The organism is Kitasatospora sp. NPDC058243 (genome assembly GCF_042882025.1).
Lineage (GTDB): Bacteria > Actinomycetota > Actinomycetes > Streptomycetales > Streptomycetaceae > Kitasatospora.
Window position 1 is genome coordinate 1 of sequence record NZ_JBHVWW010000036.1, and the last position, 56851, is coordinate 56851.

At 74.1% G+C, this 56851-nt stretch carries 49 protein-coding genes (1 of these 49 cut by a window edge); 28 read left to right on the top strand and 21 right to left on the bottom strand.

Annotated elements, in window-relative coordinates; all coding sequences use genetic code 11:
* Nucleotides 1-203 precede the first annotated feature (203 nt).
* From ACFVX9_RS22965 to ACFVX9_RS22980, 4 genes are all read left to right on the top strand, one after another.
* The gene (locus tag ACFVX9_RS22965; RefSeq protein WP_380379261.1) at nucleotides 204-914 is read left to right on the top strand and encodes an urease subunit gamma; all 711 of its coding nucleotides are present in this window, start codon (nucleotides 204-206) and stop codon (nucleotides 912-914) included.
* A complete protein-coding gene (locus ACFVX9_RS22970; protein WP_387983207.1) occupies nucleotides 911-2626 on the top strand; it encodes an urease subunit alpha in 1716 nt (571 codons plus the stop codon). The genes ACFVX9_RS22965 and ACFVX9_RS22970 overlap by 4 nt, the downstream gene beginning before the upstream one ends.
* Nucleotides 2627-2685: 59 nt before the next feature.
* Nucleotides 2686-3732: an agmatine/peptidylarginine deiminase gene (locus ACFVX9_RS22975; RefSeq protein WP_387983208.1), complete on the top strand. Its 1047-nt coding sequence runs from the start codon at nucleotides 2686-2688 to the stop codon at nucleotides 3730-3732.
* A 124-nt stretch (nucleotides 3733-3856) separates the two neighbouring features.
* Nucleotides 3857-4456: a TetR/AcrR family transcriptional regulator gene (locus ACFVX9_RS22980; RefSeq protein WP_387983210.1), complete on the top strand. Its 600-nt coding sequence runs from the start codon at nucleotides 3857-3859 to the stop codon at nucleotides 4454-4456.
* A gap of 32 nt (nucleotides 4457-4488) precedes the next feature.
* On the opposite strand, the gene ACFVX9_RS22985 is transcribed toward ACFVX9_RS22980, so the two are convergent.
* Nucleotides 4489-5136 (bottom strand): response regulator transcription factor, encoded by a 648-nt coding sequence (locus ACFVX9_RS22985; protein WP_063347082.1) that lies wholly within the window; start codon nucleotides 5134-5136, stop codon nucleotides 4489-4491.
* On the bottom strand, nucleotides 5121-6401 hold the full coding sequence (locus ACFVX9_RS22990; RefSeq protein ID WP_387983211.1) for a sensor histidine kinase: 1281 nt from the start codon (nucleotides 6399-6401) through the stop codon (nucleotides 5121-5123). The genes ACFVX9_RS22985 and ACFVX9_RS22990 overlap by 16 nt, the downstream gene beginning before the upstream one ends.
* 146 nt (nucleotides 6402-6547) lie before the next feature.
* On the opposite strand from ACFVX9_RS22990, the gene ACFVX9_RS22995 reads away from it, so the two are divergent.
* Entirely contained in the window at nucleotides 6548-7063 is a 516-nt protein-coding gene (locus ACFVX9_RS22995) for a hypothetical protein (RefSeq protein WP_387983212.1), read from the top strand.
* A 73-nt stretch (nucleotides 7064-7136) separates the two neighbouring features.
* On the opposite strand, the gene ACFVX9_RS23000 is transcribed toward ACFVX9_RS22995, so the two are convergent.
* Nucleotides 7137-8672 carry a hypothetical protein gene (locus tag ACFVX9_RS23000; protein ID WP_387983214.1) on the bottom strand — a complete coding sequence of 512 codons (1536 nt, stop codon included), beginning with the start codon at nucleotides 8670-8672 and terminating at the stop codon, nucleotides 7137-7139.
* A 342-nt stretch (nucleotides 8673-9014) separates the two neighbouring features.
* Here ACFVX9_RS23000 and ACFVX9_RS23005 point away from each other — a divergent pair, with 342 nt between their 5' ends.
* The 4 genes from ACFVX9_RS23005 to pth all read left to right on the top strand — a co-directional run bounded on the left by ACFVX9_RS23005 (nucleotide 9015) and on the right by pth (nucleotide 11716).
* Nucleotides 9015-9524: a hypothetical protein gene (locus ACFVX9_RS23005; RefSeq protein WP_380372408.1), complete on the top strand. Its 510-nt coding sequence runs from the start codon at nucleotides 9015-9017 to the stop codon at nucleotides 9522-9524.
* 103 nt (nucleotides 9525-9627) lie between these two features.
* A complete protein-coding gene (locus ACFVX9_RS23010) occupies nucleotides 9628-10293 on the top strand; it encodes a DUF3105 domain-containing protein (RefSeq protein ID WP_063347086.1) in 666 nt (221 codons plus the stop codon).
* A complete protein-coding gene (locus ACFVX9_RS23015) occupies nucleotides 10290-11018 on the top strand; it encodes a DUF305 domain-containing protein (RefSeq protein WP_380372410.1) in 729 nt (242 codons plus the stop codon). The genes ACFVX9_RS23010 and ACFVX9_RS23015 overlap by 4 nt, the downstream gene beginning before the upstream one ends.
* A gap of 110 nt (nucleotides 11019-11128) precedes the next feature.
* Nucleotides 11129-11716 carry an aminoacyl-tRNA hydrolase gene (pth, locus tag ACFVX9_RS23020; RefSeq protein WP_380346131.1) on the top strand — a complete coding sequence of 196 codons (588 nt, stop codon included), beginning with the start codon at nucleotides 11129-11131 and terminating at the stop codon, nucleotides 11714-11716.
* Nucleotides 11717-11763: 47 nt separating this feature from the next.
* Here pth and ACFVX9_RS23025 read toward each other — a convergent pair whose 3' ends face one another.
* Complete coding sequence (locus tag ACFVX9_RS23025) at nucleotides 11764-13299, bottom strand: MFS transporter (RefSeq protein ID WP_387983216.1); 1536 nt, start codon at nucleotides 13297-13299, stop codon at nucleotides 11764-11766.
* Between the two features lie 191 nt (nucleotides 13300-13490).
* On the opposite strand from ACFVX9_RS23025, the gene ACFVX9_RS23030 reads away from it, so the two are divergent.
* Both ACFVX9_RS23030 and ACFVX9_RS23035 read left to right on the top strand, forming a co-directional pair.
* Complete coding sequence (locus ACFVX9_RS23030; RefSeq protein WP_063347089.1) at nucleotides 13491-13997, top strand: MarR family transcriptional regulator; 507 nt, start codon at nucleotides 13491-13493, stop codon at nucleotides 13995-13997.
* A gap of 118 nt (nucleotides 13998-14115) precedes the next feature.
* Nucleotides 14116-14634, top strand: a complete 519-nt coding sequence (locus tag ACFVX9_RS23035; RefSeq protein ID WP_387983219.1) for a GNAT family N-acetyltransferase — start codon at nucleotides 14116-14118, stop codon at nucleotides 14632-14634.
* Nucleotides 14635-14660: 26 nt separating this feature from the next.
* On the opposite strand, the gene ACFVX9_RS23040 is transcribed toward ACFVX9_RS23035, so the two are convergent.
* The 4 genes from ACFVX9_RS23040 to ACFVX9_RS23055 form a co-directional block, all read right to left on the bottom strand.
* Nucleotides 14661-15170 carry a methylated-DNA--[protein]-cysteine S-methyltransferase gene (locus tag ACFVX9_RS23040; protein ID WP_363368700.1) on the bottom strand — a complete coding sequence of 170 codons (510 nt, stop codon included), beginning with the start codon at nucleotides 15168-15170 and terminating at the stop codon, nucleotides 14661-14663.
* Nucleotides 15167-16684: a DNA-3-methyladenine glycosylase 2 family protein gene (locus ACFVX9_RS23045; protein ID WP_380372420.1), complete on the bottom strand. Its 1518-nt coding sequence runs from the start codon at nucleotides 16682-16684 to the stop codon at nucleotides 15167-15169. The genes ACFVX9_RS23040 and ACFVX9_RS23045 overlap by 4 nt, the downstream gene beginning before the upstream one ends.
* A gap of 582 nt (nucleotides 16685-17266) precedes the next feature.
* A complete protein-coding gene (gene rsgA / locus ACFVX9_RS23050; protein ID WP_380372422.1) occupies nucleotides 17267-18412 on the bottom strand; it encodes a ribosome small subunit-dependent GTPase A in 1146 nt (381 codons plus the stop codon).
* Between the two features lie 323 nt (nucleotides 18413-18735).
* Complete coding sequence (locus tag ACFVX9_RS23055; RefSeq protein WP_380372425.1) at nucleotides 18736-19731, bottom strand: cytochrome c oxidase assembly protein; 996 nt, start codon at nucleotides 19729-19731, stop codon at nucleotides 18736-18738.
* Between the two features lie 302 nt (nucleotides 19732-20033).
* Here ACFVX9_RS23055 and ACFVX9_RS23060 point away from each other — a divergent pair, with 302 nt between their 5' ends.
* On the top strand, nucleotides 20034-21695 hold the full coding sequence (locus tag ACFVX9_RS23060; protein WP_387983222.1) for an FtsW/RodA/SpoVE family cell cycle protein: 1662 nt from the start codon (nucleotides 20034-20036) through the stop codon (nucleotides 21693-21695).
* Nucleotides 21696-21891: 196 nt separating this feature from the next.
* Here ACFVX9_RS23060 and ACFVX9_RS23065 read toward each other — a convergent pair whose 3' ends face one another.
* Nucleotides 21892-23184, bottom strand: a complete 1293-nt coding sequence (locus ACFVX9_RS23065; protein WP_079135509.1) for a YihY/virulence factor BrkB family protein — start codon at nucleotides 23182-23184, stop codon at nucleotides 21892-21894.
* Nucleotides 23185-23362: 178 nt separating this feature from the next.
* Here ACFVX9_RS23065 and ACFVX9_RS23070 point away from each other — a divergent pair, with 178 nt between their 5' ends.
* The 11 genes from ACFVX9_RS23070 to ACFVX9_RS23120 all read left to right on the top strand — a co-directional run bounded on the left by ACFVX9_RS23070 (nucleotide 23363) and on the right by ACFVX9_RS23120 (nucleotide 33231).
* Complete coding sequence (locus tag ACFVX9_RS23070; protein WP_347878562.1) at nucleotides 23363-23446, top strand: putative leader peptide; 84 nt, start codon at nucleotides 23363-23365, stop codon at nucleotides 23444-23446.
* 199 nt (nucleotides 23447-23645) lie between these two features.
* Complete coding sequence (locus tag ACFVX9_RS23075) at nucleotides 23646-25370, top strand: nitrite/sulfite reductase (RefSeq protein ID WP_387983224.1); 1725 nt, start codon at nucleotides 23646-23648, stop codon at nucleotides 25368-25370.
* Nucleotides 25367-25636, top strand: a complete 270-nt coding sequence (locus tag ACFVX9_RS23080; RefSeq protein ID WP_387983273.1) for a hypothetical protein — start codon at nucleotides 25367-25369, stop codon at nucleotides 25634-25636. The genes ACFVX9_RS23075 and ACFVX9_RS23080 overlap by 4 nt, the downstream gene beginning before the upstream one ends.
* Nucleotides 25637-25682: 46 nt before the next feature.
* On the top strand, nucleotides 25683-26318 hold the full coding sequence (locus tag ACFVX9_RS23085; RefSeq protein WP_380480594.1) for a phosphoadenylyl-sulfate reductase: 636 nt from the start codon (nucleotides 25683-25685) through the stop codon (nucleotides 26316-26318).
* A gap of 34 nt (nucleotides 26319-26352) precedes the next feature.
* Nucleotides 26353-26949 carry an adenylyl-sulfate kinase gene (gene cysC / locus ACFVX9_RS23090; protein WP_279634886.1) on the top strand — a complete coding sequence of 199 codons (597 nt, stop codon included), beginning with the start codon at nucleotides 26353-26355 and terminating at the stop codon, nucleotides 26947-26949.
* The gene (cysD, locus tag ACFVX9_RS23095; protein ID WP_380563224.1) at nucleotides 26946-27887 is read left to right on the top strand and encodes a sulfate adenylyltransferase subunit CysD; all 942 of its coding nucleotides are present in this window, start codon (nucleotides 26946-26948) and stop codon (nucleotides 27885-27887) included. Before cysC ends, cysD begins: the two co-directional genes overlap by 4 nt.
* A gap of 2 nt (nucleotides 27888-27889) precedes the next feature.
* Complete coding sequence (locus ACFVX9_RS23100) at nucleotides 27890-29224, top strand: sulfate adenylyltransferase subunit 1 (RefSeq protein WP_380372440.1); 1335 nt, start codon at nucleotides 27890-27892, stop codon at nucleotides 29222-29224.
* Between the two features lie 195 nt (nucleotides 29225-29419).
* The gene (locus tag ACFVX9_RS23105) at nucleotides 29420-30607 is read left to right on the top strand and encodes an aliphatic sulfonate ABC transporter substrate-binding protein (protein ID WP_063351024.1); all 1188 of its coding nucleotides are present in this window, start codon (nucleotides 29420-29422) and stop codon (nucleotides 30605-30607) included.
* A 173-nt stretch (nucleotides 30608-30780) separates the two neighbouring features.
* Nucleotides 30781-31584: an ABC transporter ATP-binding protein gene (locus ACFVX9_RS23110; protein ID WP_063347100.1), complete on the top strand. Its 804-nt coding sequence runs from the start codon at nucleotides 30781-30783 to the stop codon at nucleotides 31582-31584.
* On the top strand, nucleotides 31571-32491 hold the full coding sequence (locus ACFVX9_RS23115) for an ABC transporter permease (protein WP_387983227.1): 921 nt from the start codon (nucleotides 31571-31573) through the stop codon (nucleotides 32489-32491). The genes ACFVX9_RS23110 and ACFVX9_RS23115 overlap by 14 nt, the downstream gene beginning before the upstream one ends.
* An 11-nt stretch (nucleotides 32492-32502) precedes the next feature.
* Nucleotides 32503-33231 (top strand): sirohydrochlorin chelatase, encoded by a 729-nt coding sequence (locus ACFVX9_RS23120; protein WP_387983229.1) that lies wholly within the window; start codon nucleotides 32503-32505, stop codon nucleotides 33229-33231.
* Nucleotides 33232-33244: 13 nt separating this feature from the next.
* Here ACFVX9_RS23120 and ACFVX9_RS23125 read toward each other — a convergent pair whose 3' ends face one another.
* The 5 genes from ACFVX9_RS23125 to ACFVX9_RS23145 all read right to left on the bottom strand — a co-directional run bounded on the left by ACFVX9_RS23125 (nucleotide 33245) and on the right by ACFVX9_RS23145 (nucleotide 38728).
* Entirely contained in the window at nucleotides 33245-33655 is a 411-nt protein-coding gene (locus tag ACFVX9_RS23125) for a PIN domain-containing protein (RefSeq protein WP_387983231.1), read from the bottom strand.
* Complete coding sequence (locus tag ACFVX9_RS23130; protein ID WP_371516508.1) at nucleotides 33652-33873, bottom strand: type II toxin-antitoxin system VapB family antitoxin; 222 nt, start codon at nucleotides 33871-33873, stop codon at nucleotides 33652-33654. The genes ACFVX9_RS23125 and ACFVX9_RS23130 overlap by 4 nt, the downstream gene beginning before the upstream one ends.
* Nucleotides 33874-34048: 175 nt before the next feature.
* A complete protein-coding gene (locus ACFVX9_RS23135) occupies nucleotides 34049-35815 on the bottom strand; it encodes a DEAD/DEAH box helicase (protein ID WP_380480558.1) in 1767 nt (588 codons plus the stop codon).
* A gap of 157 nt (nucleotides 35816-35972) precedes the next feature.
* On the bottom strand, nucleotides 35973-36176 hold the full coding sequence (locus ACFVX9_RS23140) for a cold-shock protein (protein WP_063347104.1): 204 nt from the start codon (nucleotides 36174-36176) through the stop codon (nucleotides 35973-35975).
* A 323-nt stretch (nucleotides 36177-36499) separates the two neighbouring features.
* Nucleotides 36500-38728, bottom strand: a complete 2229-nt coding sequence (locus ACFVX9_RS23145; protein ID WP_387983234.1) for an MMPL family transporter — start codon at nucleotides 38726-38728, stop codon at nucleotides 36500-36502.
* A gap of 403 nt (nucleotides 38729-39131) precedes the next feature.
* On the opposite strand from ACFVX9_RS23145, the gene ACFVX9_RS23150 reads away from it, so the two are divergent.
* Both ACFVX9_RS23150 and ACFVX9_RS23155 read left to right on the top strand, forming a co-directional pair.
* A complete protein-coding gene (locus ACFVX9_RS23150) occupies nucleotides 39132-40025 on the top strand; it encodes a phosphotransferase enzyme family protein (protein WP_387983235.1) in 894 nt (297 codons plus the stop codon).
* Nucleotides 40026-40309: 284 nt separating this feature from the next.
* Nucleotides 40310-41326, top strand: a complete 1017-nt coding sequence (locus ACFVX9_RS23155; protein ID WP_387983236.1) for a polysaccharide deacetylase family protein — start codon at nucleotides 40310-40312, stop codon at nucleotides 41324-41326.
* A gap of 27 nt (nucleotides 41327-41353) precedes the next feature.
* Here ACFVX9_RS23155 and ACFVX9_RS23160 read toward each other — a convergent pair whose 3' ends face one another.
* From ACFVX9_RS23160 to ACFVX9_RS23190, 7 genes are all read right to left on the bottom strand, one after another.
* Nucleotides 41354-42055: an exonuclease domain-containing protein gene (locus ACFVX9_RS23160; protein ID WP_063347107.1), complete on the bottom strand. Its 702-nt coding sequence runs from the start codon at nucleotides 42053-42055 to the stop codon at nucleotides 41354-41356.
* 191 nt (nucleotides 42056-42246) lie between these two features.
* Nucleotides 42247-43500, bottom strand: a complete 1254-nt coding sequence (efeB, locus tag ACFVX9_RS23165; protein ID WP_380480564.1) for an iron uptake transporter deferrochelatase/peroxidase subunit — start codon at nucleotides 43498-43500, stop codon at nucleotides 42247-42249.
* Between the two features lie 188 nt (nucleotides 43501-43688).
* On the bottom strand, nucleotides 43689-45632 hold the full coding sequence (locus ACFVX9_RS23170; protein WP_387983239.1) for an FtsX-like permease family protein: 1944 nt from the start codon (nucleotides 45630-45632) through the stop codon (nucleotides 43689-43691).
* A 73-nt stretch (nucleotides 45633-45705) separates the two neighbouring features.
* Nucleotides 45706-46446, bottom strand: coding sequence for an ABC transporter ATP-binding protein (locus ACFVX9_RS23175; RefSeq protein WP_371516515.1), 741 nt, complete (start codon nucleotides 46444-46446; stop codon nucleotides 45706-45708).
* 91 nt (nucleotides 46447-46537) lie between these two features.
* The gene (locus ACFVX9_RS23180) at nucleotides 46538-46993 is read right to left on the bottom strand and encodes a GNAT family N-acetyltransferase (protein WP_063347110.1); all 456 of its coding nucleotides are present in this window, start codon (nucleotides 46991-46993) and stop codon (nucleotides 46538-46540) included.
* A 169-nt stretch (nucleotides 46994-47162) separates the two neighbouring features.
* Nucleotides 47163-48722: a carboxylesterase/lipase family protein gene (locus ACFVX9_RS23185; protein ID WP_387983241.1), complete on the bottom strand. Its 1560-nt coding sequence runs from the start codon at nucleotides 48720-48722 to the stop codon at nucleotides 47163-47165.
* Between the two features lie 334 nt (nucleotides 48723-49056).
* Nucleotides 49057-50331, bottom strand: coding sequence for an SAV2148 family HEPN domain-containing protein (locus tag ACFVX9_RS23190; protein WP_063347111.1), 1275 nt, complete (start codon nucleotides 50329-50331; stop codon nucleotides 49057-49059).
* A 445-nt stretch (nucleotides 50332-50776) separates the two neighbouring features.
* On the opposite strand from ACFVX9_RS23190, the gene glgX reads away from it, so the two are divergent.
* The 3 genes from glgX to treZ all read left to right on the top strand — a co-directional run.
* On the top strand, nucleotides 50777-52999 hold the full coding sequence (gene glgX / locus ACFVX9_RS23195; RefSeq protein ID WP_387983243.1) for a glycogen debranching protein GlgX: 2223 nt from the start codon (nucleotides 50777-50779) through the stop codon (nucleotides 52997-52999).
* A 70-nt stretch (nucleotides 53000-53069) separates the two neighbouring features.
* Nucleotides 53070-55595, top strand: a complete 2526-nt coding sequence (gene treY / locus ACFVX9_RS23200; RefSeq protein ID WP_387983244.1) for a malto-oligosyltrehalose synthase — start codon at nucleotides 53070-53072, stop codon at nucleotides 55593-55595.
* An 8-nt stretch (nucleotides 55596-55603) separates the two neighbouring features.
* Nucleotides 55604-56851, top strand: the 5' portion of a protein-coding gene (gene treZ, locus ACFVX9_RS23205; protein ID WP_387983270.1) for a malto-oligosyltrehalose trehalohydrolase. Its footprint extends 510 nt past the window's final position; 1248 of the gene's 1758 nt are visible here — the first part of the coding sequence; the start codon lies at nucleotides 55604-55606; its stop codon lies off the right edge, out of view.

Consider the following 56851-nt stretch of genomic DNA (forward strand, 5'->3'; position numbering starts at 1 on the left):
GGCCTTCCCCGCGGGCCTTCCCCGCGGGGCTTCCCCGTGGGCCTTCACCCCCGCCGCGGGCCCGGCGAGCCGAACCCCTGCGGACCGGCAACGCTGGACACGGCGGCCCGGTCCGGGTTCAATGGCCCGAGATGTTTGAACGACGTTCTAACATCGCCCCCGAAAGCCGACCCCCCTCCCCCGGCGACCGCGAGCGAGGAACCGTGCGACTGACCCCCACCGAGCGGGACCGGCTGCTGATCTTCACAGCAGCCGAACTGGCCCGCGCCCGCCGCGCCCGGGGCGTACGCCTCAACATCCCCGAAGCCACCGCCCTGATCGCGGACACCGTCTGCGAGGCCGCCCGCGACGGCCGGCGCCTGGCCGAGGCCATCGAGGCCGGCCGCAGCGTGCTCACCGCCGACGACGTGCTGCCCGGCGTACCGGACGTCGTCACCGTCATCCAGGTCGAGGCCGTCTTCGACGACGGCACCCGCCTGGCCGTCGTCAACGACCCGTTCCGGGGCGCCGGCTCGCTCGGCGACGAAGCCCCCGGCGGCGCACTGATCGGCGACGGCGCCGGCTACGACCCGGTCGAGGAGACGGTGCTGCTGCCCGTCCACAACACCTCCCAGGTGCCGATCTCGGTCACCTCGCACTTCCACTTCTTCGAGGCCAACCCGCGCCTCGCCTTCGACCGCGCCGCCGCCTACGGCACCCACCTGGCCGTCCCGGCCGGCTCCTCGGTGCGCTTCGACCCGGGCGCCACCGTCGAGGTCGGCCTGGTGCCGATCGGCGGCCAGCGCGTCGCGATCGGCTTCGCCGGCCTGGTCGACGGCCCGCTGGACGCGCCCGGCGCGAAGGAGGCCGCCCTGGCCAAGGCCCGCGCGACCGGCTACCTGACCACCTTCGACGACACGGAGGTGCCGTCATGACGTCCATCACCCCCCACGACTACATCTCGGTGCACGGCCCCCGGGCCGGCGACCGGATCCGGCTCGGCGACTCCGGCCTGATCGTCCGCGTCGAGTCCGACTCGCAGGCCCCCGGCGAGGAGTTCCTCGCCGGCTTCGGCAAGACCGCCCGCGACGGACTGCACCTCAAGGCCGCCGCCGTCCGCGACACCTGCGACGTGGTGATCAGCAACGTCCTGGTGATCGACGCCATCCAGGGCATCCGCAAGACCTCGATCGGCCTGATCGACGGCCGGATCGCCTCGATCGGCCGCGCCGGCAACCCCGACACCCTCGACGGCGTGGACGTCGTCGTCGGCACCGGCACCACCATCGTCTCCGGCGAGGGCATGATCGCCACCGCCGGCTCCATCGACACCCACGTCCACCTGCTCTCGCCGCGGATCATGGAGGCCTCGCTGGCCTCCGGCGTCACCACGATCATCGGCCAGGAGTTCGGCCCGGTCTGGGGCGTCGGCGTCAACTCCCCCTGGGCGCTGCGCCACGCCTTCAACGCCTTCGACGCCTGGCCCGTCAACATCGGCTTCCTGGGGCGCGGTTCGTCCTCCGACGCGGCCCCGCTCGTCGAGGCCCTGGCCGAGGGCGGCGCCTCCGGCTTCAAGGTCCACGAGGACATGGGCGCCCACACCCGCGCCCTGGACACCGCGCTGCGCGTCGCCGAGGAGTACGACGTCCAGGTCGCCCTGCACACCGACGGCCTGAACGAGTGCCTGTCGGTGGAGGACACCCTGAAGGTGCTGGAGGGGCGGACGATCCACGCCTTCCACATCGAGGGCTGCGGCGGCGGACACGTCCCCAACGTGCTGAAGATGGCGGGCGTGCCCAACGTCATCGGCTCCTCCACCAACCCCACCCTGCCGTTCGGCCGCGACGCGCTCGGCGAGCACTTCGGCATGATCGTCTCCGCCCACGACCTCAAGACCGACCTGCCCGGCGACGCCGCCATGGCCCGCGACCGCATCCGCGCCGGCACCATGGGCGCCGAGGACGTCCTGCACGACCTCGGTGTCATCGGCATCACCTCCTCCGACGCCCAGGGCATGGGCCGCGCCGGCGAGACCGTCCGCCGCACCTTCGCCATGGCCGGCAAGATGAAGGCCGAACTCGGCCCCCTCGACGGTGGCTACGGCACCACCGAGGGCGGCGACGACAACGAGCGCGTCCTGCGCTACATCGCCAAGCTCACCATCAACCCCGCCATCGCCCACGGCCTCTCCCACGAGGTCGGCTCCATCGAGGTCGGCAAACTCGCCGACATCGTGCTGTGGCGCCCCGACCACTTCGGCGCCAAGCCGCAGCTGGTCCTGAAGGCCGGCTTCCCCGCCTACGGCGTGGTCGGCGACCCCAACGCCTCCACCGACACCTGCGAACCCCTCGTCCTCGGGCCGCAGTTCGGCGCCCACGGCGCCACCGCCGCCGACATCTCGGTCGCCTTCGTCGCCCAGGCCGCCGCCGACGGCGCCTACCTCGACCGCCCCGCCGACGGCCTGCCCACCCGCCGCCGCCGCGTCGGCGTCCGCAACACCCGCGGCATCGGCCCCCGCGACATGGTCCGCAACGCCCGGGTCGGCCGCGTCGACGTCACCCAGACCGGCCTGGTCTCGCTGGACGGCGAACCGCTGCGCTCCGAACCCGCTGACAGCGTCTCGCTCAGCCGCCTCTACTTCCTCTGACACCTCCGCCGACGCTTCCGTCGACACCTCCGCCGAACGCCTCCCCCTAGGACTCCCGGATGACCACCCCCACGCCCGCCTCCCTCGGCTACCGGATGCCCGCCGAGTGGCACCCGCACGACCGCACCTGGATGGCCTTCCCCACCGCCAACCCCACCTTCGACACCCCCGAGAACCTGCACGCGGGCCGCGAGGCCTGGGCCGCCGTCGCCAACACCATCGTCCGGTACGAGCCGGTCGCCCTGGTCGTCAACACCGGCGAGACCGCGGACGCCCGCCGGTACGTCTCCGAGCAGGTCGAGATCGTCGAGCGCCCGCTCGACGACGCCTGGATGCGCGACATCGGCCCGTCCTTCCTGATCGACGGCAAGGGCTCGCTGGCCGCCGCCGACTGGATCTTCAACGGCTGGGGCGCCCAGTCCTGGGCCCGCTGGGACGACGACCAGCACATCGCCGAGCACATCAGCGAACTGACGGGAGTCCAGCGCTTCGCCTCCCGGCTGATCAACGAGGGCGGCGGCATCCACGTCGACGGCGAGGGCACCGTCCTGGTCACCGAGACCGTCCAGCTCGGCGAGGGCCGCAACGCGGACTGGACCAAGGAGGAGGTCGAGGCCGAGCTGCACGCCTTCCTCGGCACCACCAAGGCGATCTGGCTGCCGCGCGGACTCACCCGCGACTACGACGAGTTCGGCACCCGCGGGCACATCGACATCGTCGCCTCCTTCGTGCGCCCCGGCGTCGTCGTCGCCCACGTCCAGCCGGACCCCGCCCACCCGGACCACGCCGTCTGCCAGGAGCTCGTCGCCATCCTGCGCGCCGCCACCGACGCCCGGGGCCGGGCGCTGGAGGTCATCGAACTGGCCGCCCCCACCGTCCTGCTGGACGAGGACGGCGAACCGGTCGACTACTCCTACATCAACCACTACGTGGCCAACGGCGCCGTGATCCTGTGCGCCTTCGACGACCCGCGCGACCAGGAGGCCGCCGCCGTCCTCGGCCGCGCCTACCCGGGCCGCACCGTCGAGCTCGTCGACGCCCGCGAGATCTTCGCCAACGGCGGCGGCATCCACTGCATCACCCAGCAGCAGCCGAAGTCCGCCTGATCCCAGGCCACTTGGGGCACCTGGACCACCTTGGACACCAGGGCCACCCGGCTGCCGGGGCGGGGGCACCTCCCCCGCCCCGGCAGCCTTCCGACCTCCGCACCACCGAGGGAGCGCACCGCACATGGCCGACCCCCGCCCGCGCCGACCGGCGCGCCCCCGCGAGGAGGTCTTCGCCACCGCCCGGGCCGCGATCGCCGAACACGGGCTCGCCAAACTCACCATGGCCGGGCTCGGCAAACAGCTCCAGATGAGCGCCGGACACCTGCTCTACTACTTCGGCAGCAAGGACCAGCTGCTGCTGGAAACCCTCCGCTGGAGCGAGGACCAGCTCGGCGCCCGGCGCCGTGACGCCCTCGCCGACCGCTCGCGCGACCCCTGGCAGCGGCTCGACGCCTACCTGCGCCTCTACCTGCCCGACGGGGCGGGCGATCCGCGCTGGATCCTGTGGGTCGAGGTGTGGGGGCGCTCCCCCGCCAGCGCCGAGATCCGCCAGGGGCAGCAGGAGATCGAGGCGCCCTGGCAGGCCGACCTGGTCGCCCTCATCGAGGAGGGCACCGCCACCGGCCACTTCACCCCCGGGCCCGCCGCCGACCGGGCCACCCAGATCCGCGCCCTCCTCGACGGCCTGGCCGTCCCCATCGCCATCGGCCTCCCCGCCGCCCACCGCCCCGCCGCCCTCACCCAGGCCACCGCCGTCACCACGATCCTCCTGCGCACCTGACCCCCCGAGGGCTGCGGCGGGGTGGACAGGCCCTACGACTTGTTCAGGTACGTGAGGACGGCGCGGACGCGGCGGTTGGTGTCGTCGTCGTCGGTGATGCCGAGCTTGCCGAACATCGCGGTGGTGTACTTGCCGATGGCGCTCTCGCTCAGGAAGAGCCGACGGCCGATGGCCTGGTTGGAGAGCCCCTCGGCCATCAGCCCCAGCACGGCGTACTCGCGTTCGGTGAGCCGTTCGAGCCCCCGGTTCGGTGGCGTGTTGGACAGCAGTCTCGCGATGACGGCCGGGTCCATGGCCGTCCCTCCGTCCGCGACGCGCTCCAGGGCACCGATGAACTGGTCGGCGTCGAACACGCTCTCCTTGAGGAGGTAGCCGACGCCGCCGGAGCCGTCCGCCAGGAGCTCCCGGGCGTACAGCTGCTCGACGTGCTGGGAGAGGATGAGGACCGGCAGCCCGGGCATCTCGCCGCGGGCGGCGAGGGCCGCCCGCAGCCCCTCGTCCGACTGGGTCGGCGGCATGCGGACGTCGATGACGGACACGTCCGGGCGCCACCTGCGCAACGCGTCGAGCGTCTCGGGCCCGGTGGCGGCCGTGGCCACCACCTGGTGCCCGCAGGCCTCGATCAGGCGGACCATCCCGTCGCGCAGGAGGTAGAGGTCTTCGGCTACAACGATTCGCATGGCACCGTCATCCTGACACGGGTCGGACCGCCCGACGGACTGGTGACCTCCAGGGTGCCGTCGAAGGCCGCGAGCCGGCGGCGCAGGCCCGCCAGCCCGCCGCCGGCCCGGACGTCGGCCCCGCCCCGGCCGTCGTCCTCGACCTCGGCGACCACCGCGGCGGCGACACCGGTGCCGTCCCGCGTGAGGGAGATCCGCACCCCGGACGCCCCGGCGTGCCGGACGGCGTTGGTCAGCAGCTCGGCGACGCCGAAGTAGACGGCGGACTCGATCGGCGGGTCCAGGCGCAACGGGGCGCCGGCGCTGACGGCCACCTCCAGCGGGACGTCCAGGGCGAGCGCGCGGACGGCGTCGACGAGCCCCCGCTCGCTCAGCACCGGCGGGCTGATCCCCCGGATCAGGTCGCGGAGTTCGGCCAGCGAGGCGGCGGCACCGGCCTGCGCGTCCCGCATCAACGCCCTGGCCTGGTCGGGGTCACGCTCCATCAGCTTCCCGGCGGTCGCCAGGGAGAGCCCGAGCGCCACCAGGCGGGCCTGCGCCCCGTCGTGCAGATCCCGTTCGATCCGGCGGATCTCGGCGGCCTGCGCGACCGTCACGTCCGCGCGCTGGGCCTTCAGTTCCTCGACCCGCTCCGCCAACGCCATCGTCGGCGACGGGCGCAGGAAGCGGACCGCCACCGGCACGACGGGCCGCCAGGCGTACGGGGCGGAGGCCACGGCCACGACCGCGCCGAGCGCCCCGGCCAGGCCCGCGGCGGATTCCGGCCCGCCGAACCCGAGGACCGCGCAGGCCGCCACGACCACCCCGGCCGGCGGGAGGCACGCGAGCAGACCGGCGGTGAACGGCGCGATCCCCGCGAACCGCAGGTCGCGCCAGTTCGCCGGGTCCCGCCAGCGGACCCGCCAGCGCTGGTCCATCAGCGCGTCCCGGCGGGTGCGCTCGTAGGAGAAGCCGTTCCACCAGAACCCGGTGGACATCCGCGTCACCGGCCCGGCCTGCCGGTATCCGGCGGGGATCACCGTGGCGGTCCACCGCGCGACGAGGAAGCGGACGATCCGGCAGACGGGGCGGGGCAGGGCGAGCGTGCCCACGCCCACCAGCACGAACGGCGCCGTCCACGACCACGGGTTGCCCGCCCCCCACCAGACCCCCAGCGCCACCGCCGCGGCCCACACGGCCGGCAGCAGCAGGCAGACGGCCGCCACGACGCACGCCCGCACGAACCCCACCCCGGCGCGCGCCACCCACGAACCCAGCCGTCCCACGTCTCTCCCCTTCCGTACGGTGCTCCCACTGTGCACCGCGCCGAGCCCGCCACCGCCCCGATCGGCCGGGGAGTGGGGCTGGCCCCACCCACGTGTGGGCCCAGACCGATACCGCCCCGGCCGGGCGGTTCATAGCGTCGGTGGACATGGACACCAACACGCACCGCACGGACACGCACCACACGGACACGCACCGCACGAACGCCCACCGCACGGACACGCCCGGCAGCGACATGCCCGGCACGCCCGAGGCGGCGCTGCTCCACGACCCCCGTACCCGACGGGCCTTCGGCACGGTGACGGCCTGCGTCAAGGTCTACGGCGCGCTCGGCGCCGTCGCGTTCCTGGCGGTCGTCGCGGTGGCGGGCAGCGGCCACCCGGTGAACACGTTCATGTGGGTCCGGGCGGTGCTGCTGCCGGTGGTCGCCGTACTGCTCCACCGGCTGGCGGTCGCCGCCTCCCGAGGGTCCCGCCGGGCCTTCGAACGACTGGGCGCCCTCACCGTCACCATGCCGATCGCCATCATCGGCGTCGACCTGATCCCGGGCGTCTGCCCGCCCTGGTACGCCGCCGTGCAGGTCGTCTGCATGCTGCCCGTCCTCCGGGCCGCGGTCACCGTCCGCGGCTCCGCGCTGCGCGCCGCCTTTCCCAAGGCACGCTGACCGGGCGTCGGGCGCCTGGTGCGCGGTCGACGTCCGGTCGGCGTTCGGTCGTCAGTCGGTCGTCAGTCGGTCGTCAGTCGGTCCAGACGGCGGCCGCCGTACGGTCGTCGGCGTAGCCCTTGGCGCGGACCTGGACCTGGCGGAGGAAGTCGACGGTGCCGGGCGGATGCGGGTGGGCCCAGTGGGTGGACAGGAAGTGGGCGACGGCCGGCTCGTCGGCGATCGGGCGGGCCAGACCGGGGGTGCAGAGCAGCAGCACGTCGCCCGGGGTGGCGGGGACCAGCCGGAAGCGGAACGGCCTCGGCTCCTCCGGCGGCTGCCGGCCGTCCGGGTGGTGCAGCAGGCGGGCCGCGTAGGCGTCGATCCAGTGGCCGGAGCGCAGCAGGTAGAGCCCGCCCGGGCCGACCCCGAAGGCCGCCCGGTGGCCGGCCGCCGGGTCGAGCGACAACAGCAGGCAGTGCAGCGAGGCCGGGGACGGCGTGCCGTCCTCCTCGTTTCCGGGCGCGAGCGCGCGCAGCGGGGCGACGGCGCCGGTGGCGAGCCGCTGGAGGCCGTAGCGCAGCCGGTCCCGGGCGCCGTCGCGCAGGTCTGCGGCCAGGCCCTCGCGACTGCGGCCGACCGCGGCGGCCAGATGGCGGCAGGCCTCACGGGTGCTGGTGGCGACGGCCTCCGGGGGAAGCGCCTCGTCCGCGGCGGTGCCGGTCCGGTCGATGCCGGCGAGCACGGCGAGCAGCAGCCCGTCCGGGCCGTCCCCGAACCTGGTGACCAGCAGCGCGTCGCGCCGCGACTCGCCCCGGAAGCGGGCGGAGTCGCCGCGGACGGAGACGGCGCGCAGGACGGACGACCCGTACTGGGCGCCCTCCAGGACGGTGTCCGGCACCAGCGCCCCGAGGACACCCGGATCCGCCTCCGGGACGGCGGTCGGCTCCGGCCCGTAGGTCGGCGGGCGCTCGCCGATGTGCGGCACGGTGGGGGCGCCGTCGGCGAGCGGCGAGCGGACGGCCGGGCGCGGGTCGGGGACGGTGGCGGTGGCGGTGGCGGTGGCGAGGGTGTCGGGTTCCTCGGTGGCCTCGGCTTCGGGCTCGGGCTCGGGCTCGGGCTCGGCTTCGGGCTCGGGTTCCTCGGCGGCGGCCTCGGGTTCGGGTTGCGGCTCGGGTTGCGGCTCGGGCTCGGGGGTGGGCTTGTCCAGGGAGACCGGTGTGGGGGCGGTGTCGGCTTCGGTTTCCTGGGCGTCAGGGGCGAACACCCGCTCCTCGTCCGTCCGCTGGGGTCCGATGACGCCGATCGCGGTGTCGAACCAGTCGTCGATGCTGTCCCGTTCCAGCACCTCGTCCGCTACCGGCACCGCCGCCGCCGACTCCGACTCCGGCTCCGACTCCAGAACCGGCTCCGCGTCCAGAACGGGCTCCGCGTCCAGGACGGGCTCCGGTTCGGCCGTGCGCTGCTGGCCGATGAGGCCGACCGCCGTATCGAACCAGTCGTCGACGCTGCCGTCGCCGGGGTCCGCGTGCGGGGTGTCGGGGAGGGTGCCCGCCGGGCCGTCGTAGACCGTTTCCCACCAACCGTCGTCCGGCCGGTGCGGCTGTGCGGGGGCACCCTGCTTGCTCATCTGGCGGCTCCTGGTCGGTCCGTGGTCGCGCCGCCCCCGGCGGGGCCGGACTCGACGTCATTGTCTCCAAGTGCAACGACGCTGTCCGGGTTTCGGCGACAACCGGTCAGCGCCGGGCCGTTCCCGGCCACCGCGTCGACCTCGGGTTTCACCGGGGAGTCCGGCGCCGCGTCCGCCCCTGCGTACACCCCCGGGTTCACCTCTGCGTTCGGTCCCGTTCCGTCCGTGCTTGCCGGATGTGCCCGGAGCAGGGCGTTTCCGGGGTGTTCGGGTCCGGGAGCGGCCGAAAATGGGGGTGGAGGAGGGGCATCGCTTCACTCGTTCGGCTGATTAAATGTGCGCATGACCGCGTCGGCCCCCAGCTCACCTCGACCGGGGAGGGCCGCTCCGGCGGGCCGCCCGGTGGGTGTGCTGTGGGTTCTGCTGCTGGTCGCGCTGCTCACGACGCTGCCGTGCGCCGGTCAGTCGAAGGCGGTCGGCGCGCACGCCGCTCCGATGCCGACCACCGTCACCGCCGCCGTCACCGTCACCGCCGTCACGGCGGTCTCCAGTCACGCCCCGCACGCCGGCCCCGCCGCCAAGGCCTCCGACCAGCGCCAGCGCGCCGGCGAGCAGCGGCACTGGACGTGGTGCACCGCCGACGGCGGGCAGCCCCGCCGTGACAACGGCTGCTCCAGCCACCCGTACTGCGCGCAGGACGCCCAGCTGCCGAACCCGCCGCCGCATCCGCAGCCGGCCGCGTCACCGCTCGCGCCGGCAGCCGAGGCGCTGCCCAGAGTGGTGCCCGCCGGGCTGCTGGACGGTCCGCATCCGGCGCCCGATCTGCACGAGCTGCAAGTACACCGGTCCTGAGCGGAACCCACCGCCCGGCATCCGCCGGCGGATCCGCCCCTCCCCTTCTTTCAGCTGACCGCCGCGCCACCAGCAGTGCGCGGCGGGGACAAGGACAACCACCATGGGTTCCGCCTCGAAGCAGTCCGGCAAGCAGTCCGGCAAGCCCGGCCCGACCGACCGCCGCGCCCGGATAGCCGAGCTGCGCGCCGGCGAGCAGCGCCGCGACCGCCGCAACAAGGTCATCGCCTCGGTCGCGGCCGGTGTGCTGGTGATCGGCGCGATCGCCACCGGCACCTGGATCGTCATGGACGCCAACCAGAGCAAGAAGAAGGAGCAGGCCGCCGCCAACGCGGACATCCCGGGCGTGCAGACCTTCGGCGAGCTGAGCCGCACCCACGTCAAGGACAAGGTCAGCTACCCGATGACCCCGCCGGTCGGCGGCGACCACAACGCGATCTGGCTGGACTGCATGGGCCACGTCTACGACCAGCCGGTCGAGAACGAGCGCGCCGTCCACTCGCTGGAGCACGGCGCGGTCTGGGTGACGTACAACGGCAAGGCGACGCCGGACGACATCAAGACCCTGTCCGACAAGGTCAAGACCACCCCGTACTCGCTGATGAGCCCGTACCCGGACGAGAAGGGCGCCATCACCCTGAACGCCTGGAGCACCCAGCTGATCGTGGACAGCGCGAGCGACCCCCGGGTGAACCAGTTCTTCACCAAGTACGTCCAGGGCAAGCAGACCCAGGAGCCGGGCGCCTCCTGCACCATGGGGCAGATGTGACCGCCGACGCGGCGCTGCCCGAGGACGGCTCCGAGCACGCCGCCGAGGAGTTCGCGGACGAGGCCGGGGCGCCGCGCCCGGCCCGTCGGCGGCTGTGGTGGCCGGCCGCGCTGGCCGCCGCCCTCGCGCTGGCCCTCGGGGTGCCCGCCCTGGTGGCGAGCGGGACGTCGGCGTCCGGGTCGGCCTCGGTGGCCGTCCCGGCGGACGACTCGCCCGAGGCCGGGTTCGCCCGCGACATGGCGACCCACCACCAGCAGGCGGTGGACCTGTCGTTCATCGTCCGGGACCGCACCGGCGACGACCCGACCCGCACCCTCGCCTTCGACATCATCAACACCCAGGCCAACCAGCGCGGGATGATGATGGGCTGGATCGACCAGTGGGGGCTGCCGCAGCACTCGGCGGCCAAGCCGATGACGTGGATGAGGATGGGCCACGACTACCAGGCCCACGACGGTTCGCTGATGCCCGGCATGGCCACCAACACCCAGCTGGCGAAGCTGCGTTCGCTCAGCGGGCGGGACGCCGAGGTGTACTACCTGCAGCTGATGATCCAGCACCACAAGGGCGGCGTCGAAATGGCCCAGGGCTATGTGGACCTGGCGAAGAACGACGCCGAGAAGCGGCTCGCCCAGTCGATGGTGGTCGCGCAGACCTCGGAGGTGCAGCTGATGACCGACATGCTCACGGAGCGCGGCGCCGCCCCCGGCGTGCCCGAGTCCTGACCCACCCCACTGCGCGTGTCCTCGGACGGCCGGGGCGCGGTCGACGGTCCCGTACCGTGCGTACCGTGCCCCGGCCGTCCCGCGTCCGCGACAAGCCCCTGGAGTTCCCGATGCCCCCCGCCGCACCCTGGCTGATCGCCGGACTGGGCAACCCCGGCCCGTGGTTCCGGCTGACCCGGCACAACGCCGGCTTCCTGACCGTGGAACGGCTGGCCGAACGGTACGGCGCGCGGTTCCGGCGGCGCGGGATCGGCGCCCTGGTGGCGGAGATCGAGGTCGACGGCCACCGGGTGGTGCTGGCCAAGCCGCAGTGGTTCATCAACCTGTCCGGCCGACCGGTGTCCGGCCTGCTGCGGCGTTACGGCGTCCCGGTCGAGCACCTGGTGGTCGTGCAGGACGACCTGGACTTCGCGTTCGGCACCGGGCGGCTCAAGCGCGGCGGCGGCCCCGGCGGCCACAACGGCGTGCGCTCGGTGGGCGAGGTGCTCGGCACCCCCGACTTCGTGCGGCTGCGCTTCGGCATCGGGCGCCCACCGAAGGGGCAGAGCGCCGGCGACTTCGTGCTGAAGAAGTTCTCGGACCACGAACAGGCCGCCCTGCCAGGGGTGTTGGACCGGTGCGCGGACGCGCTGGACACGCTGGTGCGGCGCGGCCTCAACCGGGCCCAGGACGCACTGAACGTCCGCTCGGAGGCTTAGGGGCTCTCAGGCTCAGGGGTCGGAGGCTCAGAGGAAGAGGTCCCGGCTCAGGCCTGGCGGACCGGCCGGGTCAGGGCCACGGCTGCCACCGCGACCGCCGCGAGAGCGAGCAGCACCGTCCGGCCGCCGGCCGCCGGGCCCGCCAGATGGACCCCGAGGACGGGCAGCGCGGTGCCGAGCGCCGTCCCGAGGCTGCGGGCCATGTTCACCATGCCGCCGCCGACCGCCGAGCACTGCGCCGGGATCGCCCGCATCACCAGCGCGTTGTTGGCGGGCAGCAGCAGTCCCAGCCCGTAGCCGGCGAGCAGCAGCGGCACCGCCACGGCCGCCCCGGAGACCGGCAGCAGCGCGAACAGCAGCAGCCCCGCGCCCGCGAGCACCGCGCCCGCGCGGCAGCGGGCGACGTCCGACCAGCCGCGCGGCAGCAGCGCGCCGCCGACGGTCGCGGCGAGCGCGAACGCGGCGGGCAGCAGGGTGATCACCAGGCCGGCCCGGGCCACCGGCACGCCCGCGCCGGTCAGCAGCACCGGGCCGAGCACGAGCGGGCAGAACAGCAGCAGGTAGCCGATCAGCGAAACCACCAGCCCGGACCGCACCCCGGGGGTGTTGACCAGGCCGGGCGCCAAGATCGGCCGGGCGGCCCGCCGTTCCTGACGGACCAGCGCGAGCGCGAGGACGGCGGCGGCGAGCAGCAGTGCGGCGGCGGCCCAGCCGGGCAGCGGCAGTCCGGAGGCGGTGGACAGGGCGAGCAGCAGCGCGGTGGTGGAGCCGGTGAGCAGCAGCAGGCCGGCCAGGTCGAAGCGGCCGCCGGACGCGGTGGCGGGCGGGCTCCCCACGCCCGGCGCGAGCGGGCCGTCCTCGGTGCGGGGAGCGGGCAGGCGCGCGGCGGCTCCTGCGGGCGGGCCCCCGGTGCCGGCGGCGAGCTGCTTCCCGGTGCCGACGGCGGGCGGGGGCCCGGTGCGGGTGCGGGGCAGCAGGAACCAGCCGGCCAGGATGCCCAGCACCCCGATCGGCACGTTGATCCAGAACACCCACCGCCAGGAGGCGTGCTCCACCAGCAGCCCGCCGAGGCTGGGCCCCAGCGCCAGACCGAGCCCCTGGGCCGCCGCCTGGATGCCGAGCGCGCGCCGCATCGCGTGCTCCGGGACGCCGCGCGCCACCAGGGCGACGCTGTTGGCCTGCATCATCGCGCCGCCGACGGCCTGGACGGCCCGGCAGGCGACCAGCACGCCGAGGCTGCCGGCGTATCCGGCGCCGAGTGAGGCCAGGGCGAAGACGGCGAAGCCGCCGAGGTACATGGTCTTGCGGCCGATGAGGTCGGAGAGCCAGCCGACCGGGGCGAGCAGGGCGACCAGTACCAGGAGGTAGGCGAGGGCGACCCATTCGACGGCCGCGAAGCCGGCGTCGAAGTGCCGGCCGAGGGCCGGGAAGACGAGGGCGGTGACGCTGGCGGTGAGCTGGCCGAGGAAGGCTCCGAGGCAGACGGTGCCGACGGCCAGCCAGTGGGCGTGACGCCAGCCGGCTATGCCGCGGGGCCGGGGCCGCTCGGTGAGCAGCCGCGCGGCAAGGGCGGTGGCGTTCATGCCACAAATATATCGGATGCAGATATGTTCTTTCTACGAGTTGCTCGCCTTCCGACGGGATCCCGGAGAGTCCCACGGAGCTCCCAGGGGGATCCGCAGAGTTCCACCGACTCCGCAGAGCTCCGGGAGGCCCCCGCTCGACGGTGGACAACCCGCCGGACCGGCCCGTACCAGGCGATACGCTGTCCGCCATGCCGTCGTCACCACACGTCCCCGACCCCGCCACCGAAACCCCCGAAACGGCGGTCGACCACGCCCGGCGGCTCACCGACACCGTCACCCGCCTGCGCCGCGCCCTGCGCAGCAGCATCCGCACCGACTACCCGTGGGAGTCCCTGCCCATGGCGCAGGTCGAACTCCTCCAGACCCTCGCCGCCGCACCCCTGCGGGTCGGCGAACTCGCCGCCCGGCAGCGGCTCGCCCCCAACACCGTCAGCGGACTGATCGGCAAGCTCCTCGACGCCGGATTCGTCGACCGCCAGGCCGACCCCGGCGACCGCCGCACCGCCCGCATCGCCCTCACCCCGGCCGGCCGGCGCCAGCTCGACGACTGGCAGCGCGCCCACGAGCGCCGCATCGCCACCGCCCTCGACACCCTCGACCCCACCGACCGCGACGCCGTCGTCCACGCCCTGCCCGCCCTCGAACAGCTCGCCCGCGCCCTCGCCGAGGCCGGCCAGGGCCCCGACCAGGCCTGAACCCCGGCCGGGCCAGGCCCTTGACCGGGCCCAACCCGGGGCCGAACCCCGGTCAGCACCCCCGGACGCCTGCAAAACCGCTGGTCACCGACCCGTACGGACCGCTACCGTCCCCGGCATGAACACAGCACAGGTACTGATCGAGCCCTGGACGGACGCCGACCTCGCACTGCTGCGCCGGGTCAACACCCCGGAGATGAAGAAGCACGTCGGCGGCCCGGAGACCGAGGAGCAACTCCTCGTCCGGCACCGGCGCTACCTCGACTTCGTCCCGTCCGGCCTGGGCTGCATGTACCGGATCGTGCTGCTCCCCGAGGGCGAGGCCGTCGGAACCGTCGGCTACGGCACCCGCACCTGGGAGGGCGAGACCGTCCACGAGATGGGGTGGAACGTCCTGCCCGGCCACCAGGGGCGGGGCATCGCCGTCGCCGCCACCCGCGCCGCCGTCGCGGCCGCCCGCCGCGAGGCCGCCCACCGCCACCTGCACGCCTTCCCCTCGGTGGACAACCCGGCCTCCAACGCGGTCTGCGCGAAGGCCGGGTTCAGCCTCGTCGGCGAGACGGACTTCGAGTTCCCGCCCGGGCGGTTCATGCGCAGCCGCAACTGGCGGGTGGACCTGCGGGCGTCGGCGGGCTGAGCCGCGCCGCCGCCCGGGCGGACGCGTCAGAACAGCGTGCCGCTCTCCAGCTCCAGCAGCCGGCGCTTGCAGTCCACACCCGCCGCGAAGCCGGTCAGCGAACCGTTGGCGCCCATGACGCGGTGGCAGGGGCGGACGATGAGCAGCGGATTGGCGCCCACCGCGCCGCCGACCGCCCGCACCGCCCGCGGCGACTCCCCCGCCAGATCGGCGAGTTGGCCGTAGGTGACGGTCTCGCCGTACGGGATCTCGTCCAGGGCGGCCCAGATCCGCCGGCGGAACTCGGTGCCCACCGGGGCGAGCGGGAGGTCGAAGGAGGTGCGCTCGCCCGCGAAGTAGGCGGTCAGCTGGGCGACCGGCTCGGCGAGCGCCTCCGGGTCGAGGACCCAGTCGTCGGCGGGCTCGGGCAGCGCGTACTTCTGCCCGGGCGCGGTCACGGTGGCCAGCGCCGCCGCGCCGCCGCCCTCGGGCAGGACGCCGGACAGCAGCAGCCGGCCGAACGGGCTCTCCATGGTGGTGTAGACGGTGGTACTCATGCCTCTGCCTTCTCCGTTCCAGTGCTGGCGCTCGCGGGCCCGGCCCACAGCCGGTGCACGGCGTAGGAGCGCCACGGGGCCCACGCCTCGGCCGCGCGGGCGGCGCTCTTCGGGTCGCCGGGGGCGCCGAGCCGGACGAGGCCGTGCTTGACGCCCACATCGCCCGGGAGGAAGACGTCGGGGTCGGCGAGGGCCCGCATCCTCAGGTAGCCGACGGTCCAGGGGCCGATGCCGGGCAGGGCCAGCAGCCGGGCCGCGGACTCCTCCCGGTCCACCCCGCCGTCGAGTCGCACCGCCCCCTCGGCCAGGGCCGCGCACAGGCCGGTGAGCGCGCGGCGGCGGGCAGCGGGCATCGCGAAGTCCTCCGGGTCGGCGGTGGCCAGCACCGCCGCCGTCGGGAACAGCAGCCGCAGGCCGCCGCTCGGCTCGGGCAGCGCGGCGCCGTACTTCTCGGTCAGCCGGCCGGCCAGCGTACGGGCGGCGCCGACCGTGATCTGCTGGCCGAGCACCGCACGGACGGCCAGCTCGTGCGGGTCCACGTGGCCGGGCGAGCGCAGGCCGGGGCGTTCCCGGACCAGGGGGCCGAGCACGGGGTCGGCGCCGAGCTGCTCGTCGACCGCGTCCGGGTCGGCGTCCAGGTCGAACAGGCCACGCAGGCGCTGGACGGCGGTCGGGAGGTCGCGCAGGTCCGCGAGCAGCAGGCGGCAGTCGAGCCAGCCGCGGGTGCGCGGTTCGCCCGGCGCCAGCCCGTCGACCTCGGCGATGCCGTGCCCGTACGGGAGCGCCAGGGTGCGCCGGTAGGTGCGGACGCCGGAGCGCGGACCGGGGACGACCTCCTCCACGCCGGGGACGGCACGCAGAGCGAGGAAGTCGATCAGGTGGTCGCTGTCGAGCGCGCCGCGGTAGGCCAGGCGCAGGGTGAGGCCGCCGGCCGGGGTCGCGACGCGGCGGCCGGCCACGACCTCGGCGCGCAGACCGCTGGGGGTGCGGTCGTAGACCTCGCGGACGGTGTCGTTGAACTGCCGCACCGAAGCGAAGCCGGCGGCGAACGCGATGTCGGTGACCGGGAGTTCGGTCGTCTGCAGCAGCAGGCGGGCGGTCTGGGCGCGGCGGGCGCGGGCCAGCGCGATCGGGCCGGCGCCCAGTTCGGCGATGAGCTGGCGCTGGAGCTGGCGGGAGCTGTAGCCGAGGCGGCTGGCCAGGCCCGCGACGCCCTCGCGGTCCACCACGCCGTCGCCGATCAGGCGCATCGCGCGACCGACCAGGTCGGCGCGGTGGTTCCACTCCGGGGAGCCCGGTACGGAGTCGGGGCGGCAGCGGCGGCAGGCGCGGAAGCCGGCCCCCTGGGCGGCCGCGGCGCTGGGGTAGAAGACGCAGTTGACGCGCTTGGGGGTCACGGCGGGGCAGCTCGGTCGGCAGTAGATGCCGGTGGAGGTGACGGCCGTGAAGAAGACGCCGTCGAAGCGGGCGTCTCGGCTGTCCACGGCTCGGTACCGGATGTCGTCGTCGATCACGCTGTCCAGTCTGCGGCACTGGAGTGGGGGGTGACTGGCGGGAATCGGACATGGCCGTTGGGGGCCCTCCCCCCTCCCCCACCCCACCCTCCGCCCACCTCCACCCACCCATCCGAGCACCGGCCCGGAGGGCCCACGCCGGGGCCCGCGCTGGGGCCCACGCCGGGGCCCGCGCTGGGGGCCCAACCAGAGGACCACGCCGGAGGACCGCGCAGGGAACCCGCACCGAGGGGCTCACACCGGCGCCCACGCCGGAGGCCCCACACCGAGAGACCCACACCCGGAGACCCGCGCTGGGACGCCCGCACCGGAGAGCCCGCCCCGGGGCCACCCCGGGGGAAGACCGCACCGCACCGCACCGCAGCGCTCGGCGCACGCGCGCGTTGCTCGCGGTCTGGCCGCCGGCCAGGGCGGCTCGCCGCCCTCGGTGACCCGGGTTTCACCGTGGACGACGCCACCGCAGTGGCCCTGAAGCACTTCCGGCTGCCGGCCCGCCCGGCCTCCGCCGAGCCGGGTGGCCCGGGCCGAGGCCGGCCGCGGCCCCCTGATTTCCTGGTCGGCTTTCCTTGTCGGCTTTCCTGGTCAGCGCTTCACGGAGCCTCCCGCGGCGCGCATCGACTTGGAGAGCGACTTCCACTTCTTCGCCCGGGCCGAGGCCAGTCGGGCGTCCGAGCGGGAGGCGATCCACTCGTTCTCGCGCTGGAGCTTGAGGTAGCTGTCCATCCGGCGCTGTGGCAGGGTGCCGTCGGCGAGCGCCGCCTGCACCGCGCAGCCGGGCTCGGTGTGGTGGCCGCAGTCGTGGAAGCGGCAGTCCTCGGCCAGTCCGGCGATGTCGGCGAAGGCCAGGTCCACGCCCTCGCCACCGTAGAGGCCGACCTCGCGCAGCCCGGGGGTGTCGATGAGCACACCCCCGCCGGGCAGCGGGATCAGTTCACGGGTGGTCGTGGTGTGGCGGCCCTTCTGGTCGACCGAGCGGGCCTCCTGGACGGCCATCGCAGTGACGCCGGCGAGCGCGTTGGTGAGCGTGGACTTGCCGACGCCGGACTGGCCGATCACGGCCGTGGTGCCGGGCGCGCAGGCGCGCAGCACGTCCATGCCCTCGCCCGTCCCGGCGCTGACCACGAGCACGGTGACGCCGGGCGCGACCGCCTCGACGTCGGCGCGGATGAACTCGGCGTCGTCCACCAGGTCGGCCTTGGTGAGGACGACCAGGGGGTCGGCGCCGGACTCCCAGGCCAGGGCGAGGAAGCGCTCTATCCGGCCGAGGTCCGGATCGGCGGCGAGCGAGGCGGCGATCAGGACGGTGTCGACATTGGCGGCGAGCACCTGGCCGTCGGAGCGCTTGCCGGCCACCTTGCGGATGATCGCGGTCGAGCGGGGCAGCAGTGCGGTGACGGCGGCCATCGGCTGGGCGTGGAGGTCCACGGCGGCCCAGTCGCCGGTGCACGGGCAGTTGATCATGTCGGCGTCGCCGACCGGGCGGGTGTCGAGCCGGACGGTGCGCGGCTCGCCCGTCTCCGGATCGGCGAGCACGGCGTCGCACTGGCCGCGGTCGACCCGGACGATCCGGGCCGGGATCAGCCCGGCCTCGGCGAGCGGGGTGAAGAGTTCGGCGAGCTCGGGCGTCCAGCCGTAGCCGGACAGCGGCAGCTCGTCAGAGGGGAAACCAGAGGGGGAGCCAGAGGCGGAGGCGGAGGGGAACGACGAAGTGGAGGCAGCGTTGAACAACGCGGTGGGCCCTTCGGGAGGAGATGATCCCGGCGGGCTGCGGCTGGCGCGGAAAAGGTCAGCCGGCGGCCGGGAAGAGGAGGTGAACGCGAGTACTGCCCAAGGCAGCTATCGGGGCGACAACGACCACGGGGTTCACCTCCTGCTCTCTACTCCTCGGGCGGCCGTGAAGGCCCCCGATCTGGACGGGACAAACGCTAGCTGGTGGGGGTGGCGGGGCCAACTGGTTTTTGACCTGCGGAAACGCGGTGAAGGGATCCACAAGGGACCAACATTGGACCTACAAAAGTGCGGGCCCGCGCCCAGGAACCCGCCGGAGCCGACTACCCGCCGTACCGGTGCTTGAGGTTCGGATCGTCCAGCCACCAGGGCCGCATCCCGGCCTCCTCCTCGGCCGGCAGCCCCGCCGCCTGCGCCTGCGCCGCGGCCTCCTCGAAACGGGCGTCCAGTTCGGCGTCCACCGCCTTGATCTCCTCCCGCCCCTGCACCACCATCCGCCGCACCAGCGCGGCCAGGAACGGCAGCCCGACCAGGTCGCCCAGCACCCAGAGCATGTTGCCGCCCCAGGTCTGGTCCTGCGCCAGGCTCGGCCCCCACGGCCGCCCGAGCGCCACGTAGTGGTGCTCGGCGACCAGGTGGCCGCCGTAGATCAGCACCAGCCCGAGCCCCGCGTCGAAGATCACCTCGGCGAAGGTGATGAACAGCCCGACCAGGTGCGGGTACTCGCGCCCGACCGGGTCGATCTGCAGCCGCGGCCAGAAGTACGCCAGCCCGAGCAGCACCAGCGCCAGGTGCAGCAGCACGTTCCCGAACGCGCTGGACACCGACTCCTCGTACCAGGGCGTGAAGTAGAGCAGCCACGGCGGGGCCATCAGCAGCGCGGTGGAGACGGCCGGGAACATCAGCACCTTGGACGGCCGGCTGCGCAGCGCCCGCAGGATGCGCTCGCGCCGGGCCGGCGGCGCGGCCGCGACCAGCAGCGAGACCGGCGCGCCGAGGGCGAGCAGCAGCGGGACGAGCATCAGCAGCAGCACGACCTGGACGGCCCGGTCGGTGAACAGGATCCGCTCGTACACGCCGAGGCCGGAGCAGGTGCACCAGATCCACAGCAGCAGCCCGCCCAGGAAGGCGGCGGTGCGGGAGGGCTGCCAGCGCTCGCCGCCGGCCCGGTGGACGGTGCGCACCGCGGCCAGGTACCAGCCGCCGAGCAACACGGAGAGGGTGAGCACCAGCGGTTCGGCCGTCCACGCGGTGGCCAGGTCGGACCACTGCCAGGGCGGTGGTCCGCTGTAGGCGAGCACTCGCACCGCGCCGTCCATCCGTCCGCCCACCTCGTTCGCGCCCTGCCGCCGCCGGCGCCGTCCGGCGGTCCGTCGGGCGCCGCGGACCGGACCGCGGCGCCCCGGCCATGATGGCCTCCCGGCCGGGGCCCGCCGCGCCCGGGGCCCGCCTCTATACCTGCGCCTGAACAAAGCTTTACCGAGCTCGGAAAAAGCTTTGCCCAGGCAAAGTTCCGGCCTCGACGGCCCCCGGACCGCAACCGGCGCAGGGCCGTGTTCGTCTGGCAGGATGCACCGTCGGCGATACCGGCCACGCGGGTGATGACAAGGGGACGACAAGGGTGCAAGGCACTGCACGCGGCGAGGGCCGCCGGCTGGCGGCGCGCCACCGCAACATCGAGCTGGGCCTGCTGGCGCTCGCGGTGGCCGTCTGTCTGGCGGGGCACATCGACGCCGATCTGGCACTGACCGGCAAGATGCCGCCCGGGCTGCTGGTCCACGGCCTGGCGCTGGGCGGACTGGCCGGGGCGGCGCACCTGGCGGTGCGACGGTTCGCCCCGTACGCGGATCCGCTGATCCTGCCGCTGGGCGTCTTCCTGACCGGCTTCGGGCTGATGCTGCTGGACCGGCTGGACATCTCCTACGCGGCGGCGCACGCCAAGAAGGGCGACTACCAGAAGCTCCCGGCCGCGCCCTCGCAGCTGATGTGGGTGTTCGTCTCGGTCGCGGTGGCGATCGCGCTGATCGCGCTGATCAAGCACCACAGGTTCTTCCAGCGGTACGTGTACCTGCTGATGACGGGGGCGCTGATCCTGCTGGCGGCGCCCGCGTTCTTCCCGGGTCGGCCGGAGGACTTCGGCGCCAAGCGCTGGATCCGCCTGTTCGGGCTCTCCTTCGAGCCGGACGAGTTCGTGAAGGTCGCGATCACGATCTTCTTCGCCGGCTATCTGATGGCCTCCCGGGACGCGCTCGCGCTGGCCGGCCGGAAGATCTGGGGGATGACCCTGCCGCGCGGGCGGCACGTCGGCCCGGTGCTGGCGATCTGGGTGGTCAGCCTGCTGGTGCTGGTCTTCGAGCGCGACCTCGGCACCTCGCTGATCTTCTTCGGCGTCTTCGTCGTGATGCTGTACGCGGCGACCGAGCGCACCAGCTGGGTGGTGCTCGGCCTGCTGATGGCGGTCGGCGGCGCGGCCGTGGTCGGCACCGTGGAGCCGCACGTGCACGGGCGCGTCGAGGCCTGGCTGCACCCGCTCGACATCTACAAGGAGCACCACGACCCGGCGATCATCTCCGACCAGCCCGCCGAGGCGCTGTTCAGCCTGGGCACCGGGCACCTGACCGGGACGGGCCTGGGCTCGGGGCGGCCGTGGCTGATCGGCTTCGCCGGGCGCAGCGACTTCGTCTTCACCACGATCGGCGAGGAGCTGGGCCTGGCCGGGGTGACGGCGGTGCTGCTGGTGTACCTGCTGCTGGTCCAGCGCGGGCTGCGGACGGCGGTCGGGCTGACCGACCCGTTCGGCAAGCTGCTGGCGACGGGGCTGTCGACGGCGCTGGCACTGCAGGTGTTCGTGGTGGTCGGCGGGGTGAGCGGGCTGGTGCCGCTGACCGGCAAGGCGCTGCCGTTCCTGGCGGCGGGCGGCTCGTCGCTGCTGGCGAACTGGCTGATCGTGGCGCTGCTGATCAAGCTGAGCGACTCGGCCGGGCGCACGGCGCTGGAGCCGGCGCCGCCGAGCCCCGATCCGCTCCCGGCGCAGGCCGGGCCGGCGGGCCGGGCGGCCCCGGGCGGTGCGGCCGCGGTGGATCCGGGCCCGAACCAGAGCCCGAACCCGGGCCCGAACCCGACGGCCCCGGAGCTGACGCTCCCACGCCCGGCCGCCCCGGGCCCGGATCCGGACCGGACCGAGGTCAACCCGGCCGCCCCGCACCCCCCGGCCGGGCAGTCCCCGTACGGGTACCACCCGGCCCCGCAGTCCCCCTTCCCGCCGAACCCGTCCACCGCCTGACCGTCCGCCGGCCGCCCTCCTGGCAACGGCGAGCCGACGCCAGGAGACGACCTGCGACAGGAGAAGAACGGACGTCAGGAGACGAACGGACGTCAGGAGACGACCGGCGTCAGGAGACGACCCGACGCACAGGGCCTCCCCTGCGGGATGCGGGGGAGGCCCTGTGCGTCCGCCGTCGCGCCCGGAGCCCCGGGCGCTACTGCTGCTCCCACGGCGGCCGGGGCGGGTAGTCGGGCGCCCGCCGCTCCGGCGGCGGCCCGGCCGGCCGGTCGCTGTCCGGCGGGGGCGGCCCAGGCCGGTGGTGGGGCCCGCCGCGGGCGGTGAGGCGGCCGCGGACGTTGTCGGCGGCCAGGACGTCGGCCCAGCGTTCCGGGTACTCGGAGGGGACGTCGACGTCGTCGCCGTCCTCCTCGCCCCACTCCTCCTCGGCGCCTTCGGCGAGGCCGAGTTCGCGGGCGCGCCGGGCCCGTTCGGCGGCGCGCCGGGCGGCGACCTCGCGGACCACGGCGGCGGCGGCCTCCTCCTGGGCGCGCTCGTTCTCGGCGCGGGCGTCGGCGGTCTCCAGGGTGGGCCAGCGGCGGTCTATGGCGGCGTTCATGGCGGCGCCGATGAGGACGGCCAGGGCGACCACGAAGATCCACAGCAGTACGGCCACCGGCGCGGCCAGCGAGCCGTACACCGAGGGGACCTCGACCGAGCTGACCAGGTAGATCCGCAGGGCGACGCTGCAGACGACCAGCACCACCAGGGCGACCAGGGCGCCGGGGACGTCCTCGCGCCAGGGGGTGGAGACGGGGACGGCCAGGTGGTAGAGGGTGGTGAGGGAGACGATCAGCAGCACGATGGCGACCGGCCAGTAGGCGGCGCCGACCAGTCCGGCGACGCCGGGCACGGCGTTCTCGATGAGTCCGGGTCCGGCCATCAGCAGCGGCAGCACCAGGGAGCTGATGACGAGGGCGCCGAAGTAGAGGCCGAGGGACATCAGCCGGGTCTTGACGATGCCCCGCTTGCCGTCGAGCCCGTACATGACGGTGATGGTGTCGATGAAGATGTAGAGCGCTCTGGAGCCGGACCACAGCGACAGCAGGAAGCCGATCGAGACGAGGTCGGGCCGGGAGTGGGCGAAGACCTGGTCCAGCAGCGGCACCACGACCTCTTTGACGGACGAGTCCGACAGGACCGTCCCGGAGGCCGAGACGATGTCGTGCTTGAGCCGGTCGATGGTGCCGGCCCCGAGGAACTCGTCGAGGTAGCCGAGGGTGCCGGCCAGGCCGAGGAGCAGCGGCGGGATCGACAGCAGGGTGAAGAAGGCCGCCTCCGCGGCGAGTCCGGTGACCCGGTACTCGACGCAGGTGTTGGTGGTGTCCTTGACCAGCTCCCACGCCGTACGGCGCCAGGCGGCCTGTTTGGCCGCGCGTCGGGAGCCCTTGCCCCGGCGCCGGGAGGGCCGTTCGGGGTTCGGTCTGCTCGTCTCGCCTGCTGCTTGCACGGGTCTAACGGTATCGGGCCGGGGCCGCGCGGTTGATCTCCCCCGGGGTACCGGCGCGTGGACGGGCGCCGGGGCGGGGAGCGGCGGGAATCCCCGACTGTCTCACATAACGAAACATCAGCGTCCACCATCCGGATGTTAGTGGACCGCAAGTCCCGCGCCGTGCCAATCTCTTGCCATGCCGAGCGCCGGAACCACCCTAGTTGGTCGACTCCACGTCGATCTCCTTCGCGTGTCCAGCGCCATCTGTCCGGCGATCTGAGCCCACCCCGCCGCATCACCGCACCCGGGCGCCACCCACCTCGCAGTCCCCGCTGGAGCGGACGCGCGGGCGCCCGGCCGGCCACGGTCACTGCTCTCCCCGGCCCTGGGAATACCCGCAGGTCACAGCAGCACCGCACCGCCGCGCACCCCCAGCGACCCACCCGGCGTCAGAGCCATCTGCCCCGAAGGACTTCACCATGGCCACCACCCCCGAGACCGCCGAGCCCACGGCCGACCGCGCCGCCGCGCGACGCCCCGCCGCGCCTCGCAAGGTGACCCGTCACCGCGGCGAGGGCCAGTGGGGCATGGGCCACTTCACCCCCCTGAACGCCAACGAGCAGTTCAAGAAGGACGACGACGGTCTCAACGTACGGACACGTATTGAGACGATCTACGCGCACCGGGGCTTCGACTCGATCGACCCCGCCGACCTGCGCGGCCGGATGCGCTGGTGGGGCCTGTACACCCAGCGCAAGGAGGGCATCGACGGCGGCAAGACCGCGATCCTGGAGCCGCACGAGCTCGACGCCGAGTACTTCATGCTGCGCGTGCGGGTCGACGGCGGCCGGCTGACCGTCGCCCAGCTGAAGGCGATCGCCGAGGTCTCCGAGCAGTACGCCCGCAACACCGCCGACCTGACCGACCGCCAGAACGTCCAGTACCACTGGATCCGGATCGAGGACGTCCCGGCGATCTGGCAGAAGCTGGAGGCCGTCGGCCTGTCCACCACCGAGGCCTGCGGCGACACCCCGCGCGTCATCCTCGGCTCCCCGGTGGCCGGCATCGCCGAGGACGAGATCATCGACGGCACCCCCGCCATCGAGGAGATCCAGCGGCGCTTCATCGGCAACAAGGACTTCTCCAACCTGCCGCGCAAGTTCAAGTCCGCCGTCTCCGGCTCCCCGCTGCTGGACGTCGCGCACGAGATCAACGACGTCGCCTTCGTCGGCGTGGTCCACCCCGAACACGGCCCCGGCTTCGACCTGTGGGTCGGCGGCGGGCTGTCCACCAACCCCAAGCTGGGCGTGCGGCTGGGCGCCTGGGTCCCGCTGGACGAGGTCGCCGACGTCTACGGCGGCGTCATCGGCATCTTCCGCGACTACGGCTACCGCCGGCTGCGCAACCGCGCCCGGCTGAAGTTCCTGGTCGCCGACTGGGGCGTGGAGAAGTTCCGCCAGGTGCTGGAGGACGAGTACCTCGCGTACCGGCTGGTCGACGGCCCCGCCCCGCAGGAGCCCAGCGGCCGCTGGCGCGACCACGTCGGCGTCCACCGCCAGAAGGACGGCCGGTACTACATCGGCTTCGCGCCGCGCGTCGGCCGGGTCGACGGCCGGCTGCTCGGCCAGATCGCCGACCTCGCCGCCGCGCACGGCAGCGACCGGCTGCGCACCACCGCCGAACAGAAGATGCTGGTCCTCGACATCGCCGAGGACCAGGTCGACTCGGTGGTGGCCGGCCTGGAAGCGCTGGACCTGCGGGTCACCCCGTCGCCGTTCCGCCGCGGCACCATGGCCTGCACCGGCATCGAGTACTGCAAGCTCGCCATCGTCGAGACCAAGGAGCGCGGCCGCACGCTCATCGACGAGCTGGAGAAGCGCCTGCCGGACTTCGCCGAGCCGCTGACCATCAACATCAACGGCTGCCCGAACGCCTGCGCCCGCATCCAGGTCGCCGACATCGGCCTCAAGGGCCAGCTCGTCCCGGACGGCAACGGCGAGCAGGTCGAGGGCTACCAGGTGCACCTGGGCGGCGCGCTCGGCCTGGAGGCCGGGTTCGGCCGCAAGGTCCGCGGCCTCAAGGTCACCAAGGACGACCTGCCCGACTACGTCGAGCGCGTCCTGACCCGCTACCAGGCCGACCGCACCGAGGGCGAGCGCTTCGCCCAGTGGACGGCCCGGGCCGGCGAGGAGCAGCTGTCGTGAGTGAGCGTGCCGCACCGTTCTTCTGCCCCTATTGCGGGGACGAGGACCTGCGCCCCTCCGAGGTCGGGCACGGCGCCTGGGAGTGCCACGGGTGCCGCCGCGCCTTCCAGCTGAAGTTCCTCGGCCTGCTGTCCCCGACCGCCCCGGCCCCGACCGCCCCGGCCCCGACCGCCCCGGCCGCGGCCGACTCGGCTTCGGCCGACTCGACTGCGACCAACTCGACTGCGACCGACGGGGGTTCGTCCGGTGACCAGCGCGACGACTGACTACGAGGAGATAGCCGTCCGGGCCGGCCGCGAGCTGGAGGAGGCGATGCCCCAGGAGATCCTGGCCTGGGCCGCCGACACCTTCGGCCGCCGCTTCTGCGTCACCTCCTCGATGGAGGACGCGGTCGTCGCCCACCTCGCCTCCTCGGTGTTCCCCGGCGTGGACGTGGTGTTCCTGGACACCGGCTACCACTTCCCGGAGACCATCGGCACCCGGGACGCGGTGGCCGCGACCATGCCGGTCAACGTCATCACCCTCAGGCCGCTGCGCACCGTGGCCGAGCAGGACGCCGAGCACGGGCCGCACCTGCACGACCGCGACCCGGACCTGTGCTGCTCGCTGCGCAAGGTCGAGCCGCTGAACCGCGGCCTCGGCGGCTACGACGCCTGGGCGACGGGGCTGCGCCGCGACGAGTCCCCGAGCCGGGCGGACACCCCGGTGGTGTCCTGGGACGCCCGGCGCCGCAAGGTCAAGATCGCCCCGATCGCCCGGTGGACGCAGGAGGACGTGGACGCCTACGTCGCCGCCCACGGGGTGCTGCTCAACCCGCTGCTGTGGGAGGGCTACACCTCGATCGGCTGCTCGCCGCTGTCCTGCACGCGCAAGCCCGCCGAGGGCGAGGACGCCCGGGCGGGGCGCTGGTCCGGCTCCGGCAAGACCGAGTGCGGCATCCACCTCTGACCCACCCCCCACTACCGACGAAGGACTTGAGACTGTGACAGCTCACACCCGGGCCGCCGACGGAGCCGCGGAGGCGGCCCCCGCGGCCGCCCCCTGCGAGCGCGGCGCCACCGTGTGGCTGACCGGGCTGCCGAGCGCGGGCAAGACCACGCTCGCCTTCGCGCTGGCCGGACGGCTGCGCGCCGAGGGCCACCGGGTCGAGGTCCTGGACGGCGACGAGATCCGCGAGTTCCTCTCCAAGGGCCTCGGCTTCACCCGCGAGGACCGGCACACCAACGTGACCCGGATCGGCTTCGTCGCCGAGAAGCTCGCCGCCCACGGCGTCAAGGTGCTCGCCCCGGTGATCGCCCCGTTCGCCGACTCGCGCGCCGCGGTGCGCGAGCGGCACGCGGCGGCCGGCACCGAGTTCCTGGAGGTCCACGTCGCCACCCCGGTCGAGCTGTGCGCCGAACGCGACGTCAAGGGCCTGTACGCCAAGCAGGCCGCCGGCGAGCTGGCCGGCCTCACCGGCGTGGACGACCCGTACGAGGCGCCGCAGAAGCCGGAGCTGCGGATCCAGACGCAGGGCCGCGCGGTCGCCGAGTCCGCCGCCGAGCTGCACGCCTTCCTGACCGAGAGGGGTCTCGCATGACCACCGCGACCGACGGCCCGGTCCGCACCCACGAAGACGCCCCCTTCGCGCTGTCCCACCTGGACGCGCTGGAGGCCGAGTCGGTGCACGTCTTCCGCGAGGTCGCGGGGGAGTTCGAGCGCCCGGTGATCCTGTTCTCGGGCGGCAAGGACTCCATCGTCATGCTGCACCTGGCGCTCAAGGCCTTCCACCCGGCCGCCGTGCCGTTCTCGCTGCTGCACGTCGACACCGGGCACAACTTCCCCGAGGTGATCGCCTACCGCGACCGCGTCGTGGCCGAGCACGGCCTGCGCCTGCACGTCGCCCACGTCCAGGACTTCATCGACGACGGCCGGCTGCGCGAGCGCCCGGACGGCACCCGCAACCCGCTGCAGACCGTCCCGCTGCTCGACGCCATCGAGACGAACCGCTTCGACGCGGTGTTCGGCGGCGGGCGCCGCGACGAGGAGAAGGCCCGCGCCAAGGAGCGGGTGTTCTCCCTGCGCGACGAGTTCGGCGCCTGGGACCCTCGCCGCCAGCGCCCCGAGCTGTGGTCGCTGTACAACGGCCGGCACGCCGTCGGCGAGCACGTGCGCGTCTTCCCGCTGTCCAACTGGACCGAGCTGGACGTCTGGCAGTACATCGAGCGCGAGGGCATCGACCTCCCGGAGATCTACTACGCCCACGAGCGGGACGTCTTCGCCCGCGCCGGCATGTGGCTGACCGCCGGCGCGTGGGGCGGCCCCAAGGAGAACGAGCCCGTCCAGCGGCGGCTGATCCGCTACCGCACCGTCGGCGACATGTCCTGCACCGGCGCCGTCGACTCGGACGCCACCGACATCCAGGCCGTGATCGCCGAGATCGCCGCCAGCCGCCTCACCGAGCGCGGCGCGACGCGGGCCGACGACAAGCTGTCCGAGGCCGCGATGGAAGACCGCAAGCGCGAGGGGTACTTCTAACGATGACCAGCACCACCCAGGAAGCCACCGCCACGTCGCTGCTGCGCTTCGCCACCGCCGGATCCGTCGACGACGGCAAGTCCACCCTGGTCGGCCGCCTGCTGCACGACTCCAAGTCCGTGCTCGCCGACCAGCTGGAGGCCGTCGAACGCGCCTCCCTGAACCGCGGCCAGGACGCGCCCGACCTCGCGCTGCTCACCGACGGCCTGCGCGCCGAGCGCGAGCAGGGCATCACCATCGACGTGGCCTACCGCTACTTCGCCACCCCCCGGCGGCGGTTCATCCTCGCCGACACCCCCGGGCACGTGCAGTACACCCGCAACATGGTGACCGGCGCCTCCACCGCCGAACTGGCCGTGGTGCTGGTCGACGCCCGCAACGGCGTCGTCGAGCAGACCCGCCGGCACGCCGCCGTCGCCGCGCTGCTGCGGGTGCCGCACGTGGTGCTGGCCGTCAACAAGATGGACCTGGTCGACTACGCCGAGCCCGTCTTCGCCGCCATCGCCGAGGAGTTCACCGCCTACGCCGCCTCGCTCGGCGTGGGCGACGTGGTGGCCGTGCCGATCTCGGCCCTCGCCGGGGACAACGTCGTCGAGCCGTCCGCGCACATGGACTGGTACGGCGGCCCGACCCTGCTGGAGCACCTGGAGACCGTCCCGGTCGGCAGCGACCCGGACGCCGATCCGGCCCGCTTCCCCGTCCAGTACGTGATCCGCCCGCAGAGCGAGGAGCACCCCGACTACCGCGGCTACGCCGGGCAGTTGGCCTCCGGCGTGCTGCGGGTCGGCGACCCGGTGACGGTGCTGCCCTCGGGCCACACCACCACCGTCGCCGGGATCGACGCGCTCGGCCGCGAGACGGACCTCGCCTGGGCGCCCCAGTCGATCACCGTCCGGCTCGCCGACGACCTCGACGTCTCCCGCGGCGACCTGATCGCGGCCGGCGTGATCCCCGCGCCCACCAGGGACATCGAGGCCACCGTCAGCCACCTCAACGAGCGCCCGCTGCGCGCCGGGGACAAGGTCCTGCTCAAGCACACCACCCGCACCGTGCGCGCGCTGGTCAAGGACATCACCTACCGCATCGCTCTGCCGACCAAGGCGGGCGACACCCTCGAACAGCGCTCCGGCGCCCAGGGGTTGAACGTCAACGACCTCGGCCACGTGGTGCTGCGCACCGCCGAGCCGCTGGCGCTCGACGCCTACTGCGACAACCGCCGCACCGGCTCGTTCCTGCTGATCGACCCGGCCGACGGCACCACCCTCACCGCCGGCATGGCGGGCGAGGCCTTCGCGACCGTACGCGCCACCGAACCCGCTGAGGAGGACTGGGTCTGATGCCCAGCGAGGCGTTCTCGGACATGGACAAGGAAGGCGGCCGCATCGGCAGCGGCGTCCTCGGCAGCGGCCAGGGCGGCCTGACCCGATGTGCGGGCCGACAGCGCTGAGTTGCGACCCCCGGCCGCCCCGACGGGCGACCGCCACGTCCCCGAGACCGCCTCCCGACGGTCCGTCGATGAACAGGACTTCACCATGGCACCGAACCTGGCCCCCTCGCATACCCATGCCCGCCCCAACGCCGGCCGGATCAGACGCTCCGCGGTGGCCGCCGTGGCCGGCCTGACCGCCGTGACCCTGCTGTCGGCGTGCAGCTACGGCTCCAAGGCGGACGACAAGAAGGCGGGCGCCGACTCCGCCGCCAGTTCGGCCGGCGCCTCCGGCGCGAAGCTGTCCGCGGACACCGTGAAGATCGGCTACTTCGCGAACCTGACCCACGGCACCGCCCTGGTCGGCCTCCAGGAGGGGCTGTTCCAGAAGGAGTTGGGCGCCACCCAGATCAAGACCCAGGTCTTCAACGCGGGCCCCTCCGAGATCGAGGCGCTCAACGCCGGCTCCATCGACATCGGCTGGATCGGCCCCTCCCCCGCGATCAACGGCTACACCAAGTCCGACGGCCAGTCCCTGAAGATCATCGGCGGCTCGGCCTCCGGCGGGGTCAAGCTGGTGGTCAACCCGGACAAGATCTCCTCGCTGGACGACCTCAAGGGCAAGAAGATCGCCACCCCGCAGCTGGGCAACACCCAGGACGTGGCGCTGCTCAACTACCTGGCGGGCAAGGGCTTCAAGGTCGACGCGGCGTCCGGCGCCGGCGACGTCTCGGTGGTGCGCACCGACAACAAGGTCACCCCCGACGCCTACCGGCAGGGCTCCATCGACGGCGCCTGGGTGCCCGAGCCCACCGCCTCCAAGCTGGTCACCCTCGGCGCGAAGGTCCTGCTCAACGAGAAGGACGTCTGGCCGGACAAGAAGTTCGTGATCACCAACATCATCGTCTCGCAGAAGTTCCTCAAGGAGCACCCGGACGTGGTGGAGGCCGTGCTGCGCGGCTCGGTGAACACCAACGCCTTCATCAAGGCCAACCCGGACAAGGCCAAGGCCGACGCCAACGAGGCGATCAAGAAGGAGGCCGGCAACGCGCTGGAGCCGGCCATCCTCGACCCCGCCTGGGCCGACATCGACTTCCTCGACGACCCGCTGGCGAACACCCTCCAGGCCGAGGCCGACCACGCCGTCACCGCCGGGCTCCTCAAGCTGCCCAAATCAAGTTCCGCTGGCGCGGGGGCCAACCTGAACGGCATCTACGACCTCACCCTGCTCAACAAGGTGCTCGCGGCCAAGGGCCAGGGCCCCGTGGCGGACGCCGGACTCGGCGCCAAGTAGCGCCACCCGGCGCCGAACAGCACCGCGCGGCGCCGAGTCCGCCCCGACTCCGCGGTCCGGACCCCCGCCCACCCGGTCGATCCGCGATCGATGCCCACCGGGACGGGCGGGGCCGGGCCCCGGCCCCCGCTCCGCCAGCCCTCAGCCAGACCACTCACGCAGGAGGTGCCCGGATGACCCCGGCACTGACCACCTCGGCGGACACCGCCGGCGCCGGCGCCGGCGGCGCCGCGCCCGCCGTCCGGATCTCGCACGTGCACAAGTCCTTCGGCCGCCCGGGCGCGCAGACCCACGTCCTGGACGACATCACCCTCGACGTCGCGCCCGGCGAGTTCGTCACCCTGCTCGGCGCCTCGGGCTGCGGCAAGTCCACCCTGCTCAACCTGGTCGCCGGCCTCGACCAGCCCACCGCCGGCGCCATCGAGGTGCCGGGCGGCCGCCCCGCGCTGATGTTCCAGGAGCACGCGCTGTTCCCCTGGCTCACCGCCGGCCGCAACATCGAACTCGCCCTCAAGCTGGCCGGCGTCCCCCGCGCCGAGCGCCGCGCCGAAGCCGAGCGCCTGCTCGAACTCGTCCGCCTCAAGGGCTCGTACGGCAAGCGCGTGCACGAGCTGTCCGGCGGCATGCGCCAGCGCGTCGCGATGGCCCGCGCGCTGGCCCAGGGCAGCCAGGTGCTGCTGATGGACGAGCCGTTCGCCGCGCTCGACGCCATCACCCGCGACGTGCTGCACGACGAGATCACCCGGATCTGGGCCGAACGGCAGCTGTCCGTCCTGTTCGTCACCCACAACGTGCGCGAGGCCGTGCGCCTGGCCCAGCGCGTCGTCCTGCTCTCCTCCCGCCCCGGCCGGGTCGCCCGCGAGTGGCGGATCGACCTGCCGCAGCCGCGCCGCATCGAATCCGCCGGCGTCGCCGACCTGTCCATCGAGATCACCGAAGAACTGCGTGGGGAGATCCGTCGCCATGGCCAGCACTGACAGCACCCCGGTCCTGGAGAAGGCCGACAAGACCGACAAGACCGCCGCCACGGACACCGCCGGTGTCGGCGCCGGCCTGGACGCCCTCGACTCCGTCTCCGCCCAGCGCGGCTCGCTCGGCCAGGCACTGCGGACCAAGGCCCTGCCGCCGCTGATCGGCGTCCTCGTGGTGCTCGCCCTGTGGCAGGGGGCGTACAGCCTGCACCTCACCTCCGCCTACAAGCTGCCCAGCCCGACCGACGTGTGGCACTCCGCCCAGGACCTCTGGTACCAGGGCACGCTGTTCTCGATCATCTGGACCAGCGTCTGGCGCGGCCTGTCCGGCTTCCTGCTCGCCGTCGTCATCGGCACCCCGATCGGGCTGGTCGTCGCCCGCGTCCGGCCGGTGCGCACCGCCATCGGCACGGTCCTCCAGGGCCTGCAGTCGCTGCCCTCGGTCGCCTGGGTGCCGGCCGCGGTCATCTGGCTCGGCATCAACGACCAGATGATGTACGCGGTCATCCTGCTCGGCGCCGTCCCCTCCATCGCCAACGGCCTGATCGCCGGCATCGACCAGGTGCCGCCGCTGTTCCTGCGCGCCGGACGCACCATCGGCGCCACCGGCCTCACCGGCGCCCGGCACGTCCTCATCCCCGCCGCGCTGCCCGGCTACCTGGCCGGCCTCAAGCAGGGCTGGGCGTTCTCCTGGCGCTCCCTGATGGCCGCAGAACTCGTCGCCTCCTCCCCCGACCTCGGCCGGGGCCTGGGCCGGTTCCTGGAGGACCAGCGCGAGTTCTCCGACATGTCCGGGGTGCTGCTCGGCATCATCCTGATCCTGTTCGTCGGCATCGCCATCGAACTGCTCGTCTTCACCCCGGTCGAACGCCGGGTGCTGCGCAACCGCGGCCTGCTGGCCGCCGCCAAGTAAGGCCGACGCCGATGCCCGCCCTCCTGCTGATCGCCCACGGCAGCCGCGACCCGCGGCACGCCGCGACCGTGGCCGCACTGGTCCAGGAGGTGCGGGCGCTGCGCCCCGGGCTGGACGTCGCCACCGCCTACCTGGACCACTGCGCGCCGCGCATCCCGCAGGTCGTCGGGCGGCTCGACGACGCGGTGGCCGTCCCGCTGCTGCTCAACCGGGCCTACCACGCCAAGCACGACATCCCGGCCGCCCTGCGCACGGCGGACGCGGCCCTGCCCGTCGCCGCCGTCCTGGGCCCGTCGCCGCTGCTGCTCGCCGCCCTGGAGCGCCGCCTCGCCGAGGCCGGGGTGGACGTGCACTCGGCCGCCGTCCGGGCCCGCACCGGCGTGGTGCTCGCGGCGGCCGGCTCCTCCGACCCGGCCGCCGACGCCGCCACCCGCGCGGTGGCCGCCGCGTGGCGCCGCAGCCGCGGCTGGGCCGCCGTCGAGGTGGCCTACGCCTCCGCCACCGGCCCGCGCGTGCCCGACGCCCTGGCCGCCCTGCGCGCCGCGGGCGCCGCCCGCACCGCCGTCTCCCCCTACCTGCTGGCCCCTGGCCTCCTGCCCGACCGCATCGCCGACGCGGCCGCCGGAGCGGACGCCGTCGCCGACGTCCTGGGCCCCGCCCCCGAACTGGCCGCCCTCCTCCTGGAACGCTACGACGAGGCGCGTACGGCCGCCACGATGCCCCAGACGCTCACTGCCTGACCACGGGGCCGGCTCACTCGTGATCGAGGATGCTGTGCTCGCCCAGATCAGCGGCGTGCCGCGCCACAGTGCGGTAGTCCGCATCGTCGTGGAGGACCGTGAGGCCGTGGTGTGCGGCCGTCGCCGCGATCATGAGGTCGACCGCGGAGGCACTACGGTGCTGCCCGGCGAGGGCCATGCGCCGCTGAACCGTGTCGATCCAGCGCCCAGCGTTCTTCGGTACCGAGACGTCCGGGTACAGGTCGGCGAACATCTCGGTGATCTCGTCGTACTCCCGGCCGCTGCGCGCGTTGTACAGAAACTCTGCGCGCTGCGGGTAGCACGACGCGATCGAGCCTGCGTCGATCGCGTCGTACCAAACGGCCAGGAGCTTGGGCTCGCCCAACAGCCGGACAAGTCCAGAGGTGTCGAGGAGATAGATCACCGGGCGTCCTTCTCGGCTCGGTGCATCCGCTCTGCGTCCTCGACGGCGCCCCAGTGCTGAGCCCGCTCGAAATGCCGGCTGATCCGGGCAGCACGTTCCTGCCGCTCGGCGTAGAAGCGCAGTGCGAGGTTGACGGCGTCCTTCTTGGTCCGAACTCCGGCGAGCGTCATTGCTCGTTCCAGCGCCTCTTCATCGATGTCGATCTGTGTCACGGACATCCGGATACCTCCGTCGATCGATGTTGGTGATGTACATAGCATTGCACATGACCAACATCAACGGAGGTTCGGACCGCCGCAGGGTGATGGTGTCCGTCAGACAGACGGGCCCCGCGACGAAACGGCCCGGCCCCCTCGGTACGAGGGGGCCGGGCCGTCGGTGGTTCGCCGGGGGTTAGTCGAAGGCGCGGCGCTGGCGGCCGGTGCCGTAGTTGGAGCCGGACTTGGCGCCGCTGCCGGGCTTGGCGCGGCCGGAGGAGCGGCCGATGAAGCCTGCCGCCTGGGGGCGGTCGCCCTGGGCGGCGGCGCCGCCCATGCGCTGCTTGGGGCGGGGGCGGCGCGGGTTGCCGTTCATGTCGACGTCGGCGGGCAGCGCGGAGCGCTTGCCGGGGCGGCGGCGCGGGTTGCCGGACTTGGCGTCGGCCTTGGCCGCGGGGGCCTCGGCGGGCGCGGGGACGGCGACGGCGACCGCGACGCCGCTGGGGGTGCGGGCGCCGGTGATCTTGGCGAGGTCGGCGTCGCCGGGGCGGACCTTGGTGACGGTGGGGCGGATGCCCGCGACCGTCATCAGCCGGTTGACCTCGCGGCGCTGCTCGGGCAGGACGAGGGTGACGACGGTGCCGGACTCGCCGGCCCGGGCGGTGCGGCCGCCGCGGTGCAGGTAGTCCTTGTGGTCGACCGGCGGGTCGACGTTGACGACCAGGTCGAGGCCTTCGATGTGGATGCCGCGGGCGGCGACGTTGGTGGCGATCAGCGCGGTGACGTGACCGTCGCGGAACTGGTCGAGGACCCGGTTGCGCTGCGGCTGGGACTTGCCGCCGTGCAGGGCCGCGGCCCGGACGCCGGTGGCGAGCAGCTGCTTGGCGAGGCGGTCGGCGCCGTGCTTGGTGTGCACGAACATGATCACGCGCCCGTCGCGGGAGGCGATGTGCGCGGTGGTGGACGCCTTGTCGGCCTGGTCCAGCTGGAGGACGTGGTGGTCCATGGTGGTGACCGCGCCGGCCGACGGGTCGACCGAGTGGGTGACCGGGTCGGTGAGGAAGCGCTTGACCAGGCGGTCGACGTTGCGGTCCAGGGTCGCGGAGAACAGCATCCGCTGCCCGCCCTCGGCGACCTGCTCCAGCAGCTTGCTGACCTGCGGGAGGAAACCCATGTCGGCCATCTGGTCGGCCTCGTCGAGGACGGTGATGGCGACGTCGGACAGGTTGACGTCACCGCGGCCGATCAGGTCGTCGAGCCGGCCGGGGGTGGCGACCAGGACCTCGGTGCCACGGCGGACGGCGTTGGCCTGGCGGTTGATCGACATGCCGCCGACGACGGTGGTGATCCGCAGGTTGACGGCGGTCGCGTAGGGGGTGAGCGCGTCGGTGACCTGCTGGGCGAGCTCGCGGGTGGGCACCAGGACGAGCGCCAGCGGGTAGCGGGCGACGGCGCGGCGCCCGGCGGTGCGGGCGAGCAGCGGCAGGCCGAAGGCGAGGGTCTTGCCGGAGCCGGTGCGGCCGCGGCCGAGCACGTCGCGGCCGGCGATCGAGTCGGGCAGCGTGGCGCCCTGGATCGGGAACGGCGCGATGACGCCTTCGCGGGTGAGCGTGCTGAGGATGCCCTTGGGCAGGTCCAGCTCGGCGAAGGTGTCCGCCGGGGGCCGGGCCGGGGTGCCCTCGACGACGGTGAATTCGGCGGCCTCGGGCACGGCGGCGGCGCGGGTGTTCTTGGGGGCGCCGGTGCGGCCGCGCGGCTTGCGGGCGCGCTCGGCGTCGCCGGTACCACGCGGGTTCTCGCCGCGGCGGGCGCGGTCTCCGGCGCCGGTGCGGCCGGCGTTCTCGCCACGGCCGGTGTTCTCGGCACGGCCGGCGCCGGCGCTGCGGCGCGGGTTCTCGCCGCGGCGGGCCTGGTCGGTGGTGCGGGCGGCGCGGTCACGCGGCGGGCGGGCAGGGGTGGTCACGAAGTCTCCGTACGTCGGTCGGCAGCCCCGGGTGGGGGCTGGTCGGCCGTCGGTAGGAAATTCGCCGCCCCGGCCGTACGGCGGCATGCGCGGGGGCCCGCACCGTCTGGTACGGGCCCCCGCTTCGCGAGATCGCGAGTCAGCGTGGAGGCTGACGTCAGATGACGCGGATGTTCTCGGCCTGCGGGCCCTTCTGGCCCTGGGTGACGTCGAACTCGACCTGCTGGCCCTCGACGAGCTCACGGAAGCCGTTCGCCACGATGTTCGAGTAGTGGGCGAACACGTCCGGGCCGCCCTCGGCCTGCTCGATGAAGCCGAAGCCCTTTTCGCTGTTGAACCACTTCACGGTGCCGGTAGCCATAACCGTCTCCTCAAAAACTGGGGCATCAGGGATTCACACCGCGTGAACCCCGGAGTAGCCGCGATCCCCATCCGGAGACTGAAACACCGGACAAAACAAATGCGCCTGTTGGTTGGAACCAGCAGGCGCACACATACGTTCATGGGAACCAAAACTGCAACTGGGTCGACTGTAGCACGGCGACACCCCGATTGACCGGGGACTTTTGTGCTCGACAGATCACGTTTGGCGGCCAGGAAAAGGGGGCAAGCGGCGCCCCGCCGAAGCGGGACGCCGCCTGTTTGGCGCGTCGGTCGGGCGTCGCCCGTGTCCGAACGAAGCGATCAGCGCCGTCCGGCCGGCTCCGGCACGCCGTACGCGTCCGCCGCCGGCGCCGGGCCGGCACCGTGGCCCCCGCCGTGGCCCCCGCCGTGGCCATGCTCGGGGTCGGGGTCGGCGCCGTGGCCGGGCCACCAGGCCCGGTTGCCGATCAGCGCGGTGAGCGCCGGGGTGAAGAACATCGCCATCACGAAGGCCGCCAGCACGATGCCGAAGGCCATGGCGAAGCCGAACTCCATCATGAAGGTGTTGCCGGCGAGCATGAACGTCCCGAACGAGGCCGCCAGGATGAAGCCGGCCGCGGCGACGGTCGGGCCTGCGTGGCGCAGCGCCTCGCGGGCCGCCTCGCGCGGGCTGCGGCCCGCGCGGGCCTCCTCGCGCAGACGGGCGATGATCAGGATGTTGTAGTCCGTCCCGATCGCCACCACGAAGAGGTAGATGAGGATCGGCATCATGAACATCAGGCCGGTCTCGTTGCCGATCTTCTGGAAGATCAGCGTGGTGGCGCCCAGCGTGGCGCTGAAGCCGAGGCCGACCGAGGCCATCAGGTACCAGGGGGCGACCACGCTGCGCAGCTGGAGGGCCAGGATGAGCAGGATCAGCAGCCCGGCGATCGGGAAGACCAGCTTGTAGTCGTGGGTCATCGCCAGGTTGATGTCCTTGAACACCGAGGTGAGGCCGCCGACCTTGGCCTCGCTGCCGGCCGGGGCCTGCGCGTGGGCGACGGTGCGCAGCTCGGTCACCGCGTCGATCGCCTCGTTGCTGGCCGGGGCGTCCTTGAGCATGACGGTGAACTGGGCGGTGGCGCCGTCGGCGCTGATGCTCTTGGCGTCGGCGCTCGGCAGGTAGACCTTGGAGACCCCGCCGACGCCCTGCAGCTTGTCGGCGTAGGCCGGGAAGGAGGCCGGGTCGAGCTTCTTGCCGTCGGTGCTGCTCAGGTAGACCTGGCTCGGGTCGGCGGCGCCGGCGGAGAAGCCCTTGGCCATCGTGTCCTGGACGACCATCGACTCCTTGTCCTTGGGCATGGAGCTGCCGGCCATGTCGAAGTTGCCGTTGTAGCCGAGCGCGCCCACGGACAGGGCGAGCAGTACGCCGCCGGAGGCGACGGCGGCCAGCGCCGGGCGCTTCTGGACGATCCGGCCGAGCGCGGTGAAGCGCGCGGTGCTCGGCTCGTTCGTCCACTTCTTGCCGGGCCAGAAGACGGCGCGGGCGGGGATGACCGCGAGCAGTGCGGGGGCCAGGGTGATCGAGGCCAGGGCGGTGACCACGACCGCGATCGCCAGCGCGGGGCCGAGCGCCTGGAACATGCCGAGGCTGGAGAGGATCAGCGCGGCGAAGGCGATGGTGACGGCGCCGGCGGCGGAGGCGATCGCCTCGCCGACCCGGCCGACCGCGTTGGCGACGGCGGCGTTGCGGTCGTCGCCGGCCCGCAGCCGCTCGCGGTAGCGGAAGGCGAGGAACAGGAAGTAGTCGGTGCCGACGCCGAGCACGACGACGATCAGGATCGCCATCAGGATGGGTGTGCTCTTGAGGTCGAAGATGTCGGTCGCGTAGTTGATCAGGCCGATGGAGGCGGGCAGCGCGATCATCAGCGAGACCAGGACCGGCAGCAGGCCGGCCAGGATGCCGCGGAAGATGATGCCGACGATCACGATGACCAGCAGGACCGTGGCCATGGTGATGATGCCCTCGGCCGAGCCGGAGGCTTCCTTCTGGTCGAGCGCCTGGGCGGCGGGGCCGCCGAGCTGGAACTTCAGGTCGGTGCCGGAGGCCAGCGCCTTGCCGTCGTCACGGATGGCCTTGGCGATGTCCGCGGTCTTGTTCTGGTCCTGCTGCTTCGACTTGTCGACGGCGATCATGGCCATCGCGTACTTGTGGTCCGGGGATATGCCCAGCTGGTCGGACGGCGGGATGATCTTCTCGACGCCGTCGATCTTCTTGGCCGTCAGGTCCTGGACGAGCTTGCCCATCGCGGCCTTGTCCGCGTCGGTGAACGCGGCGCCGTCGTTGCGCTCGAAGAGTGCGAGCGCGCCCGGGGTGAAGGCGGCCGGGAAGGCCCGCTCCTGCACCTGTGCGGCCTGGATGGACTCGTAGTGCTTGGGGAGGAACGCGGCTTCGTCGGTCTGCGAGCTGACCTTCGGCGCGGTCATGATGACGGCGATCATTCCGATCACCCACGCGATGATCACCCACCACGCGCGGCGTACGACGAATTGTCCTAGTCGGTGGAACATGCTCGATGCCTCCTGGGCATGGTTCACCGCAGCCCTTGGGGGACGGGACGCCGGGCGACGGCTGGACCGGTGGGAGACGCGCGGCGGCGCTCCCTAGCCGGTCGGCAGGTAAGTAGGTCTGGGCGTCATCCTACGAGCACTTGCTTGCCGACCGGCAAGGAGCCCCCGTGGTCCAACCCCCGTCGGGGCCGCCGCTCAGCGGCCCCGACCCAGTTTCCCCCGGGCGCACCCCCCTTGACCTCGTGCTCCGGGTGGAGACAGCTCCCCCTCAGGGTGGATCTCTCCCCCTACCCCCTAGGAGGAGATGTCAGGGTAGGAAGGTAGGGAAAACCCCACCCCGGTCCGTCATGATGATCACCGTCCGGAGGCCTCCGGATGAACGCCGCCCCAACGGAGCACCGCCATGATCCCCTTCGACGAAGGCCGCGCCCGGCTGCTGCTCGCCCACGCCTGCGAGTCCGCCGGACTGCCCGGCCCCGGCGACGCCCGGCTGCTCGCACTCGGCGAGAACGCCGTCTTCGACCTCGGCGACCCTGCCGTCGTCGCCAAGGTCGGCCGCGGCCCCGAACTGTACGAACGGGCGCGACACGAACTCGCCGTCGCCCACTGGCTCGCCGCCCAGGACGTCCCGGTGGTCCGCCCGTACGACGCGGTGGAAGCCGAGCCCCAGCTCGCCCACGGGCACCCCGTCACCTTCTGGCACCGGCTCGCCCCCGCCGTCCGCCCCGCCCGCCCCGCCGACCTCGCCCCGCTGCTGCGCACCCTGCACCGGCTGCCGCTGCCGCCCTTCCCACTCGCCCACCGCGACCTGCTGGCCCCCGTCGAACGCTGGCTGGCCTCCGCCGAGGGCCACGTCGACCCGGCCGACGTCTCCTTCCTGCGCCACCGCCGCGACGGCTTCGCCGCCGCCCTGCCCGACCTCGCCCCGCACCTGCACCCCGGCGTGATCCACGGCGACGCACTGCCCCGCAACGTCCACGTCGGCCCGGACGGGCCCGTCCTGCTCGACCTGGAGAACGTCTCGCACGACCTGCGCGAACACGACCTGGTGGTCCTCGCGCTCAGCCACGACCGGTACGGCGTGCCCGGCGAGGAGTACCGGGCCTTCGTCGAGGCGTACGGCTGGGACGTGCGCGCCTGGCCCGGCTTCGCGGTGCTGCGCGGGGCCCGGGAGACCGCCAGCGCCTCCTGGGTCGCCCAGCAGGTACCCGGCAACCCGGCCGCGCTGGCGGAGTTCCGGCGCCGGGTCGCCTCACTGCGGGAGGGCGCCACCGAGGTGCGCTGGTACCCGTTCTGAGGCGTCGGGCTCCTGGGGCGTCGAGCTTCCGAAGTGACGGCTCCTGAAGGGACGGGCCCCTGAGGTGCCGGGCCTCTGAAGTGCCGGGACGCCCCCGGCGCGGCCCCCGGGATACCCGGCGGGCCGCGGGGGCGCCAACCCGGGCGCGTGTGAGAAGACTCCTACGGCGCTGCGGTCCGCTCCGCAACCGGGGCACGTACGCTCGGCGTCCTATCGGACAGTCATCCTGACCGAGGGATCGGCGCCCGTCCTCTGCACCCCTCTGCACCACAGGAGCCGCCGCCATGCCCCACTCCGCCACCCGCCGGCCCTCCCCCCCGACCCGTACCGCGCTCACGGCCCGCCGCCGGCTGGTCGCAGGCTGCGTCGTGGCGGCCGCCGCCCTGGGACTGGCCGCGTGCGGCACCGCCAGCGGAGCCCTCCAGCCGACGGCCGGCGTCAGCACCCAGCCCCCGATCACCCTCGCGCCGACCGACGGCCGGCCGACCGACGGGCCCGTCGCCACCGTCGCGCCCACCCCCGGCTCCGACGGCGCACCCGCCTCCGCCGCCCCGCCGGCCGTCCCGAAGCCGCACACGCCCCAGGCGCCGGCCGGGACGAGCGCCCCGCCCCACGGCGGCACGCCGAGCACCCCGGTCACCACCACGGCCGTCGCGGGCACCCCCACGGGCACCCCCGCGCCGCCGCCCGCGCCGGTCAAGCCGGGCACCGTCATCGGCTCCACCGCCTCCGGCGGCCGCACCGTGGCGCTCACCTTCGACGACGGCCCCGGCCCCGCCACCGGCCAGATCCTCGACCTGCTCGCCCAGTACCACGCCAAGGCCACCTTCTGCGAGATCGGCCAGAACGCCGCCGCCAACCCGGCCCTGGTCAAGCGCGTCCTCGCGGCCGGCCACCGGCTCTGCGACCACAGCGTCCACCACCCGCAGCCGTTCGCGAAGCTCCCCCACGACAAGGCCGTCTACGAGATCTCCGCCGCCAGGGACATGATCGTCAAGGCCGGCGGCCCCGGCACCCGGGTCGACTGGTTCCGCGCCCCCGGCGGCGGCTTCAACGCCGACAACGAACAGATCACCGCGAGCCTCGGCATGTCCTCGCTCGGCTGGTCCGTCGACCCGCGCGACTGGTCCCGCCCGGGCGTGCCCGCCATCGTCTCCACCGTGCAGAAGCAGCTCAAGCCCGGCGGCGTGATCCTGATGCACGACGGCGGCGGCGACCGCACCCAGACCGTGGCCGCGCTCAAGCAGCTGCTGCCCTGGCTGGTCGCCCAGGGCTACGCCTTCGACTGGCCCGCCGAATAGCCGACTCACCGGCCACACCGGGGGCGGCTACCTCATCGGCCACCGCGGGTCGACCACGGCCTGCGGGTCCTTGCCGCGGCGCAGCCACGCCTGCAAGCCCTCCGCCCACTCCCGGTACCAGCCGATCTGGCGCCCGTGCAGCTCGGCCGGCGCGACGTCGCCGACCTCGGCCCGGTAGCGCTCGGCGAGCGCGACGGCGACCCGGACGGCCGCCAGCGCATCGCTGCCCGCCTCGTGCGCGTCCGTCAGCTCGACGCCGTACACCTCGCAGACCCGCTGCAGGGTGCGCGAGCCCTTGCGGTACTTGTCCACCGCCCGGTCGACGACCAGCGCGTCCAGCACCGGCCCGACCGGGGCGCCGAGGCGCTCGGCGAGCGGCACCAGCCCGTACCGGCGCAGCTCGGCGTCGAGCAGCGACAGGTCGAACGGCGCGTTGAACGCGACCACCGGGCGCCCTGCGGCGAGCCGCTCGCAGAGCGCGCCGGCTATCTCTTCCACCGCCTCCTTGGCCGGCCGGCCCTTGCCGCGGGCCAGGTCGTCGCCGATGCCGTGGATCGCCTCCGCCTCGGCCGGGATCGGGACCCCGGGGTCGAGCAGCCAGTGCACGGCCCCCACCCGGCGGGCCCCGACGGTGTCCACGAGCGCGGCCGTGACGATGCGGTCCACGGCCGGGTCGGTGCCCGTGGTCTCCAGGTCGAAGCCGACCAGTGGCTGCTGCCACCAGCTCATAAGGGGGTGTCCTTCCGTCCTGCCTCTCGAAACAGCCCCCATCATCACCCGCCCCACCGACAACCCGGCCGCTGGGGCGGTCGGGGTGCGGGCCGGTGCGGCGGCGGACGGCCCTCCTCGGTTTCGGCAGGTCGCCCCAACGGCGGGCGCCCGCGCCCCGGTTGGGGCGACGGGCGCGCGGACCGGGGCGTTCAGGTGGTGGTGAGGAGGGTGCGGCCGAGCCAGTCGGTGGTGTCGTGGGCGCCGGGGAGGACGTAGAAGTAGCCGCCGCCGGTGGGGCGGAGGTGGCGGGCGAGGGGTTCGGTGTTGAGGCGGGTCTGGACGGCTTCGAACTGGCGGGCCACGTCCTGCTGGTAGCAGCAGAAGGCGAGGCCGAGGTCGGGTTCGCCGTCGGGGTCGAGGCCGCGGTCGTAGTTGAAGGCGCGGCGCAGGATGCGGCTGTCGCGGGTGCCGTCGGTGCGGGGGTTGGCGAGGCGGATGTGGGAGTCGAGGGGGATGACGGCGCCGTCGGGGTCGTTGCGGTAGTCGGGGGTGTCGGTCTCGCCGGCGGCGCCGAGCGGGGCGCCGTCGTTCTTGCGCCGGCCGATCAGGCGTTCCTGCTGCTGGAGCGGCACCTCGTCCCAGCCGGCGACGAGGGTGCGGATGGCGCGGATGACCTGGTAGCTGCCGCCGGCGGCCCAGCGCGGTTCGTCGCCGCCCTCACCGACCCAGACGAGGGCGTCCAGTTCGCGGGCGTTCGCGGTGTCGGGGTTCTCGATGCCGTCCTTGAAGCCGAGCAGGTTGCGGGCGGCGCCGGTGGGGCGGGAGCGGTTCTGGAAGCCGTCGAGCTGCCAGCGCGGGCGGATCAGGCCGTTGGTGCTGCGCAGCAGGTCGCGGATGGTGTGCTGGACGGTGTCGCGGTTCTCGGCGCAGATCTGGAGCGAGAGGTCGCCGTGGCATTCGGCGGGGCGCAGCGCGTCGACGGGGAAGGGGCGCATGGCGGTGAGCCGGCGGGGGCGGTGGCGGGTGAGGCCGTAGCGGGTGTCGAAGAGGGAGGCGCCGACGGCGACGGTGACGGTGAGGTCGTCGGCGGGCAGGTCGGGGCCGAGGGTGCCGCTGTCGGAGGGGGCGGTGGCGGGGCCGAGGTCGGGCGGGGTGCCGCCGGTGGTGAGGAAGCGGATGCGGTCGGTGAGGGTGCGCAGGAGGGTTTCGAGGGCCTTGCGGTCGCGGGCCTTGACGTCGAGGGCGAGGAAGGTGCCGTAGCCGGGGGGCGGGTTGGTGATGCCGGCCTGGTGGCGGCCGTGGAAGTCGATGCGCCGGGTGGCGGGGCGGGGCTCGGCCTGGGCTGGGTGGGCGCCGGTGAGGGTGAGGGCTCCGGCGGTGGTGGCGCCGAGGGCGGTGCGCAGGAGGCCGCGGCGGGTGGCGCGGGGGTGTTCGGAGCCGGTGGAGTGCGGGCTGTCGATCATGGACGGGACGCTAACAAGCGGTCGGGCCCGGTGCTCGGGTGAGCGCCGCGCCCGACCGCCGGTCACCATCCGTCCGGCCTACTCCCCTCACCCGGGCGAGGGTCACCCGGGTGAGGGGCACCCGGGCGAGCGCCACTGAGCGAACGTCACCAGGAGACCGGCACCGGGCGAACGTCACCGGGCGAACGTCACCGGGCGCGGGCGAGGGCGATCCGGCTGGGCAGCACGCTGGCGGCGACGGCCAGGGCGAGGCAGACGGCCGCGGCGGCGCCGAGCGGGAGCCAGGGCAGGTGCGGGTCGATGGCGGCCTGGCCGGCCAGGATGCGGTGGTTGAGCAGGGCGGTGGTGCCGTACTGGGTGAGGGCGGTGACGGCGAGGGCCAGGACGGCGGCGGTGGCGACGACCAGGACGGCTTCCAGGGCGACCATGTGCAGCACCTGGCGGCGCAGGGTGCCGGCCAGCCGCAGGACGGTGAAGTCGCGTCGGCGGTCGGCGGCGGACATCACCATGGTGTTGGCGATCGCGATGAGCGCGTACAGCAGGGCGGGGCCGAGGATGGTCGTGGTGGCGATCCACGCGTAGTGGGCGCCGGGGTCGGGGCCGGGGGCGCGGGCGTCGGTGAGTTCGCCGCCGAGCCGGTCGGCGGCCGGGGGTTCGGCGGAGAGGTGGACGGCGCCGGGGTGGGCGCCGGCCAGGTGGGCGGTGGTGGCGTCGCCGCTGAGCAGGATCTCGTCGAGGCCCAGCTGGGTGCGGTAGACGAGGGCGAGGCGCAGTGCGGTGACGGTGCCGTCGGCGAGGCGCAGGTGGACCTGGTCGCCGAGGGTCCAGCCGTGGCCGCGGGCCTGGTCGGTGGAGGCGGCGAGGGTGGCGCCGTGCAGGTCGGCGGCGGCGCCCTGGACGACGGGCAGGGTCCAGGCGGTGGCGAGGTCGCCGTCGACGACGGTGGCGGCGGAGGGGGCGGAGGCGGGTGAGTCCTCGCCGGGGTCGGCGAAGTCGGCGGGGGCGGCGCCGAGGCCGGTGACCACGGTGGAGGTAGTGGCGGTGGCGCGCAGGCCGGGCCGGTCGGCGGTGAGCCGGTGTGCGGCGTCGTCGGGCAGCGGGGTGGCGCCGGGGCGCAGCACGTACCGGGCGGCGGTGGTGGCCCGGTTCTGGGCGGTCATGGCGTCGGCGAAGGCGGCGGTGGAGCCGATGACGGTGCCGGTGAGGGCGATGGTGAGGAAGGCGGGGGTGGCGGTGGAGACGGTGCGGCGGACGGCGGTGAGCGCGTTCTGCCGGGCGAGCAGGGGTGCGGCGCCGACGGCGCGGGCCAGTGGCGCGCTGAGCGCCCGGACCAGGGGCGGGACGATCAGCGGGGCGAACAGGGCGAGGGCGGTGATCGTCAGCAGGTCGGCGCCGAGGACCCACTGGGAGGCGAGCTGCGGGTCGGCCGGCTGGTCGCCGGGGGCGGCGGGCATGGTCGGGGCGGCCAGGTAGTAGCCGACGGTGCCGGCCAGGGCGAGCAGTCCGGCGAGGGCGCAGGCCCAGCGCACGGGCGTCATGACCGTGCGGTCGACGGCGGCGTCGCCGAGTGCCTCGACGGCCCGGACCCGGCCGGCGCGCAGGGCGGCGGTGACGGCGCCGAGCAGGGCGACGAGCAGGCCGACGGCGGCGGCGGTGAGCAGCGGGGCGGGGGCCGGGTGCGCCGCGAAGCCGTCCGGGGCGGCGCCGCGGGCGACCAGCCAGGCGGCGAGGGCGGGCGCGCCGGGCAGGGCGAGCAGGCAGCCGGTGACGGCGGCGGCGAGGGCGACGACGGCGGCCTCGCCGGTGATCAGCCCGACGACCTGGCGGGGGGTGGCGCCGACGGCGCGCAGCATCGCGATCTCCTGGCGGCGCTGGGCGACGGCGAAGGCGAAGGTGCCGGCGACGACGAAGACGGCGACGAAGGCGGCCATCGCGGCGCTGAACAGGAGCACCTTGTGGAGGGAGGGCGCGCCGAGCGGGGAGTCGTCGCCGGCGGTGTTGTCGAGCAGGGTGCCGGTGGTGGCGACCAGGGTGACGCCGAGGGTCAGGGCGAGGTAGGAGCCGGCGAAGGCGGCCTTGCGGCGGCGCAGTGCGGCGGCGGCGACGGGCAGCAGGGTGACGAGGGAACTCATGCGCCCACCTCGCTGCGCTCGGCGGGGGCGTTCGCCCACGCGCACCTCTCGATGATGAACTCGCTCCGCTCGTTCATGCCGCCGTCTCCAGGGCGGTCATCCGCTCGGCGATCTGCGGGGCGGTGGGGTGGTCGAGGTCGGCGACGAGGCGGCCGTCGGCGAGGAAGAGCACGCGGTCGGCGTAGGAGGCGGCGACCGGGTCGTGGGTGACCATGACGGTGCTCTGGCCGTCGCGGTCGACGAGTTCGCGCAGCAGGGCGAGGACGTCGCGGCTGCTGGCGCTGTCGAGGGCGCCGGTGGGCTCGTCGGCGAAGAGCACCTGCGGGCGGGTGATCAGGGCGCGGGCGATGGCGACGCGCTGCTGCTGGCCGCCGGAGAGCTGGGAGGGCAGGTGTCCGGTGCGTTCGCCGAGGCCGACCTGGGCGAGGGCGCGGTGGACGTCGGCGCGGTCGGGGCGGCGCCCGGCCAGGCGCAGCGGCAGGCCGACGTTCTGTTCGGCGGTCAGCGAGCCGACCAGGTTGAAGGCCTGGAAGACGAAGCCGAGCTTCTCGCGCCGCAGGACGGTCAGCCGGTTCTCGGTGAGTGCGGCGAGGTCGGCCCCGTCGAGGACGACCCGGCCGCCGTCGGGCCGGTCGAGCCCGGCGGCGCACTGGAGCAGGGTGCTCTTGCCGGAGCCGGAGGGGCCCATGACGGCGGTGAAGGTGCCGCGGGCGAAGTCGACGTCCACTCCCCTGAGCGCGTGGACGGCCTCCGGCCCGGTCCCGTAGGTGCGGTGCAGTTGTTCGAGGCGCAGTACGGCCCCGTCATCCCCCATGATCATCACGGGGGCTATGACTACCACGGCCGCCCCTGCTCCGACCAGCCCTGACCGCCGGGGCGGCCCCGGTTCGGGCGGCGGGCCCGGTTCAGGCGGCGGGCTCGCGGACCAGGTAGACGTCGATCGGGTCCTCGTGGTCGAGGACGAAGCCGTGGCGTTCGTAGAGGCGGCGGGCGGGGCTGCCCTGGAGGACGTCGAGGCGCACGGGCTCGCCGGCGGCGTCGGCCTGGGCGAGGAGGTGGCGCAGGACGGCGCTGCCGAGGCCGCGGCCCTGGTGGGCGGGGGCGAGGTAGAAGTGCTCGATCCAGCGGCCGCCCTGCTCGGCGGGGCGGACGGTGACGGAGCCGGCGAAGGCGCCGTCGACGAGGATGACGGAGCTGTGGCGGCTGGAGAAGCCCGCCCGCAGGCGCCGGCGGACCCGGTCGTCGTCGTAGCGGCCGAGGCGTTCGAGGTCGGCGCGCAGCACGACGGCCTTGAGTTCGGCGACGGGTTCGACGTCGGCGGCGGTGGCGGGGCGCAGGGTCCAGGCGGCGAGGCTGTTCACGGCCCGCAGTGTGGCAGCGGCCGCACCGGCCTGGCCAGCGGGTTTCAGGGGCCGGACACCGGGGCGGGGCGTGCCGAGGGGGCCGGGCGGTGGCCCGGCCCCCTGCTCCGACGGGCCGACGGGCCGGCGGGAAGGCGGGAAGGCGGGAAGGCGGGCCGGCGGGAAGGCCTCAGCGGGTGCCGAGGTCCAGGGCGGGGAAGGAGTAGTCGTCCCAGAGGGCGCGTTCGTCGTCGTGCGGGGCGTACTGGACGCCGGGGTTCAGGTCCCAGATCCGGGTGGCCCGCGCGTCGGCGGTGTAGGACGGCCAGCCCGGGTCGCCCTGGCGGGCGAAGGAGGCCCAGGCGTCGGCCATCCGCGCGGACAGCCGGGTGAGTTCGGGCCGCTGGGCGGCGACGGTCTGCGCGCCGCGCGGGATCGCGCCGAGGTCCAGTCCGCCGAAGACGAAGGGCAGTTCCAGGGTGTGCATGGCGCCCAGGTTCTGGGCGGCGGGCAGGCCGGGGACGTAGGGCACGTGCCAGTCGAACTGGTAGACGTAGGTGGGCCGCCAGCGGGACTGGGCCTCGGCCAGGCGCAGGGTGGGGATCCGCTCGGTCTGGTCGGTGAGCATCGCATTCACCACCCGGCCCTCGGTGGCCCCGGGGCGGTCGGCGGCGTACCGGTCGTACATCTGCTGTTTGCGGTCGGCGAGCACCGGGGGCAGGGTGCGGTAGGCGCTCAGCGGGAGGTCGGGCAGCGTGGGGTCGAACAGCGCCCAGTAGTCGGTCTCGTTCTCGGTGGTGCCGGTCATCACGTCGACGTCGCGGGCGCTGCCGGCGGCGATCCGTTCGACGACCGGGCCGGGAACCAGCGCCCCGTCGATGGAGGGGCCGAAGAAGACCGCGGAGGACAGCCCGGAGAGCCCGTGCTGGACCTGTTCCTGGAGGTCGAGGACCTGTGGGGTGCTCAGCCGGTCGAGGTCCGCGACGGTGTGGATGCCGCCGGTGGCGAAGACCTTTGCGGCGGTGGCCCGCGCGGCGGCCGCGGTGTGCACCAGGTAGCCGGGCCCGCTCTCGACGATGGCGCGCTGGAAGAGCTGCTCGGGGTGGTCGCCGGCCAGCAGGGCGCTGATCGAGATCGCGCCGGCCGACTGGCCGAAGACGGTGACGTTGCCCGGGTCGCCGCCGAAGGCGCCGATGTGCCGGCGCACCCAGGTCAGCGCGGCGCTCTCGTCGCGCAGCCCGTTGTTGCCCGAGCCGGCGTAGGACGGGTCGAGCGCGCCGAGTTCCGTCCAGCCCAGGATGCCGAGCCGGTAGTCCAGGTTCACCACGACCGCGTCGCCGCGTTCGGCCAGCAGGCCGCCGTCGAAGACGGGCTGGCCGGCGGCGCCGAGTTCGTCCGCGCCGCCGTGCAGGAAGACCATGACGGGTTTGCGGGCGCCGCCGCCGTGCGCCGACCACACGTTGAGGTACAGGCAGTCCTCGGTGCCGCCGCCGCCCGCGCTCAGGTCCTGCGGGCAGCCGGGGCGGGCCCGGGTGGCGCGCAGCGTTGCGGGCCAGGGCGCGGCCGGCTGCGGCGGGCGGAACCGGCGCTCGCCGGTGGGCGGCGCCGCGTACGGGACGCCCAGGTAGGCGCACCGGCCGTCCTGGGACACCCCCTGGAGGCGGCCGACGGAGGTCGCCGTACGGCAGCCGCCCGTCTCCCGGGCCTCGGCGGGGACGGCCGGCAGCAGGCCCAGCAGGGCCGCCGCCACACCGGCCAGCGCGAGCGGCCAGCGCGGGGGGACGGTTCGGCGGGCCTTGCCCGGCCGTCTTGCGCGCAGCCCCTCCCCGGGCCCTTCGCGCAGCCTTCCGCGCGCGGCCCCCCATGCTGTTCCGCGCACTGTCCCGCGCTTTGTCCCGCGCTTCGTTCCGCACACCACGGCGCACTCCCCTCGACGTCGTCGCGCCGCTCGTGCGGCCGCGACCCCGCCTCCAGCTTGCGCGGCCCGGCCCGGGGGTGTCGCCGCCGCACGGATGGATTTCCGGGCCTCCACCCGGGGGTGGAGAAGGGAAATCGACGGTCCATCAGGAACGGGGGGTGCGGGTTCAGGACACCGGCCGGGAGTCGCCCCAGGCGCCCTCGAACTCCTCGCGGTAGACCTCCAGCAGGCCCTGTTCGCTGCCTCCGGGCTGCTGGCCGGCGCCGCCGCGCAGCACCAGGGCCGGGGACTCCATGCCCCGGGCGCGGCGCAGGTAGGGCTGGATGACGCCGAGGTCGCGGCTCTGGCGGCGGCCGCCGACCTGGCCGGTCGGGCGGGGGCCCTCGACGAGGTAGGCGGTGAAGCGCGGGGTCTCGTCGAAGACCCGGATCTCGAAGCCGCCCTGGTCGCGCAGCCGGGCCCGCACCCGGCGCACGTGCATGATGTTCATCTCGATGGAGCGCGACAACTCGCCGCGCCCGAGGCCGAGTTCGCGTTCGCGGCGGCGGACGGCGCTGCTCGCCGGGTTGAGGAAGAGCAGGCGGACCCGGCAGCCGTCGCCGGCCAGGCGCACCAGCCGCTTGCCGGTGTAGTTCTGGCAGAGCATGCCGAGGCCGATGCCGAGCGCGTCCAGGCGCCGGGCGCCGTCCAGCAGGTCCTCGACGGGCAGGTCGCGCTGGAGGCGGACGCGGTCGGCGTGCACGGCGACGACGTCCGCGTACCGGCCGGCCACCAGCGACTCGACGACGTCGGCGGGCACGCCGCCGGCGCCGCCGTCCAGGACGGCGAGCAGGCGGGCGGCGGCGCGTTCGGTCTGGGCGAGGACGGTCTGAGTGAGCACCCGGTTGCGGGAGACCACGTGCCGGGCCACCTCCAGTTCGTCCAGGGCGAGTTCGATCTCGCGCCGGTCGGACAGGTAGGGCTCGAAGCAGGGCCAGTGCTGGACCATCAGCTCGCGCAGCTGGGGCAGGGTGAGGAAGACCAGCGGGTCGTCGTCGGCCGGGTCGAGCAGGTAGCCCTTGCGGCGGCTGACCTCGCGGACGGCTCCGGCCCGGTGCGCCCACTCCTCGCCGGCGGGGCCGGCGGCGGCGGTGACCCAGTCCTCGCCGTGGGCGGGGGCGTAGATGGGGTGCAGCACCTCGTCGACGAGGGAGCGCAGCCGCTGCTCGACGAGGTTGAGCCAGACGTAGGCGCGGCCGGACAGCCGGACCCGCTGGTAGGCGTCCTCCCATTCGGCGGCGGACCAGGCGAGGGCGGGGATCTCGACCGGGCCGCCCTGGGCGGGCACCAGGGGGCGGCCGGACAGGGTGGGGCGCATGACGACCGTGGGCGCCTCGCTGCGGGCGCCGCCCCGGTCGGGGCCGTCGGGCCCCGGGCCGCGGCCGCCGGCGGGGAACACCATGCGCCACCTCACCTGGTCTGCTGCTCTACGCTCCGCCCCTGCGCGGCTGATGGAGCGCCACCGGCCCGGGGGCGGCCGGACGATCAAGGGTACTGCCCGCCGCGAGCGGTGCGCAGCCGGATGGCCCCCGGGGCCCGGCACCACCACCAGGCCCACCCTTCACAGACCCGCGCCCATCGCAAGCCCCGCCCATCGCCGGCCCCGCCCGCCGCGAGCCCGGCACCGCTTATCACAGGAATCCCGGCTGGACACCCGTTCGGGCGAACCGGCCGCACATGTCCCAGCCGCCGGGGGAAGGCTCGGGGAGTATGCGCACTGTGCCGTGCGTCACGGCGCGCGAGCGCCGCACATGCCCGGACGCCCGGCCGGGAAGAGAGCGTCCGGGTCCGGGCACGTTATCGGACTACACGTCAGTTTCCGTTGAGTGCAAGGAAGTTGAGGACTCATGCAGGTCTGGCCCGGTAAGCCCTACCCCCTCGGCGCCACCTACGACGGGGCCGGCACCAACTTCGCGGTGTTCTCCGAGAGTGCCGACCGGATCGAGCTGTGCCTGATCGACGAGGACGGCTCGGAGACGGCCGTCGAACTGCGCGAGACGGACGCCTTCGTCCGGCACGCCTACCTCCCCGGCGTCCAGCCCGGCCAGCGCTACGGCTTCCGCGTCCACGGCCCGTACAACCCCGGCCTCGGCCAGCGCCACAACAGCGCCAAACTGCTGCTGGACCCGTACGCCAAGGCGATGAGCGGGCACATCGACTGGGACGAGGCCGTCTACGGCTACCACTTCGGCGCGCCCGAGCGCCGCAACGACCTCGACTCCGCCCCGCACACCATGCACTCGGTCGTGATCAACCCGTACTTCGACTGGGGCACCGACCACCCGCCGCGCACCGACTACCACCGCACCGTCATCTACGAGGCGCACGTCAAGGGCCTCACCCGACTGCACCCGGGCATCCCCGAGGAGATCCGCGGCACCTACGCGGGCCTGGCCCACCCGGCGGTGATCGAGCACCTGGCCAAGCTCGGCGTCACCGCGATCGAGCTGATGCCGGTGCACCAGTTCGTCCGCGACCACCGGCTGCGCGACCTGGGCCTGTCCAACTACTGGGGCTACAACACCATCGGCTTCTTCGCCCCGCACTCCTCCTACGCCTCCAGCGGCGACCGGGGCCAGCAGGTGCAGGAGTTCAAGTCGATGGTCAAGGCGCTGCACGCGGCCGGGATCGAGGTGATCCTGGACGTCGTCTACAACCACACCGCCGAGGGCAACCACCTCGGGCCGACGCTGTCCCTGCGCGGGCTGGACAACGTCTCCTACTACCGCCTCGCCCGGGACCAGCGCTTCTACGAGGACACCACCGGCACCGGCAACAGCCTGCTGATGCGCAGCCCGCACGTGCTCCAGCTGATCATGGACTCGCTGCGCTACTGGGTCACCGAGATGCACGTCGACGGCTTCCGCTTCGACCTCGCCGCCACCCTGGCCCGGCAGTTCCACGAGGTCGACCGGCTCTCCTCCTTCTTCGACCTCGTCCAGCAGGACCCGGTGGTCTCCCAGGCCAAGCTGATCGCCGAACCCTGGGACCTCGGCGAGGGCGGCTACCAGGTCGGCAACTTCCCGCCGCTGTGGACCGAGTGGAACGGCATGTACCGGGACACCGTGCGCGACCTGTGGCGCGGCGAGACCGCCGCCCTCGCCGAGTTCGGCTCCAGGCTCACCGGCTCCTCCGACCTCTACCAGGACGACGGCCGCCGCCCCATCGCCTCCATCAACTTCGTGACCTGCCACGACGGTTTCACCCTGCGCGACCTCGTCTCCTACAATGACAAGCACAACGAGGCCAACGGCGAGGACAACCGCGACGGCGAGTCCTTCAACCGCTCCTGGAACTGCGGCGTCGAGGGCCCCGGCACCGACCCGGCCGTCGAGGAGCTCAGAGCCCGCCAGCAGCGCAACCTCATCGCCACCCTGATGCTCTCCCAGGGCGTGCCGATGCTCTCCCACGGCGACGAACTCGGCCGCACCCAGCAGGGCAACAACAACGCCTACTGCCAGGACAACGAACTCACCTGGGTGCACTGGCCGGACGGCGACGGGCCCGAGGCTCGGCTGCTGGAGTTCACCCAGGGGATGATCTGGCTGCGCCGCGACCACCCGGTGTTCCGGCGGCGGCGCTTCTTCCACGGGCGGCCGGTCCCCGGGCGCCCCGGGCCGGGGACGCTCGCCGCCGGCGGCCGCCCCTCCGGCGGTCACGCCTCCGGCCGTCACCCCTCGGGCGGTCACCTCTCGGGCGGCTACGACTCGGGCGGCTACGACGACCTCACCGACATCGCCTGGTTCACCCCCGGCGGGGAGGAGATGACCAAGCGCAACTGGGGCGCCAGCTACGCCAAGTCGCTGACCGTCTTCCTCAACGGCTACGCCATCTCCGAGCCGGACCGGCGCGGCGGGCGGATCGTCGACGACTCCTTCCTGCTGATGTTCAACGCGCACTTCGAGCCGCTGGAGTTCACCCTGCCCGCCGACCACGGGCAGGAATGGCAGGTCGTGGTCGACACCGCGCAGGCCCGGCTGCCCGCCCCGGGCGCGGGCGCGCGGGTCAAGGCCGGGGACGCGCTGTGGCTCACCGACCGCTCGCTGATGGTGCTCCAGCGGCCGGCCTGACACCCTGCGCTCACCTGTTCGGACCAGCAGCGGGTCTTGGCGGCGGGCTCCCCCGGGTACTCATGGACCTATGACCTCCGCCGCCGAGCCCGCACCGCCCCGCCCGGCCGCCGCCTCCCCCTCATCCGCCACCGCTACCGCCACGGCCCCCACGGCCAGCTACCGCCTCCAGCTGCAACCCGGCTTCACCCTCCACGACGCCGCCGCCGCCGTCCCCTACCTCGCCGCCCTCGGCGTCTCCCACCTGCACCTGTCCCCGCTGCTGGAGGCCGCCCCCGGCTCCACCCACGGCTACGACACCGTCGACCACGGCCGGGTCAGCGAGCAGCTCGGCGGCGAGGGCGCCCTGCGCGCGCTGGCCGCCGCCGCCCACCGGCACGGCCTGCGGCTGCTCGTCGACGTGGTGCCCAACCACATGGCGGTGCCCGTCCCCGAGCGGCTCAACCAGCCGCTGTGGCAGGTGCTGCGCGACGGCCCCGACTCGCCGTACGCGCGCTGGTTCGACATCGACTGGGCGGCCCAGCCCGGCCCCGTCGACGCCCCCGCGCGCGGCCGGGTGCTGCTGCCGCTGCTCGGCGACCGGCTCGGCGCCGTGCTGGACCAGCTGGTGGTGGACGGCGAGGTGCTGCGCTACCACGACCACGAGCTGCCGCTGCGGCCCGGCACCTCGGGGCTGCCGCTCGACGAGCTGCTCGCCCGCCAGTGGTACCGGCTCGCCTGGTGGCGGCTGGCCCGCACCGAACTGAACTACCGGCGCTTCTTCACCGTCAACGACCTGATCGCCGTCCGGGTCGAGGAGCCCGAGGTGTTCGCCGCCACCCACGCCACCCTGCTGCGGCTGCACGCCGACGGCGTCGTCGACGGCTTCCGGATCGACCACCCCGACGGGCTCGCCGACCCGCGCGGCTACCTGCGCCGCCTCGCCGGCGCCACCGGCGGGGCGTACACCGTCGTCGAGAAGATCCTCACCGGCGACGAGCGGCTGCCCGCGGACTGGCCTGTCGCCGGGACGACCGGCTACGACGCGCTGCGCCGCATCGACGGCGTGCTCACCGACCACGCGGGCGCCTGCCGGCTGGCCGGGGCGTACGCGGCGTTCCTGGCCGGCTCCGCGCCGGACGGCCAACCCTGCGCCGACCCCCACCCGGCGGTCGCCGCCGCCCGGCGCGGGCGGGCCGACATGACCGCGCCGCACGGCGAGCTGGCCGCCGAGGTCGACCGGCTGGTGCGGATCGCGCTGCGGATCGGCGCCGCCGAACCCGCGCACTCCGACCACGCGCCCTGGCAGCTGCGCGCGGCGCTGCGGCGGCTGTTCACCGGCTACCCGGCGTACCGGCCGTACGCCCGGCCCGGGGAGCCGGTGCCGCCGGCCTCCGCCGAGCAGCTGCGCGCGGCGCTGGACGGCTCGGCCGACCCGACGGACCGGCTGGTCGCCGCCCTGGCCCTCGGGGAACTGGGGAGCGGGCCGCAGAAGGACGAGTTCTGCGAGCGCTTCGCGCAGACCGCCGCCGCCGTCGCCGCCAAGGGCGTCGAGGACACCGCCTTCTACCGGTGGAACGCGCTGCCCGGCCTCAACGAGGTCGGCGGCGAGCCCGGCCGGCCGGGGCTGCCCCCGGCCCGGTTCCACGACTGGTGCCGCTACCTGGAGCGCGCCTGGCCGCACAGCATGACCGTGCTGTCCACCCACGACACCAAGCGCAGCGCCGACGCCCGCGCCCGGCTCGCCGTCCTCGCCGAGCAGCCCGAGGCCTGGGCCGCCGAGGCCGCCGCCTGGTCCACCGCCGCCGGGCCCGGCCCCCGCGGCGATCACGACCGCGAAGGCCGCCACGACGGCGAAAGCGGCCCCGACCCCGGTGCCCGCGACGGCGACTGGCTGCTCTGGCACACCCTCGTCGCCGCCTGGCCGATCGACCCCGACCGGCTCGTCGCCGCCCTCCTCAAGGCCGCCCGCGAGGCCAAGCTGCACACCTCCTGGACCACCCCCGACGCCCGCTTCGAGCAGGCGCTCACCGCGCGCGCCCGCGCCGTCCACACCAACCCCGGCCTGCTGCCCCGGATCGAGGGCCTGGTGCACGCCCTCGCCCCGTACGCCCGCGCCAACACCCTCGCCGCCGCGCTGCTGCACCTCACCGTCCCGGGCGTGCCCGACCTCTACCAGGGCAGCGAGGAGCCGCTGTACACCCTCGTCGACCCGGACAACCGGGGCGTGGTGGACCTCGGCGCGCTCGCCGTCCGGCTCACCGACGCGGCCGCCCCGCGCCCCGGCGACCTCGCCCGCGAGAAGCTGCACCTCACCAGGGCGGCGCTGCACCTGCGGCGCGACCGCCCGCTCGGGCCCTACCGGCCGCTGGCCGCCGCCGGCCCCGCCGCCGACCACCTGCTGGCCTTCGCCCGCGGCGCCGACGTGGTCACCGCCGTCACCCGGCTCCCGTACGGGCTGGACCGCGCCGGCGGCTGGCGCGGCACCGTCCTGGAGCTGCCCGAGGGCGGGCCCTGGACGGACCAGCTGACGCTGCGGACCCACCCGGCGGGCCCGGTGCCCGTCGCGCGGCTGCTGGCGGACCGGCCGGTGGCGCTGCTGACGAGGAGGAGCTGAGCGTGCGGATCTACGAGGTGTGGGCGCCCCTGGCCACCGACCGGGTCGAGGTCGAGGTCGACGGCTCCGCCCATCCACTGGCCCGGTGCCCGCAGCGCCCGGGCTGGTGGACCGGCGGCGCTCCAACCGGCGACTACGCCTTCCGCCTCGACGGCGGGCCGCCGCTGCCCGACCCGCGCTCCCCCTGGCAGCCGCACGGGCCCGACGGCCCCAGCCGCCCGGTCGACCACGCCGCGTTCCGCTGGTCGCAGACCGGCTGGCGCGGCCGCGCGCTGCCCGGCGCCGTGCTGTACGAGCTGCACATCGGCACCTTCACCCCCCGCGGCACCTTCGACGCCGCCGCCGAACACCTCGACCACCTCGTCGAGTTGGGCGTCGACTTCGTCGAACTGATGCCAGTCTGCCCGTTCCCCGGCCGGCACGGCTGGGGCTACGACGGGGTCTCGCCGTGGGCCGTGCACGAGCCGTACGGCGGGCCCGAAGGGCTGAAGCGCTTCGTCGACGCCGCCCACCGCAAGGGCCTCGGCGTGGTGCTGGACGTCGTCCACAACCACCTCGGCCCCTCCGGCAACCACCTTCCCGCGTACGGCCCGTACTTCACCGACCGGCACCACACGCCGTGGGGGGCGGCGGTCAACCTGGACGCCCCCGGCTCCGACGAGGTGCGCCGCTACCTGATCGGCAGCGTGCTCGGCTGGCTGCGCGACTACCGGATCGACGGCCTGCGGCTGGACGCCGTGCACGCCCTCGCGGACGACCGGGCCGTCCACTTCCTGGAGGAACTGTCCCACCAGGTCGAGAAGTTGGCCGTCGCGACCAACCGCCCGCTGTTCCTGATCGCCGAATCCGACCTCAACACCCCGCACACCACCGCCCCGCGCGCGGCCGGCGGCCAGGGCCTCACCGCGCAGTGGAGCGACGACTTCCACCACGCCCTGCACTGCGCGCTCACCGGCGAATCCCAGGGCTACTACGGCGACTTCGCGCGCCACCCGCTCGCCGCCCTCGCCAAGACGCTCACCCGCGGCTTCTTCCACGACGGCACCTGGTCCGGCTTCCGCGGCCGCGGCCACGGCCGCCCCTTCCCGCCGGACGGCGGACACCGGCTGCTCGGCTACCTCCAGACCCACGACCAGATCGGCAACCGGGCCCTCGGGGACCGCATCTCCACCTGCCTCACCACCGGTCGGCTCGCCTGCGGCGCCGCGCTGGTGCTCACCTCGCCGTTCACCCCGATGCTGTTCATGGGCGAGGAG

Bases quoted from the DNA above. Each gene is read 5' to 3' on its own strand.
- ACFVX9_RS23175 (WP_371516515.1), bottom strand. From the start codon at position 46,446: ATGGGGGATGACGGGGCCGTACTGCGCCTCGAACAACTGCACCGCACC.
- ACFVX9_RS23150 (WP_387983235.1), top strand. From the start codon at position 39,132: ATGATCCCCTTCGACGAAGGCCGCGCCCGGCTGCTGCTCGCCCACGCC.
- ACFVX9_RS23190 (WP_063347111.1), bottom strand. From the start codon at position 50,331: ATGGTGTTCCCCGCCGGCGGCCGCGGCCCGGGGCCCGACGGCCCCGAC.
- glgX (WP_387983243.1), top strand. From the start codon at position 50,777: ATGCAGGTCTGGCCCGGTAAGCCCTACCCCCTCGGCGCCACCTACGAC.
- ACFVX9_RS23155 (WP_387983236.1), top strand. From the start codon at position 40,310: ATGCCCCACTCCGCCACCCGCCGGCCCTCCCCCCCGACCCGTACCGCG.
- ACFVX9_RS22985 (WP_063347082.1), bottom strand. From the start codon at position 5,136: ATGCGAATCGTTGTAGCCGAAGACCTCTACCTCCTGCGCGACGGGATG.
- ACFVX9_RS23145 (WP_387983234.1), bottom strand. From the start codon at position 38,728: ATGTTCCACCGACTAGGACAATTCGTCGTACGCCGCGCGTGGTGGGTG.
- ACFVX9_RS23030 (WP_063347089.1), top strand. From the start codon at position 13,491: ATGCCGTCGTCACCACACGTCCCCGACCCCGCCACCGAAACCCCCGAA.
- ACFVX9_RS23115 (WP_387983227.1), top strand. From the start codon at position 31,571: ATGGCCAGCACTGACAGCACCCCGGTCCTGGAGAAGGCCGACAAGACC.
- ACFVX9_RS23010 (WP_063347086.1), top strand. From the start codon at position 9,628: ATGGGTTCCGCCTCGAAGCAGTCCGGCAAGCAGTCCGGCAAGCCCGGC.
- ACFVX9_RS23005 (WP_380372408.1), top strand. From the start codon at position 9,015: ATGACCGCGTCGGCCCCCAGCTCACCTCGACCGGGGAGGGCCGCTCCG.
- ACFVX9_RS22995 (WP_387983212.1), top strand. From the start codon at position 6,548: ATGGACACCAACACGCACCGCACGGACACGCACCACACGGACACGCAC.
- treY (WP_387983244.1), top strand. From the start codon at position 53,070: ATGACCTCCGCCGCCGAGCCCGCACCGCCCCGCCCGGCCGCCGCCTCC.
- ACFVX9_RS23160 (WP_063347107.1), bottom strand. From the start codon at position 42,055: ATGAGCTGGTGGCAGCAGCCACTGGTCGGCTTCGACCTGGAGACCACG.
- ACFVX9_RS23040 (WP_363368700.1), bottom strand. From the start codon at position 15,170: ATGAGTACCACCGTCTACACCACCATGGAGAGCCCGTTCGGCCGGCTG.
- ACFVX9_RS23000 (WP_387983214.1), bottom strand. From the start codon at position 8,672: ATGAGCAAGCAGGGTGCCCCCGCACAGCCGCACCGGCCGGACGACGGT.
- ACFVX9_RS23055 (WP_380372425.1), bottom strand. From the start codon at position 19,731: ATGGACGGCGCGGTGCGAGTGCTCGCCTACAGCGGACCACCGCCCTGG.
- efeB (WP_380480564.1), bottom strand. From the start codon at position 43,500: ATGATCGACAGCCCGCACTCCACCGGCTCCGAACACCCCCGCGCCACC.
- ACFVX9_RS23070 (WP_347878562.1), top strand. From the start codon at position 23,363: ATGCCGAGCGCCGGAACCACCCTAGTTGGTCGACTCCACGTCGATCTC.
- ACFVX9_RS23105 (WP_063351024.1), top strand. From the start codon at position 29,420: ATGGCACCGAACCTGGCCCCCTCGCATACCCATGCCCGCCCCAACGCC.
- ACFVX9_RS23170 (WP_387983239.1), bottom strand. From the start codon at position 45,632: ATGAGTTCCCTCGTCACCCTGCTGCCCGTCGCCGCCGCCGCACTGCGC.
- ACFVX9_RS23120 (WP_387983229.1), top strand. From the start codon at position 32,503: ATGCCCGCCCTCCTGCTGATCGCCCACGGCAGCCGCGACCCGCGGCAC.
- cysD (WP_380563224.1), top strand. From the start codon at position 26,946: ATGACCACCGCGACCGACGGCCCGGTCCGCACCCACGAAGACGCCCCC.
- ACFVX9_RS22980 (WP_387983210.1), top strand. From the start codon at position 3,857: ATGGCCGACCCCCGCCCGCGCCGACCGGCGCGCCCCCGCGAGGAGGTC.
- ACFVX9_RS23075 (WP_387983224.1), top strand. From the start codon at position 23,646: ATGGCCACCACCCCCGAGACCGCCGAGCCCACGGCCGACCGCGCCGCC.
- pth (WP_380346131.1), top strand. From the start codon at position 11,129: ATGCCCCCCGCCGCACCCTGGCTGATCGCCGGACTGGGCAACCCCGGC.
- ACFVX9_RS23110 (WP_063347100.1), top strand. From the start codon at position 30,781: ATGACCCCGGCACTGACCACCTCGGCGGACACCGCCGGCGCCGGCGCC.
- ACFVX9_RS23140 (WP_063347104.1), bottom strand. From the start codon at position 36,176: ATGGCTACCGGCACCGTGAAGTGGTTCAACAGCGAAAAGGGCTTCGGC.
- ACFVX9_RS22970 (WP_387983207.1), top strand. From the start codon at position 911: ATGACGTCCATCACCCCCCACGACTACATCTCGGTGCACGGCCCCCGG.
- ACFVX9_RS23130 (WP_371516508.1), bottom strand. From the start codon at position 33,873: ATGTCCGTGACACAGATCGACATCGATGAAGAGGCGCTGGAACGAGCA.
- ACFVX9_RS22975 (WP_387983208.1), top strand. From the start codon at position 2,686: ATGACCACCCCCACGCCCGCCTCCCTCGGCTACCGGATGCCCGCCGAG.
- ACFVX9_RS23035 (WP_387983219.1), top strand. From the start codon at position 14,116: ATGAACACAGCACAGGTACTGATCGAGCCCTGGACGGACGCCGACCTC.
- ACFVX9_RS23025 (WP_387983216.1), bottom strand. From the start codon at position 13,299: ATGAACGCCACCGCCCTTGCCGCGCGGCTGCTCACCGAGCGGCCCCGG.
- ACFVX9_RS23085 (WP_380480594.1), top strand. From the start codon at position 25,683: ATGCCCCAGGAGATCCTGGCCTGGGCCGCCGACACCTTCGGCCGCCGC.
- ACFVX9_RS23100 (WP_380372440.1), top strand. From the start codon at position 27,890: ATGACCAGCACCACCCAGGAAGCCACCGCCACGTCGCTGCTGCGCTTC.